We start from the raw sequence: 57,340 nt of genomic DNA on the forward strand, positions 1-57,340 counted from the left end.
CGGCTTCACCAGAGCCTGGGCTACCGCACGCCGGCTGAAGTAGAAGCCGAATTTTGGGAACACCACCCCGGTCAAGGAATAATGGAAATCAAGGCACAAGCCTAGGAACAAAACTCAGGGCACTTCAAAGCTTTGTAGTTGACTAGGAGTGCAGATGGTCGTCGGCCCACCTGCAAGAACGAATAGCAAGCGGTATCGTCTACAGGTAGAGGTGCTACCCGCATCATTTGTCGAGACCCCGCGTCTATTCTTGCGCGCGAAATCCCGACTGGTTCACCTCTCTCCGGACGCCAGCCGGGTAGCGACGTGCCAGATACTCAGCGGTACAGCAGGCTAATCTCCAAACGTCCGCGGCAGCCGGAAATCCCAGTTCATCGCCGGTATCGAAGCTGTTCGATGGCCCTGCTCCGCACTGGGGTCTTGTATCCAACGTGACCAGTTGTGCGATCCTTTCGCGGGTACCAGCACATTCTTGGTGAGGTTGCTGCAATCGGGCATCATCGAACCCCATGACCTTGCCCGCAAATACGCGGGCGAACTGTTTGCGACTGAGATTCTGCTGCTGGCCTATTATGTGTCGGCCGTGAATATCGAGACAACCTACAACGCGCTGCAAGCCGAAGCAGCGAAGCGTGAGGGCGCATCCGAGCCTGCGTACGAAACTTTCACTGGCATCGCACTCGCCGACACTTTCCAAGTGTACGAGAAGGGTGATGGTCTGGACGAGTCAGTGTTTGTGGAGAATAACGCCAGCATTCAGCGACAGATCAATGCACCTATCAATGTGATCATTGGCAAACGTTGGTTGTCGCTATTGATACGAGATAACGGTGTGTGCGAGTACGCGTTAGCCGCTTAAAACCTGCTGGAAGGCAGGATCTAGGAATCCGTGTGCTGCTCGCGAGCATTCTCGCGGTAGTAGTGACAGGGGTGTTCAGGCGTCTTCCGCCTGAGCTGCAGCACCATTTGTACCCACCAGGAGCACTGGAAGCCGTGGCGTCAAAATGTATGGGTCGCCGTCAAAAGGTATCGAGGAGGGTGTTCGCCCTACTTCTTCCCGCACCGTTTCTCCCGCAGGTAGTTCTTATATTCCTCCCGGACACGATCGAAATCCTCGTCGGTTTGGTTCTTGAGGAAACTCAAGGCATCACCCGACCAGACACAGGAAGGATTGTGTTTTCCTCGCCAGGCATACTTCGTGTCTTCGCGGAGTCCGTGCCGCCAAGCCATACACGTGAGATCATGCATCGTGAGCTTCCTGCCATGCTTCCGGAACTCATTCGCCCGCTCCACCAATTCCCCTGCTGAAAACGGGTGAGTGTCATTGGGATCGACTTTGCGCTGAACGATTGTTGTTGGCGCGCCTTGGTTAATGGCAACCTCAAGATCGGCACGGCTAATCTTCTTGCCTGATTGCAGGTTGATCTCCTGAACGATTGCGATCCGCCCCATGTCAGCGCCTAGGCTTTCGGCCTTGCCTATAATCTGCCGTAGGTCTCGAAGGAAGTCCTCGACTACCTGTGCAGACTTCACATCTCCATCCACCCGGAGCGAGCGAATCGTATCGCTTGGGGTACGAGCCGCCAGTGGGAGCAACGTCCACGTGATGTCATCGGCTAGGTCCTTGTCGAAAATCTCAAGCACGAAGTCTCTGTAGTTCACAATGCTCTGCTGTAAGAACATGTAGAGGACGCTATTTAGATCGTCAGCGACGTAAAGGTGAATGATCTTATTTCGATATTCGGTCAGGATGTGGAGGTTCGCTCGGACGCCGTCGCCATCAACCGTTTCAGGCCAAAGACGATACTTGTCCATTTCTGCGATACAGTGCTCCAGCGATAAGGACCTGTAGTCCTCTCCGCGCTTCTTCTTGTAGAAGATGTTCTTCCGGGATTTTCGCAATGCCGCCTTTAAAATGAGTTCCCACGCATTGACGACCAAGACGGTGACGACCTGCTCCCGGTACGTTGTCTGCGGCTTGTTGTAAACCTCGATCGCGGCGAGCATCGCGGCGCGTGAGTTGTCGCAGAGCTTCTTGTGTGACACGTACGGCCTAGCCATCAGTAGCATCTTTCTCAACGACACACATCGTCAGATCACCTCCCAGGTGATGGTGAACAGTTCGCGACGGTTCTCGGTGGCGTTAAGGGCGTCGCGGGCGCTGTCGAGGTACTCCTCGGACTCGTCGCGCAGCCGGTTGCGCTCGGTGCGGTATTCATCTTCGGCGTCGTCGATCTTGCGTCGCCACTGGCGGGCTTCTTGCTTGAGCTTGAGCTCTTCGGTGGCGCTGGTCGCCTTGCGAGCCGCCTTCTTCGCGGTGGTCTCTTTGGCTTGGTACTCGCGAATCTTCGCATCAAACTTCGCTTTGTGGTCGAGGCGGGCTGCTTCGATGAGCTCTTCTTGCTGGAGGAAAAACCCAGCGTTGCGATCCTCCACGTCTTGGCCGAGCTCAGTGAGTTGAGCGTCGAGTGCGTCCTCGAACCCAGCGTCGTCAACCGCACCTGCGGTGATGTTGATGCAGGTGAGGTCGAGGAGGTCACGGACCTGATCATGGTCCATCGGGGTGCCATCAGCGAGGAACCCGACTGTGAGCAGGTAGGACTCGCGCAGTTGTTGCTTGCCTGCCTTCATGGTGAAGGTAGCTTCCTCGATCCGTAACCGCCCGGACTTCTTCTTGAGCCGCTTCGCAACCGTCGTGGCGCGTTCGGAGCCTTTGATCTGAAACGTGAGGTGGGCCGGTGGAGTGTCGTGGTTTTTCGCATGCTCGATCACCCAGGCACATAGCTCACTGGCATACCGGTATTGGTGTGCGCCTTTGCGTGGCTCGGACTTGAAGTAGTACTCGCCGGTCGGGATGCCCACTTCTGGGGCGTCCTTGAGGGTGAATTGGGTGCCGGTCTCGTTAAAGGTGGCAATGTTGCCCAGCTCGTGGCGGGTGACCTCGATGAGGAGGCGTTCGAAGGCGTTGAGGACGACGCCGGTTTGGGCGTCGTAGGACTTGAGCTTGTCGCGCACCTTCGGGTCGAGGTTGTCGAACACCTTGGCGCGGGTCTTCTTCATCTCCCGGTTGATCTGCTTCGCGTACTTCGCTTCGAGAGCAGTAAACGCGGCATCGATCTCGGCGGAGGTCTTGCAGTTGTCAAGGATGTGGGCGATATTCTTCTCGAAATCCAGGCCGTCTTCGATCTGACCGAGGACCTCATCGGACGCGCCGAACACCGAGGTGAACAACTCGAACTTCTCCGTGAGTAGTTCGAGGATGCGTTCTTCGGCGAGGTTTCCTTTGTTGGAGAAGTTGACGACCACGACGTTGTGTTTCTGCCCGAAGCGGTGCACGCGGCCGATGCGCTGCTCGATGCGTTGCGGGTTCCACGGCAGGTCATAGTTGACCAGCATCGAGCAGAACTGCAGGTTGATACCCTCCGCGGCAGCCTCGGTCGCGATCATGAGCCGTCCCCGCTCACGGAATTCATCCACGAGGGCTTTACGCCGGTCGGCAGCAGGAATACCTGTGACAAGATCACCGCCCTCGTTCTCCTCGAGCCACCGCTTGTAGATCGTGTTGGCTTCCGGACTGGTATTGGTGCCGTTGAACAAGACGAGGCCTTCGCCCCATCCGGCCTCGGTGAGGGATCGGGCGAGGTAGTCCTGGGTGACGGTGGAGTCGGTGAAGATGATCGCCTTCTCTGGCGCACCAATCTCGCGCAGCTTCGCAAAGCCCTGCTCGAGCGCATCAACCAGCTTCACAGCCTTCTGGTTGACGGTAATGGAGCGGGCGAGCTTTGCGTACTCGCGCAGCTCTTCGACTTCGCGGAGCATCGCCTGGCGCTGCTCCGGGTCAATCACCTCAGAGGTGACTGGGGTGTTTTCTGCTTCTTCCCGTAGCTCGCTGGTGACGTCTGGGTCACCGACGAAGCCACCGGCGTCGTTGCGTCGGCGTCCGGCGCGGACTTCCGCTTCGAGGCGGTCTGCAGTGCGCTCCAGAGTGGAGGCGACGGCGTAGGAGGAGGAGCCGAGGCGCTTTCGCATGATGAGCGCGGACAGGTGGCGTTGGGATTTCGCGAAAGCCCACAGAAACGGCCGCTGCAGGTACTCGTTGATCTTGTCGTACAGCTCGATCTCGGCATCGCTCGGGGTAAACGCGACGGTCAGCGGCATGCGCTCGGTGAAGCGAATGTACTTATCCGCATCCTTGCGAAGCGTCCGTTTCGCCACCATCGCGACCCGCTGGGCGAGGTCGTCGTTACCGACCCCGTCAGGGTTGTCCAGGTAGCGTTCCTTGAACGCATCCAGCGAATGGAAGTAGTCCGGCGCGAATACCGAAACCAGCCCGTAGAGTTCCTCGAGCCGGTTCTGCAGCGGCGTCGCGGTGAGCATGACGGTCTTCGAGGCAGCGCGGCAGATGCGGGCGACGTTTGCTGCGATCTTGGCTTGCCCGGTCCAGTGAGAGCGCAGACGGTGGGCTTCATCGCAGACCACGAGATCCCAGGTGCGGATCATCTTCGTGGTCTGCGAGTTCGCGAACTCATACGAGCAGATGAGGATCTGATCCTTCGCGCCTGGCCCGGTCAACTCATCAATGTTGGTGCGATCGAGCAGTGAGGCGGGCAGAGCGAATTTCTCGTCCAGTTCCTGCTTCCACTGCTGGCGCAGCGACGATGGTGCAATGATGAGGATGCGCCGGTTGCGCTGTGCCCAGTATTGGGAGATGACGATTCCGGCCTCGATCGTTTTACCAAGCCCGACCTCGTCGGCAAGGATCACCCCGTCCAAGAACGGGGTTTGGAGGGCGAACAGGGCGGCGTCGACCTGGTGGGGTTTGGGCTCCACCTGCGCATCGAACAACAACCCCGCAAGCTTGCCGACATGGTCGGAGGCATAGGAGCGGTCGAGCTCATGTGCGTAGAGCTTGGACTGATAGTCACTCAAATACTGCACTCGTCGCCGCTCCCCTTAGACTTCCCACCGCTCAGGGGCCGACACCGCATAATCCACGCCGATCGCGGCGAAGTGTTTCATGGCGGCCTTGATCTTCGCGTTCTCGCTCGGGCGGCGCTTCGCCGGGTCCTGGCTCGACTTCGTCTCCCGCACCAGGTACAGGTGCTCAGTGCCGTCCTCAACCTTGATGATCGCCCAGTCCGGGTTGTAATCACCCACCGGTGTAGGCACACGGAATTTGTCGGGCAGTTTCATGAACAACTTGATGTCCTCACGCCCATCCAAGTACTGAGCGAACTGTCGCTCCACTGCCGAGTCGAGCACCAGGTAGTCGAAGTCCGTCTTCTCCTTATTCGTCACCTTGTACAGCTGGTCGATGAACCGGTCCTTCTCTTCCAACCCATCGGCCTGGAGTTCGCGCAGCTCGTAGATGGAGCCGCCGATCGGCTCATACTGGATCCCATCGATGAGGGTGTGAGCCAGCTCGGTCTCGATGCGCTCGGTGACCATTTTGATGAAGTCATTCGGGTTCGCGAGGAAGTCTCCGATCCGGCCGGAGCCGAGCAGGATCTCGATGATCGTCTTCCGCGTCAGCGACGTTGATTCTTGAAGCTGGCTGATGATGTCCGGCAACGGATACGAGTCCGTGAGCACCGTGGACCGGGAGCCCAGTTCCGTGCCCTTCGGGCCACCACGCGTGATCTCAAGCCCCGTGCGGTTGACCTGGATACGGATCGGATCGATCTGCGGCGCCTGCTGGATACTCGCCACACTGCGAGCAATGAGGTCCTCACGATCGAGCGCGACCCGGTAAGTGGTGCGAGCAGTGATTGCCTCCCAGAACTCTTCGAACTCGGGGGTGGCGTAGACCTGCTTGTTGAGGGTGCGGGGCTGGCGCTTGCGCTTGTGCTTGACGATCGTTTCGATCTTGCAGCCATCGACGATCCGGATGACGTCTTCCTCGTAACCTGCAAACTCGTCGGGAAGGTTTACAGTGAAGCCCAGCTGGTCTGGCACCCACGTGCCCATCACCTCACCGGCGGCGTTGATGTACCCCTGGCTGTGGAGCGACTCCCAGATCTCACCGGAGCGCTTCGTCCCTAGCCGCATCTCCTTACCCGTCACCTCATCAACCACCGGCAAGGCAGCGAACTCAGTCCGTCTCACGTATCCGATCGCCACACCAGCCTGCTTGTACTCATCCTGCAGTGCAGACGCGAACGCCTTGTAGGACTCGTTCGCCACGACAGTGAGTTGTGCGGTGCCCGCATCCTTGATGCGCTCACCCTCTTGGTTCACTGGCAGGCGCAGGCCACGGCCGATGGTCTGGCGGCGCTCGGTCTCTGAGGACATGTCGCGCAGCGTGCAGATCTGGAACACGTTCGGGTTATCCCACCCCTCACGTAAAGCGGAGTGGGAGAAGATGAACCGCACCGGCTCATCCATGCTGAGCAGCCGGGCCTTGTCCTTCATGATCAGCTCGTAGGCGTCATCGTCGGCCTTTGTCTTGCCCGAGGAGTCCTTGAACGTCATCCGAGCGTCTTTGCCCTTCCCTGCCTTCATCTGTGCGAAGTACCCAGAGCGCACCTCCACCGGATCCTCGGGCAGGAACGCGTGCGAGGCTGGGTTCTTCGCGCGCTCTTCAACGTAGATCGCGTCGAAGGCCTCGGCGAACGGGCCGCGCGCATCGAGGTTGTTGATGCCCTCACCAAGATAGGAGGCGACCTTGTCGATGAAGAACAGCGACAGCACTTTGATACCGTGCTCGTGAACCTGGGTCTCCTTGCGGATGTGCTCACGGATGGTTTCGCGGATCATCTCGCGAAACACAGCGTCCTGGTTATCGCCAATCGCCTCACCCACCCGCAGATATCCGTGGTTGGTGAGCTCGATCTGCTCGGGTTGGACGCTGATCTCGTTGATCCGCCAATTACCCTCGTATGCTGGGTTCCCACCGGAAAGGCGCTCTAAATCGGCGCCTTGGGTGGCGGAGACCTTCTTCTTCGCGAAGCCGCCGTCCTTCTTCCGCACCACCAGCTCCAGCGACGCTTTGAACGACGGGTCGCGCTTGACCTCCAGCAACTTCACATACGGCTTCGCCGCGCCGCCCATTTCCAGGGCGTCGGAGACGACGATCGTCTTCACCAACTCCAGCCGGTGAGCGTCCAACGGATCGAGCCGGTACACCACGTTGCGGGTGGTCCGGTGGGTTGCCGAGTAGCGCAGGGTGCACAGCGGGTTCAGGTCGGCGACGGCCGACTGGGAGAGCCGGGACTCCATGTTCTGCGGCTCGTCCATAATGACGATCGGTCGAGTTGCCTGCAGATAATCCAGCGGCCGCAGCCCGGAGAGTTTGTCTCGCTGCTGGTGAATAATGCGTGTGTTCTTATCGCCTCTAATCGAGTCGATCGTCATCACCAAGAACTGCAACGATGTGGCCGTAGCAAAATCTCGCACGTCCTCAGCACGGTCACCGGAGTACACGTTGTAATCCATATTGATTTGCGGGTACAAGTGGCGGAAGTGCTCGCGCATCAACTGAATACTCGTCTTCACACCCTCACGGATCGCCACCGAGGGCACAAGGATAATGAACTTGTTGAATTGATAATTGCTGGCGAGCTCGAACGCGGTACGCAAGTAGACGTAGGTTTTACCTGTACCGGTCTCCATCTCAATGTCGAATTGGAGACCATCAACCAAGTCATCGTTGATCTCAAGCCCGTTGCGATCCTGTACTCGGCGCAGATTCGTGGCAATCGTGTCCTCATCAAGCACGAGGTTGTTGCCGTAGGCGCCGATTTCCTGAAAAAGATCGTTTTGCTCTAAGCCCGGAATCTCGAGCATGGGCATGGAAGACTGAAACTCCAACTTTGTAAAGAGCTGGTCGGCATCGGCAGGCTGCCCATCGAACAGATCCGTGACAGCCTCGATGGCGCTAGTCTGGTAAGGCTGGCGGGGATCAAACTGAAAACGCATCACTCAGTCCTCGCCCTACGCCGTCCACAGATCAACATTGCGGGTGCGGCACTCCTGCACCAGATTCGTCTTCAGCTCATCATTGCCCTTGAATGCATCCTCCAGGATCACGAGCCGCTCCGGCTCCTTTGCGACCATCGCACGCAGCTGATCCAGAGTCGGAGTCATATGCTCATCAAGGTAGGCCAATACGAGCCCATCAGCCACACTGAAAGCCTCGAGACCCTCGACGTTGACCGTCTCGATCTTCTCCGACAACGAGAAGCCGAGTTTCAATAACACCTCAGTCAGCAGCGCCTCGGGGCGGGCATGATCATCAGCCGAATCAGCAAGATCTGCGAACAAACCAACCAGCTCATCCTCAGATAGGCCTGAGTCCGCCTTCCACTTCGTGAAATTCGTATCCACGAGTTTGTAAGCACGGAAACCGACATCGAGGGAATCTGCCCGGCCATCAAGTTTCGACGCTTCTTCCTCGAGAATCTTCTTACCCGCACGACGAATACGTTCCCGGGTGATCTGTGAGATCGTTTCGTATCCGGCCTTTTGTGCCTCAGAATTCTCCTCAGTGGGCTCAGGAAGCTGTACCGAGATGCATCGCCGGGTGCCCCCATCGTTAGCATTCAGCTGCATAACTGCGTGAGCTGTCGTTCCTGAGCCCGCGAAAAAGTCTAGAACCATCGCATCGCGATCAGAACTAAAGAAGGTTGCGCCGAGAACAAATTGTTGAATCAAGGAAGTTGGCTTCGGGTAGTCAAAGGCACTTGCCAAATCTGCACCAAGTGCCTTGAGGTCGGAATTTCCATTCTTATTAAGGTGCTTGATGACTGAATAAAACTTTGAGCCGTCTTCTGAGACCTTCCGATATCTGCCTACTACGTGAAACCCTCCAATTTTCGCTAAAAGGATGTACTTCCCTTCCGCTAGGCCTTTGTCGATCTCATCCTTCTTTTCCTGGCCGTGGTAATGAAGGATCTCTTCGTACATGCATGTGCCATACTTGCCGAATTCCTTCCGAAGCCAGTCCTCTTCGATCCAGTAATCTTCGCCGTCAATAGCTACTGTCTTTCCACGGATTTCCTTGGGGCGCAATAGCGGTTTGAACGACGATAGCGACCTAGCGTAAACGAATAGGCTGTCGTGCCCTTTGATCATTTGTTTGGCGAGGCCGCCACCTTCTGCGCGAATGATGCTAAACACTCCGACTCGATTTGACTCACCAAAAATCTCATCGAGTACTCCGCACAGGTGTGAAGCTTCTGTATCGTCGATGGAAACTGCAATGCAGCCGTCTTTGCGGAGCAGGTTCCTCGCCAGTTTGAGGCGTGGATACATCATGTTGAGCCAGTTGGAGTGAAAGCGTCCTGCCGACTCAGAGTTGGTGGACAGTTTCCCAGCCTCGTCGACCTGGCCGGTGCGTTCGAGGTAGGAGCCGATGGGGTCGGCGTAGTCGTCTTGGTAGACGAAGTCGTTGCCGGTGTTGTAGGGCGGGTCGATGTAGATCATCTTGATCTTGTCGTAGTAGTGCTTTTGCAGGGTCTTGAGCACTTCGAGGTTGTCTCCCTCGATGAAGACGTTCTGGGTGGTGTCCCAGTTGACCGAGTTCTCCTTGTCCGGCATCAAGGTTGCGGTGGTCGGGGTTTGGGCGGCGCGAATTGCTTCGCGCTTGCCTGGCCACGTCAGACCGAATCGCTCGCGGCCGTCCTCGACGTCGATGTCGAGGATCGTCTTGAGCGTGTCGAGGTTGATCTTGCCGTCGGCTACGACCTCGGGGAAGAGTTCTGCGAGTTTGGTGGCTGCTTCGGTGGCGAAGTCGGGGGTGGTGCGTGGCACTTCGTTGAGTTCTTCGGTCATTGCTTGCTCCATGGGTTCGTGAAAGTCGGGGTGTCTGCGGCGCTGCTGCCGCTGAATGCTGTCTGGGTGGTCGGCTCCGGTGCCGGGCTGCGCGGGCGCGTTCCCATGGCCCGTTTCTCCAGATAGAAGCCGGTCGAGGTGAGCGTGTTACGCATCGCTTTCACCTCCTTCGTGGGTGGCTGGGGCGATCGCGGCGATTTGTTCGAGGTTGCAGTTCAGTTCGGTACAGATCCTGGCAAGAACCTCTGTGGTGACGTTGCCGTCTTTGCCCATCTTGGCAATGGTGGCGGCAGACAGGCCGGTGGCGAGGCGGAGGTCTTCTTTGGTCATGTCGCGGTCGATGAGGAGTTTCCACAGGGGTTTGAAGCTGATCTTCATCGCTGGCCTCCTTCGCTGGTCTGTGGGGCGTGGTGGTCGGTGGTTTCGGTGTTCCAGGTGAAGCCGTAGAGGGCCTCGGCGCCTTCGCCGAGATGGATGACTTGGGCTGGGGCGACACGTTCTTCGGCCTTGGTGCCGTAGGCCTTTGTGGCGTCGAAGGAGAAGAACACTTGCTTCGGCTCACCCGCTCTGCTGGTGAGGTTTGCGGTGTTGCTGTAGACGGTAAGGAGTTCCGCGACGGGAGCGAACGCAATCAGTTTGATGATGGCTGAGTCGTGGATGAGGAACGGCAACGGTGTGGAGCGCAAGACGGCGATGTCGAGAGCGACGAGGTGATTGAATTTCGCGCCGGAGCCGGTGTCGCCGTTGTGGTCGAAGGTGTAGGAGACGCCTTTGGTGACGGCTTTGAAGGTGAAAATCGGGGCGTTCTGCGGTTCGCTCGGATACAAGGCGTCCATCACGTCTCGCATCTCGGCGTTGATCTGTGTGGTGAGTTCACCGAGCGTAGCGGGGATGCTTTCGTCGATCTCCTTCTTGAGAGCTTTGCGTTCTTCTTTGAGCTTCTGGTTGTGGTCGAAGGTGCGGATCTGCTCGTCAAGCTGGGTGATCTTCGTGTGCAGTTCGAGGGAGCGTTGATAGGTTTCGTCATCGAGCTGCACGGATTCGCCGAGCGAGACGATCCTTGCTTGCTGGGCCCGGATTTCCCGCTGCAGTGCCGCGACCTGGGTGGTGTAGAGGCGGCGTTGTTCGGTGAGCTGTTCTTCGAGAATGCCGGTGAGAGCATGGTGGTAGTACTCGACGGTTTCCAGGTGCTCGCGGTTTGCATGGGGGAAGTAGGTGTAGAACTCTTCGAGGTCATCGGTGGTGATGCGAGTGCGACCAGCGAGGGTGGCTTCCACGATCGCCAGCTTCCCTGTCAACTGGTCGAGTTGCTCAGTCAGGGGCCGCAGCTGGGCGCGGAGGAGTTGTTGTTCTTGGCGCGCCTTGCGGTCGGCATCGAAGAGGTCAAGATCGGCCTGTCGATGGACACGCGTTGCCTCAGCCTTTGCTTCAGCGAGCTCACGCTCTGCCCGGTCACGGTCGGCCTTTTTGGTGAGTTTGATGTAGTTGGAGTACTGGCCTTTCGCTATCGCATCTAGCGCATCGACCTCGCTACGCACTTTCGCATAGCGGTCCTGGATTTCCTCGATCTCCGCATACGCACCAAACAACCGTAGTAGCGCGGCCGCGCCGCTGGTGTCGCTCTCGCGTGGGGCTGCGGCGAGGGGCTTGTCGAGCATCGCAATCCCGGATTCATCCACGCGGGAGAATCGGCCCACCAGGTCACGCCACGATGTGCCCGCCTCGTCGAGTCCGTAGGAGGTGAGCAGGAAACCCATGTACTCATCGATTGACATCTCGTCGCCGGGGATGGTCCAGCCGGGGTCTTGGTAGGTGGCGACGAATCCGGGACGAGAGGTGTCGCGGGAGAAATGATGGTTGATGCCGTGGATGCGCAGCGTGAAATAGATGACGTGGTGTCGTACCGCCGTGGCCATCGTGACCGCATCCGAGCTCAAGAAATCACGGCCACCGTAGACGAAGTCGATGATCTGCAGAACGGTGGACTTGCCGATCGAGTTTTGCGCCCCGTCGGCACCTTCGATGATGTTCAGCCCCGCATGGAACTCAATCACCGGCCGTTTCTCACCGTGGTGTTTGAAGGCTGGGGACCAGAGTCTAGTGAGCACGAGCAATCACCCCTTGGTCGGTATCGAGGCTGAGGGTGCCGAGCGTGAGCAGCAGTGTGAGGGCGTCGATCATGTCCTCGGTCGCCAACTGCTCCTCGAGGCGGTCGTGAAGTTCGGCGACGCTCATGGGTGCAGTATCGAGGCTGCGCATGATGGTGACGAAGTCAGCGAGGACGGTTTCGCTGAAGCAGTAGAGCTTGTTGGGGAGCCGAATCATGCGCTCACCGCCACGGTCCTTGGTGTGAACAGGTCGCAGATCTGGATCATGAACGCCACGACAACCCCGCACGCGTATCGGTCAACGTGAGTGTGCTCGTGGATCCATGCGGTTAGGCGTTGCCAGATGTTGTACTGGCTCATGCCGCTGTCGTCCAAGACGTCCCACGCAGATTGAATCTGGCGGCGCATCTTCGAAAACTTGAAGTCCCCTTGAGCTTCGAGGGCCTTGGCGGTGTTGCGGACGACTGGCTCGTAAGTGGCCATCGCATCGAAACACAGGCGTAGCAGTGCCATGTCGTCGATCTTCTGTTGCAACGTCATCGCGCTGTAATCCGTGTCGCGGACCGCCTCTTCGAAGGGTAGCTGGTTGATGACAGCGAGCAGTTGGCTGATCTTGCGGTCCAGCCCGAGAGGAGCAAGGCCCTCGTCAACGTTCTCTGTTGCGGTGAGTGCTCGGTTATGGGCTCGCAACTGGGCGAGATCGGCCTCAATGTGAGCAAGGTTGAAACGCTCCGCACACGGCTTGCACATGACTGCGAAGTCGCCCGAGCCGAACGGCTCGGTGGCGTCGTCGAGAAAGACGATGTCGTAGGAGGCCTGTGAGGAATCGTGAGACCTGGACCGAAGCGGCGTGCAACAGGTGGCGCAGCCACGTGAGCGCGTCAGAAGCAAGTCACGATTCTTGGTGAGCGCGGCAAGGATCTTCGCACGCCTGAGCACTGCGGCGGTCCTGTCAGGCAGTCCGGCTTTCTCGTGGAGGATGCCGACGAGCAGCTCGGCAACGCCGTACTCGAAGTTCTCCAGATCTACGTGTTCGTCGTGGTCGGCGATGTTCTGAGCGATGAGTTCCTGGGTGGCCAGATCCAACCCGTAAAGGCGTTCAACGAAGGCGTCGATGTCGAGACGGGGACAGATCGCATTGGCGAGCTTCTTCGTGAACCCCGAAGCCCTGGACGCCATCGACTCGAGCACCGAGTCTGACGGCAGTGTCGATGGGTCTCGGTTGGTGCCCCACTCGTCTTCGGTAACTGTCGTGAACATAGAGATCAGCTCACGCATTCGCTCAGCACGCGCGAGGCCACCGGGCAGGGCTGGGGCGAGGCATGCAGCCAGCTCGTGGAACTTCACTCGCCCTCCTCGTCTCTGCGGGTCTCACGGTTCCTCACGGATTCGCCTCACACTTTCTCACGGCCTGGCGAACCCCGATTTCTAGGGTTTTAACCAGATACCACGACCAGTCGCGGCCACCACGAACGTGAAGACGTTCTTCACATCTTACCGTGAGCCGCCGACAAAATGCGGCTCAACACAAGCGTGCAGACCACACGACTGGCCAGGTGTCTCGATCGGGAAGCGTACGGCCTGGTCGTCAACAGAAAACAAGTTCATACGGAGACTCGCTAAGCGCTTGGCGGATACCCGAGACCACCCCTGGCAACCGGTGTTGGTCGCGGGGTCCGCCTTTCTGTGCTTAGCAACTCGTCTTCGAACTTGACGCGCACACGCGGGTCTCCCTTCACACGAAGGGAAAACCCTGATGGCTACCGAGCCAAAACATGTCAAGATCCAGCTCAAGCATGAGCGCATCGAGGGGATCAGTGAACGCTATCCCACCAGCAGTGCGACGTATTTCATTACTGCTGACAAAGCCGAGATCGTGGTTGAACGTGATCTCGAACTGCGCCGCCAGGAAGCGGCAGATCCAGAAATGGTAGAGCGTCGCAGCATCCATGAGATTTGTGACGACCTGAGCAAGCACGATTACAACAACGCGAAGCAGCACCTTCGTAACACCGCCTATCGGTCCGTATCTGCAAGGGACGACGATGATGATCTCTCCGTCGTTGACGTGGTTGTCTCTCATGAGGGCGAGGACCCTGCGGATGCCTGGGCGACCGCAGAGATGATACGTGAGGCCTTGGCGAGTCTCGATCCGAAGGATCGCCTGGTGGTGGCTGGCATCCATTTGCACGGCTTTACCCAATCCCAGATCGCTCGCGTATTGGGCGTATCTCAACCAGCGGTGGCGAAAAGGCTGAAGAAGGCCGAAGCACGCCTGCGTGAGCTTCTGTCCTAGGCAGGTTATAAAACAGCTCTGCCCGAAGCCCTTCCTATGCAAGGCCACCCCAGCCAATCCCGGTTCCGGGTCTTGCATAGGAAGGGAGGTCCGCTGATGCGGCACCAATTGAATCTCGACCTGGCGACCCGTGAAAAGGTCGTGGGTCTGCGCCGGGTCACCCTGCGTGAACGACTTGCCCGACTCATTCTCGGTGAGCCTAAAGAGTTCACTCTGGTCGTCCCCGGCGACAGCGTCGACCAGGTCACCATCACTCAGCACGGCGATGACGACGACCTCATGGCACTGGCTCGCGCCGTCGGCGTTACCCGGAGTGGTGGTGATGCCGCGTGAACGTCACCGAAGCTAACCGCTACGTTCCGGCGCTGAACCGGATCGCGGAGGGAGTCACGATGCTGGCCTCAGCGATCGAAGAGGCCGCATGGGAATCGTTCGAGGACCACCCTGGCATGTCGGGGGCTCGGCCAATCGCCGCAGCCCAGCTCGCCCAGCCAGCGCTGGAGGCTGCAGCCGACGAGTGCGAAGCGGCCCACCAGCCTCCCGCCCCGGAACCTGCCCCGGCCCCGGTCCCGGAGGTTGTGCGGGTGTCGTTGGGGCAGGTCCGCACTGTGTTGGCGCGCTTGTCGCAGGCAGGTCATACCGCGCAGGTGCGTGAGCTGATCCAGGCAGCTGGTGCGAACAAGCTCTCCGAGGTTGACCCCTCCAAGTTCGGGCAGCTGCTGGAGCAAGCGGAAGCGATTGCTGATGCCTGACCAGCACGCACTGCTCAGCGCCTCGGGAGCGCACCGCTGGTTGGCCTGCCCGCCGTCGGCAACGCTGGAGGCCGGGCTGCCGGAGTCCTCCTCGCAGGCTGCCGAGCAGGGAACCGCCGCGCATGCGCTTGCGGAGTGGAAGCTGCGCCGTGCCCTCCATGACGCGCCGTCCACGAAGCCGGTCTCGAGCTGGCATGACGAGCAGATGGATGTCCTGACTGATGACTACGTGGCCTTCGTCCAGGAGCGGGTGCGTGATGTGCGGCAGGCGTGTGCTGATCCGCAAGTGCTCATCGAGCAGCGCCTGGACTTCTCCCACGTGGTGCCGGGTGGATTCGGCACTGGCGACTGCGTGATCATCGCTGAGCCCACGCTTCAGATCATCGATTTGAAGTACGGCCAGGGGGTCATGGTCGAGGCCGAAGAGAACCCGCAGCTCATGTTGTATGCGCTCGGAGCGTTGAATGCGTTCGGGTCGCTTTACGACATCACCGAGGTGGCGGTGACGATCTTCCAGCCCAGGCGCTCGAACGTCTCGACGTGGACGATCCCGGTGTTTGAGCTGGAGGCGTGGGCGGAACAGGTGGTGAAGCCTCGTGCCGCGCTGGCTGCCAGCGGTGATGGCGAGTTCGCTCCCGGTGAGTGGTGCCGGTTCTGCAAACTCTCACCTACCTGCCGGACGCGTGCTGAGGCGAACCTTGCGCTTGCCAAACATGAGTTCGCACCACCTGCCGAGCTCACCGATGCCGAGATCGCACAGGTGCTGGCCCAGCTTCCGGATCTGAAGGCCTGGGCTGCCGATGTGGAAGCGTACGCGCTGTCGCTGGCGGTGAACCAGGGCAAGACCTGGCCAGGGTTCAAGCTCGTCGAAGGCCGCTCGATCCGCAAATACTCCGACGAGTCCGCTGTCGCTCAGACGGCTGAGGCAGCCGGTGTCGATGTGTGGGATCGCAAGCTCAAGACGATCACCGCGCTGGAGAGGCAACTGGGCAAGAAGCGGTTTTCCGATCTCCTCGGGGACCTCGTGGTCAAACCCGCCGGTAAGCCCACGCTCGTGCCCGAATCCGACAAGAGACCCGCACTGGAAATCCAGTCAGCAACAGATGAATTCACTGCAATCAAGTAACGAACAAGAAAGAAGGTAAGAAAAGATGTCTGCAACCACGAATCCTACCCGTGTGGTCACCGGCGAGGTTCGCCTGTCCTACGCCAACATTTTCGAGGCGAAGTCCATCCAGGGCGGCAAGCCCAAGTACTCCGTGTCGCTGATCATCCCGAAGTCCGACACCGAGACCCTGGCCAAGATCGAACGCGCCATTGACGCGGCAATCGATGCCGGGACGGCCAAGTTCGGTGGCAAGCGACCGAACAAGGCCGCCTTGAAGCTCCCGCTGCGCGATGGTGACATCGATCGTGACGATGCGGCGTATGCGAACGCGATGTTCGTCAACGCCAACTCGACCACCCCGCCACAGGTCGTGGGCACCGACCTTCAACCCATCCTGGACGTAACCGAGGTCTACTCGGGCTGCTACGCACGGGTGAGCATCAGCTTCTACGCGTTCAACACGAACGGCAACCGGGGTATCGCCTGCGGGCTGGGCAACATCCAGAAGCTGCGTGATGGCGAACCGCTCGGCGGCAACCGGATCAGCGCCGAGGCCGACTTCGGAGGCTTCGCAGCAGCCTCGGACGACTTCCTGAACTAAAAGAGCGGAGAAGCATCATGAACGAGTGTTATTCAGCAGCGCTGTGGGCCGGAACGACTCTGATTGTTGCCTGGGCGATCGGTTCCATCGTAGGTCACCTGCTCGGGGCATGGCTGGCCTCGTGGCTTGAAAACCGCGCGATCCGCAAAGAGCGCCAGTGCGTCACCCAGCTCATGGCAGATGCCGAAGCGCAGCGCGAGCAGTATCCCACGCCTGCTGAACAGTAACCATCACCCCCTGGCCGGGAGACCACGCACCACACGTGTGTGGTCTCCCGGCCCTTACCGCATTGTGGAGCCGATACCGTGCATGAGCTTTTCGTTGATCTTGAAACATTTTCGCCCGTCAACCTCACCAAATCTGGGGTCTACCCTTATGCCGAACACCCAGACTTCGACGTTCTCCTGTTTGGCTACTCCATCGACGGCAATCCCGTTAAGGTCGTTGATGTGGCCTCGAGTGAGCAGCTACCTGCCGAGGTTGCAGAGGCGCTGGTTGATCCGGGCGTGACAAAGTGGGCGTTCAATGCTGCCTTCGAGCGTGTGTGCTTATCCGCTTGGCTGGCCCGACACCACCCAGATCTCATCGCCGGTCGTAACTTTCTGGACCCAGCGCAGTGGCGCTGCACCATGGTCTGGTCCGCCTACCTCGGCCTGCCGATGAGCCTGGATCAGGTCGCCACCGTCCTTGACCTGCCGGTGCGCAAAGACAGTGCAGGTAAGAAACTCATCCGCCAGTTCTGTACCCCGGCCACACCCAGCGTCTTCAACCAGGACGGGATGCGCAATCCACCCGCATCCGACCCGGACGGGTGGGAGCAGTTCATCTCCTACAACCGGCGCGACGTCGAGGTGGAGTTGGCCATCCACGACCGGCTCGCCGGTTTCCCGATGCCCGAAGCCGAGTGGGACACCTACGCCCTGGACCAGAACGTCAACGACACCGGCATTCGGCTCGACCGGGTGCTCGTGGACAACGCTGTGGCGTGCGACCGGCAGCACCGCGCCGCCACACTGACCCGCGCCCAGGAACTCACTGGACTGGAGAACCCGAACTCGCCGATCCAGCTCAAGGAGTGGCTTGCCGATCACGGCACGCCCCTGCAGTCACTGACGAAAGACGAAGTCGCCGCCGCGCTCGACACCGCTACCGGCCAGGTGCGTGAGGTCCTCCTGCTGCGCGGTGAGCTTGCGAAGTCGTCGGTGAAGAAGTACGAGGCCATGCAGCACGTGGCAGGTCGTGATGGGCGCGGACGGGGATTCCTCCAGTTCTACGGGGCAGGGCGCACCGGGCGTTTCGCTGGCCGCCTCGTCCAAGTCCAAAACCTGCCCCGCAACTACCTACCAGACCTCAGTGAGGCCAGAAGCCTCGTGAGGACCGGAAACTATGATGCGGTCGAGCTGCTCTACGACTCCGTTCCCGACACCCTCTCGCAGCTCATCCGCACGGCGTTCATCCCCGCCGACGGGCACCGGTTCGTGGTGGCCGACTTCTCCGCGATCGAGGCGCGGGTCATCGCGTGGCTTGCAGGCGAGGCCACCACGCTTGAGGCCTTCCGTGACGGGAAGGATTTGTACTGCGAGACCGCGAGCCGCATGTTCGGGGTCCCCGTCGACAAGCACGGAGCCAACGCCGAGCTGCGTCAGAAGGGCAAGATCGCAGTGCTCGCCTGTGGCTATCAAGGCGGCGTCGGTGCCCTGAAAGCCATGGGGGCGCGGCGGCGGGACTCGCGCTAATCGTCGAGCCCTCACCACCTACACCAGCCCGGCCTGCCCTATAGAGTGGCCACCATGACTCACGCCCAGCCCGAGTTCCAGGCTCCACACGCAACGGCGCGCGCGGAGCACGATCCCATGATCCGGGTGCGTGACGCGCACCTACACAACCTGAAACACATCGACGTCGACCTGCCGCGCGACACCCTCGTGGCCATCACCGGCGTGTCAGGTTCGGGAAAATCCAGCCTCGCTTTCGGCACCATCCACGGCGAGGCGCAGCGCCGCTACCTGGAGTCCGTCGCTCCCTTCGCCCGCCGGCTCATCGGTGGCGCAGTCAACCCGCGCGTCGGGTCGGTCACTGGCCTGCCGCCGACGGTGGCCCTACAACAGTCCACCACCCTGGGCGGGGCGCGCTCCTCCGTCGGCACGATCTCCAACATGTCGAACAGTATTCGGCTCCTGTTTTCCCGCTCCGGGACCTACCCGGCCGGCATGCGCGAGCGGCTCGAATACGGCCGGCTCGACTCCGACGCGTTCTCCCCCAACACCACCGCCGGCATGTGCCCCGAATGCCAAGGAACCGGCACCGTGCACCGGCCCACGGAAGAGTCGATGGTGCCGGACCCCAGCCTGTCCATCTGGGATGGCGCGATCGCCGCGTGGCCAGGAGCCTGGCTGGGCAAGAACTTCCGAGACATCCTGGGAACCCTCGGCTACCCGCTGGAGATCCCGTGGCGGGACATTCCACAAAAGGACCGCGACTGGATCCTGTTCACGCACGAGCAGCCGGTAGTCACCGTCCACCCTGTGCGGGACGAAAACGCCGTGCACGGGTCCTATAAAGGCAAATGGCGCTCGGTAGCCACCTACCTCACCGACACTCTCGCGGAAACGGAGTCGGATAAGAACCGCCGCCGCGTGCTTTCCTTCATGCATTCATCCACGTGCCCGACGTGCCAGGGCCGCGGCTTCCAGCCGGATACCCTGCAGGTCACCTACGACGGCTACGCGATCGACGAATTCAACAACCTGGCACTGAAGGACGTGCTGGCCGCACTGGAGGACCGCCTCCATCACGTGGAGGGAATCAGCAAGCAGCAGTGGAACGAGCACGACGAAGCCGAAAAACTACTGCTGGATCAGGTGCTCCCCACGGTGCGCGCGGCGATCGAGCTGGGGCTGGGGCACCTGAGCCTCTCCCGCCCGGCACGCAGCTTGTCTGCGGGTGAGCATCAGCGCCTGCGGCTAGCTTCCCAGTTGAACTCGAACCTGTTCGGCACAACCTATGTGCTGGATGAGCCCTCTGCCGGCCTGCACGTCGTGGAGCGAAAAGCGGTCTCTGAGCTACTGCAACGGTTCATCGACGCGGGTAATTCGGTGCTTCTGGTGGAGCACGACATGTCCCTGGTCGCGGGATGCGATTGGATCGTGGATATCGGCCCGCGCGCCGGTGAGCGCGGCGGTCAGCTGGTGTTCTCCGGCCCCACTGACGAGTTCCGCGCCAAAGCCGAGCAGCTGGGATCCCCGACGGCAGCCGCGTTGAATGCGGACTTCCCGGAGCTGACGGACACCCCGGCCGGCACCGGGGAATCCATCGCCCTGACCGGCGTGCATGCGCGCGCTTTCGATGGGGCCGATGTGGATTTCCCGCTGGGTGCGCTCACCGCAGTCACGGGCGTGTCCGGTTCCGGTAAATCCACCTTGGTCATCGGGGTACTGGCCGGCGCGGCGGCGCGTTCGGCCAAGCAGGTCGTGGGCGCCGATGAGGCCACCGCCGAGGACGCGGATGCTGAGTTCACGGCTGGTTCCGATCCTTCCGAGGATTTCCGTGTGGATAGCGCAACGGGGTTGGATAAGATCCGCCGCCTGGTTCACATCACCCAGAAGCCGATTGGCCGCACGGTGCGTTCCACCGTCGCGACCTACACGGGTCTTTTCGATCACGTCCGCAAGATCTTCGCCGCAACACCGGAGGCTAAGCGGCGCGGCATGTCGGTATCTGATTTTTCTTACAACACCCCGAAGGGCCGCTGCCCGGAGTGCGATGGTGCGGGCAGCATCGAGGTTGAGCTGGTGTTCCTGCCGGGCACCTACACGACTTGCCCGGCCTGCCACGGCAAGCGCTATAAGCCGGAGATCCTTGAGGTGCAGTGGAACGGCCGCAGCATCGCGGATGTTTTGACGCTGACCGTGGATGAGGCGCTGGAGGCTTTCGCTCAGGAGCCGCGGATTCTGCGCTCGGTTGAACTCCTCCACGCGCTCGGCCTGGGCTACCTGCGGTTGGGGCAGGGTTCCCCGGAGCTCTCGGGTGGCGAGGCGCAGCGCATCAAACTGGCCTCCGAGATGCAGCGCGGCTCCAGCCGTAAGCACAGCCTGTACCTTTTGGACGAGCCGACGACGGGGCTACATCCCGCGGACGTTGACCTGTTGCTCGCCCAGTTGCGTCGCTTGGTAGAGGACGGCGCGACGGTGGTCGTGGTTGAGCACGACCTCCGGGTGGTCGCGCAGGCTGACCACGTCATCGACGTCGGCCCGGGAGCCGGCGACGAAGGCGGCCAGATACTGGCCACCGGGACGCCGGCCGAGGTCGCTCAACAGGGGGTGCGCTCGGATTCACGCTCGGTGACGGCTCAGACTCTGGCCGAACGGGCCGGGATGCGCTGAGCCTGACTGCAGGGGTGCAGGAATGGCATGCCCGAGGCGGCGATAGCGCGCAGCGAGACACCCGTCCCATGCTCTTCAACCAGCGCCCGCGCAGCCCGCAGGATCCCCTCGCGGTTTTGTGTCGCATCCGCTCTCATCTGACGCCTCATGTGACCTCCCCAGTTGCATTAAGTACATCCGGAGCGCCATGCTCCACTTGGAAGCGGAGTGAACCGCTCCACTTATCGAGGGGGCCTGATGCCAACCACGCGAAGCAACACACCAGAAACAGGGCAGCAAGACGCCACAAAGAAGCGGCCCCCTCGGCCAGCGCGGTAAATCCGAAGTTACCGGCCAGCAAATAGCGGGTTGCCCACTACCCCGGCGCCTCGCCAGCGGCACGCTCACGCGCATCCACCCGATAATCGAGCCACGAAAACACCAGCGCCACAACACTCAGCGCCACCAGCACCACCATGCCCCACACATAGGCATGCCGGTACGTATCTTCGCCCCCTGCGGCAGCATCAACAGGGCCACCTGGCGTCATCCCCACGGCCGCCAACACCGCATAAAACACCGATGTCGCCACCGCGATGCCCATCGCGTTACCCAGCCGCTGCCCCACCTGCATGAACGAACCGCCCACACCGGCCGCAGCCAACGGCACATGTTTCATAGTGCGCATCTGGTTGGCCGACATCACCAGGCCCGGCCCAACACCGCCCACAGCGAGCATCGCGGTAAACAGCCACGGCGTGTGCGCCACCGGCGCGAACGCCCCCACCAACAGCATCCCCAGCAGCATCGCCACATAGATCAGCACGCCATAGAACACCATCCGTGCAGCCCACGTAAACGTGTACCGTCCCGCCCAGGCCGCAACCACCGCCGAAATCAACGCGTACGGAATCGAGAACGCACCCACGTTCACGGCCGCGAAGCCCAGCCCCTGCTGCGTGTAAAGCGTCATCAGCAAAAACATCGGCGGCATCACCGCAAACCACAGCGTCGAGATGATCACACCATTGCGATACGACGCCCAACGAAACAGCCCAAAGTCAATCACCGGATTGCGGCCGCTCACCAAATACTGCCGCTCCCACCACACAAAAACAGCCCCAACAATCACCGCTGCCGCCAACAGCCACCAGCGCTGCGGCGAATCAGCATCGGTGCCGGTGGTCAACACGAACGGCAACATCACCAGCAGCACCGTCGCCGCCATCAACAACACCCCGACCAGGTCGAGATCCCGGCTCGCTACACCCTTCGGATGCGCCTGCCGGCCCGGCAGCAGCCACACCGCAAACGGCAAAATAATCAGCGCGATCGGCACGTTCATCCCAAACGTCCAGCGCCAACCGAGCTCCTCCCCCATGATGCCAATGAACAGTCCGCCGATCGTGGGGCCGAACGCGGTACCCAGCCCAATCGACGCACCGAAAATACCGAACGCCTTACCGCGCTCGCGCCCCTGAAAAAGGTTCTGGATCAGACCAATCACCTGCGGCATGAGAATCCCGGCCGCAACACCCTGCACCAGGCGCGCCACCACCAGCGCGGTCGCATCCCACGCCAAAGCACACAGCAAACTCGCGACCGTGAACGTGATCAGCCCGATCACAAACATCGCCTTGCGATTCCACAGGTCGCCAAGCCGGCCCGAAGGCACCAGCAAAATACCGAACGCGAGCACATATCCGGCCACAATCAGCTGCGCCTGCGAGCTTGTCGCCCCGAGCGTGTGCTCAATCGGGGTCAGCGTGACGTTGACCTTCACCAGGTCGAGAATGATCGCGATAGCTACCGCCACGCACACCGCGAAAGCGGGCCAATTATTCGCGGCGGCAGGGGTATCAGTAGGTTTGGGATGCACTGCGCCAGCCTACTCCCTCGCCAAATAGTGGGGCGCCGGCGTTTGTTTCAGTGTTACCGGCCCACCGACCTAAACCGCACGCGCGACGCGGCCGCAACGATCAGCAACCCACTCGAGCGCGAGTTCATAGCCGAGCGTGCCAGCACCGGCGATCACCGCATCCGCAACCCCCGACACAAACGAGTGGTGCCGAAACTCCTCGCGCTGATGAATGTTTGAAATATGCACCTCAACCGTGGGCAGTTCAGCAAACTCGAGCGCATCCCGAATTGCCACCGAAGTGTGCGTGTAGGCCGCCGGATTAATCACAATCGCAGCCATCGACTCGCGCGCTTGCTGAATCAACTCGACTAGCTCGCCCTCGTGATTCGACTGCGCAAACGTCAGCTGCAACCCCAGCAGCTCGGCGCGGCGTCGGCAACGGGCTTCAACATCCGCGAGCGTTTCGGCACCATAAATTTCGGGCTGCCGTTTACCGAGCGTATTGAGATTTGGTCCGTTCAGCACCAGCACGCGAGCGTTCTCAGTCATGCTTCGATGCTAGTCGCCGCTGCCCCGGTGGTGCGGTAACCGGGGCAGCGGCGACTGAATTATGGATGCTGGCGCTTGTGGATGCTGGCGGCTATTTGCCGTCGCCCACCGCGGCGGCAAGCTCACGCACCTTTTCTTGTTTCGCCTGGTAATAAGCCTCAATCGATGCCGGGGTGTCTCCCATCGAGGCCGGCGGGTTGTCGCCATCCTTCGCACGCCACGCGTTCACGAGCGCTTCCTCGGCCGCATACTGCGCACCGGATGCTTCCTTTAGCAGTTTTTCTTCATCCGGATACATCGGCTTACCAACCTCGGCAACCGGCTCGGTTTTGCGCAGATAGTCGGTGTAAGCCTTCGACTTTTTCGCAGCCTCGCGGAACGGCTCCACCGATTCGCTACACACCTGCGCAAAATCATCCGCGAAGCACTGCTTTTCAAACAGATCCGCGAGCGTGTTGTAGTAGTCGGTGTACATCGAGTCGATCACATCCGCATACTTGGTGCGGGTGTCCTTGTGGTACAGGTCACGACAGCCCTCAGGCGCGGTGCACTTCCACTCAACCGTGCCGTCATCCGATACGATCGAGCCGCCGTTTTCTACCGTGATGGTCTTCGGCAGATCCTTATCGCCGATATCGCGCAGCTTCTGGTTGGCGTCGAGATAGGGGCCGAGGTTGCCACATAGCGACTCCATCGAGGTGAGCAGCTTGTCGCTCTCGTCGAGGAACTCGGTGACCTTCGCGCGCTCCTTGCCGCTGAGATCAGCCGACTTTTTTTCGGCTTTCTTGTAAGCCTCGGATGCACGCGCACCCTCGTCCTTCGGCAGCTCGGGGGCCTTGGTGTCGACGAGCTTCTGGCGCGCATCCTTCGATGCCTGCACATCACCGCACACGGCTTCAAACTGCTTCTTTTGGTCGGCGCTCATAACAAAAATCGACTCGCGCTTGCCGCCGGCCACCTTGGCAAAATCTTCTGGACCGGATGCAGCCGCCAGCGCCTCTTCGCCCCACGACTGTTCGTAGGCCTTAACCTTTTCGTTGAACTCCTGTGCGAGTTCATCGCCACGCTGCTGGTTTTGCAGGTGCAGGTAAAGCGGCACGAGCACCGCCGCAGCGATCGCGAGCACCGCGATAATCGCGATCGTGACAATCAGTCCGGTGCGGCGTTTCTTCTTGCCGCCGCCTGCGGGCGTTGCCGTTGCGGCATCAGCCTGATGCGATTTTGATTTGCGGCGACGGCGCTTTTTGTCGCCCGGTTCGCTGTGGTGCGGTTCTTGTTCGTCGCCAGGATGCATCGGCACCGGCCCGGCGTTCTGGAACGGTGCCGGGGCGCCGCCCGCGAAGTACGGGGCCCGTTGGTAGTCGCCCTGCTGCCCGTATTGCTGGTTGTAAGGCTGCTGCTCTTGAGGTGTTTCGCCGTAGGGCTGCTGTGTGAACGCGGCCTGGGTGAACTCGGGCCCGTCCTGGTTTTCGGGCTGCGAGCTGTAGGGCTGGTTGTACTGGCCTGCGCCGCCATAAGTTTGGGCACCGTACGACTGCGCGCCATAAGTTTGGTGGCCGCCCGAGTGGATGCCGCCTGCTTGGGCGTCATTCGGGTGAGGACCGACCACCTGTTCGCCGCTGAACTCATCGCGCTGGAAGACCTCGGTGGGCTGGTCATTGGCGGATTTGTCTGCATCCTGCTGCTCGGATGCTGATGCAAATGCGTCGCTTCGAAACGCCTGCGTGTCGTAGGCGCGGGTAGCGTTTTCGTCGGATTCGCTGCCAAAGTTCACGACGGGATCCGCTGCCGCCTCGGGCTCGTCGGGAGTGTTGTGCTGCTCGTGTGTTTCCGGCTGAGCTGCTGCATCCTGCTGCTGCGCCTGTGCTGGAACGTCGCCGAACTGGACGTTCGGTTCTGGCTGGTCGCTCTGCTCGGCCTGGAGTGGCTGCTGGTCAGTGTGTTCGGACTGCTCAGGATGCACGGCCTCTTTGTCCTGCAGCTCTGGTTGTTCAGGCTGCTGTCCTTCTTCAGCCAGATCCGACTGCTGGGACGGTTCAACCGGGGCGTTATTTTCGCCCGCAGCTGCCGCATCCTCGCGACCCGCCGCAGCAAAGCCGGCACCAAAAGCACCCAGATCAGGTAGCGACGGCATCTGGCCAGATACTCCCTCGTTGCCGTTCGCGGCAGACTCGGGAGGCGTCACCACAGGATTATCAGCGGGCGAGCCAGTCGCAGCCTGGTCATCCTGCCACTGAACCGCACCCCAGGTCGAGCCGAGCTGCTCGGGTTGCTGCGGGTCATCGGGGCGACCACCGCCGCCATTAAAGCCATCGTTCGCACTCATGCTCTCAAGAGTAGTAGTTGTGCCGCTCTCGGCCATGTTCAGCGCAAAATCTCACTCGCCAAGATGACCCGCTGCACGCATCCAGGTTGACCATGATCTGTCGACACCGCACGCAAATCGCGCTACAATTGGGCAGTTCAGAGCAATCTGAACCACAACTCAATAGCGTTGATGCTGTCAGCGCAGCCGCGGGGATGATCGGTTTCGACATTGCTTGCGAAACTGCGTGAAGCGGGTCGAGGACGCGGGGTTATCTCGTTAACGCCCCTCGCAACCAATAAGTGCCAATAACAAGCGCACTGACTTCGCCCTCGCTGCCTAGAGCGCGAGCCCGAGTCCGTCAGCCTAGACTTTGCGTTCGGTCTAGTTCCTGGCGTCGTTGAGAACGCTTGCCGCGAAGCTGCGCCGCAGGGTTTCGTGGGACTTTAACTGTGACTGGGTTTGTCAGCCAGGCCGTTCGTCGCTAGGGCTGGAACCGAGTAACACGTCAGACGAACTGCACCCGGAGAAGCCGCAGGCTCACAGCGATGGACGGGGGTTCAATTCCCCCCATCTCCACGAACGGCCCCTTAGGTTGCCGACTTCCGCTTATTTATGCGGTTTTCGGTTTCCCAGGGGGCCGTGTTTTGTATCAAACGATGTATCATTTTCCCCGGTGTTTTGCCAGCCCAGAAGGCGTCGCATCCCAATGTGAGAATTGACACGCGCCACTGCCCCATGCCCGGCCAAGTCTCCGCTGTACCCTCCACTGCCCCGACCCTCCGGCCTCCACCGCCTCGGGCCCCGGCTTCCACCGCCTCGGGCTCCGGCCTTCATCCACGACACCAGCCTTACACCCCACTTCCACGGCAAGTGACCCTGTTAATGGCAAATGACCCTCCTACAGCAGGGTCATTTCGCAGTTAGAGGGTCATTTGCCGAGTGCAGGTGCTGGATGCAGGGGTGATGCCTCGAGCAGAGGTGGTGCTTGGTGCCGGAATCCCGCTCCTCAAACCTCAACTCCTCACCCAAAGTTCCCGTCCATGCTCCACCAGTCCCCAGCCGCCACACTCCGCCTCCACAGCAGGTGACCCTGCCCTTCACCCCGCCTTCACACCCCACTTCCACGGCAAGTGACCCTGTTAATGGCAAATGACCCTCCTACAGCAGGGTCATTTCGCAGTTAGGGGGTCACTTGGCGAGAGATGCGGGGATGCACGGGCACGGGGGCGCGGGCACGGGCGCGGGGGCGGGGATGCGCGGGCGGGCGCGGGGGCGGGGATGTGCGGGCGGGCGCGGGGATGCGCGGAGCGGGCACAGCCCGCAAACAGCGCCCGCGTTTTGACAAGGCCTGGGCCACGGTCTACACGGGCGCGGCACCCGGCCGCTGTTCCGCATCCCCGTGCGCCAGCAGCGCGCATCCAGACCGCGCGCGGCCCCGCGCAAACCATCCGAACTCGCCCGAAAGACCCAGCGACGGCACGAGAAAATATAGGTGGCGGCTGAACACCACAAATGCGACCGCCACCATCAAAGGAAGAAGGGCAGATCACATGTCACGCACCTACGTCATCACCGGTTCGGCCTCGGGTATTGGCGCCGCAACCGCACAGATCCTCCGTGACCGCGGCGAGAAGGTCATCGGAGTCGACCTCCAGAACGCTGATATCAACGCTGACCTTTCAACCGTCAAGGGTCGCCACGAAGCCGCAGCACAAGCCACCGAACTCGCCGGCGGCACCATCGATGCTGTGATCGCCTGCGCCGGCATCGCAGCACCGATCCCCAAGACCGTGTCGGTCAACTACTTCGGCGTCGTCGAATTCGTCGAAGCGCTGCTGCCCGCGCTCAAAACCTCGGCTGCACCGCGCGTCGCCGTCGTGTCATCGATGGCCTCGCTGCAGCAGAACGACCCCGACATGGTCGAAGCGATGCTCGCCGGCGACGAAGCGAAGGCCCTCGAAATCGCCGCAAGCCACGTCACCGACGACCCGATGACCGGCTACGTCTCGTACCCGTCGTCGAAGCGCGCACTCGCCCGCTGGGTGCGCCGCGTGTCGATCAGTGACGAATGGGCCGGCGCCGGCATCCCAGTCAATGCGGTCGCACCCGGCACCGTACTCACCCCGATGACCGAACAGCTGCTGTCAACCCCCGAGCAGACCGCCTTCGTCGACAGCCAGGTGCCCATGCCGCTCAACTACCACCAGTCGCCCGAGTCGGTTGCCTACGCCCTAATCTGGATGACCAGCGTCGAAAACACCCACATGGCTGGCCAGGTCGTCTACGTCGACGGCGGCGCTGAAGTAACGCTGCGCGGTGAAGACGTTTGGGCTTGGAACGACGCCAACCTCTAACCACCCAATAAGCGAAACACCGGTGCGGTGCGGCTCGGAAACGAGAGCGCATCCCACCGGCTTTCCCGGCTCGGTAGCCAAACGAATACCGGCTACTCAACAACCCGGCAATTGTCACCACAATCAGAGCCACCAAATAAACCACCGAACCGCAACCGCATCCGGTTCGCCGCCACCCACGCATAGCCGCGATCAGCCAGCCCACGCAACGGCGCCCACGAATACAGTCGCGATCCCCACCGCCAGCCGCACACCGCATCCAGCGCGCAAAGCACCGCCCCGGCGCCACCAACGAGCACACCCGAAGGGTGCCGCAACCACACGCGAGCCCGCGCCTGCGCCGCAGTCAGCTCATACGCATCCAGCACACCCGGCGTCTCGCTCGACACGCAGCGCACCCGGCCGCGCCGATCCATCCGTCGCAACCGGCGCACCATCGCCACACAGAACGGGCACCGGCCATCGTAAATGAGCACCGGCCCGGGCATCAGCGACGCCTACTCGCCCATGTAGCGGCGCGCCGACATCGCCCGCTGCGCCTCACGCTTATCTTGTTTTTCGCGCAGCGCCTGCCGCTTGTCGTACTCGCGCTTACCCTTCGCAACACCGATCTCGACCTTCGCGCGGCCGGCCTCATTGAAGTAGAGCTGCAGCGGCACAATCGTGTAACCACCCTCGCGGGTCTTCGCCGCAATCTTCGTGATCTCGTGTGCGTTGAGCAGCAGCTTCCGCCGGCGGCGGGTGGCGTGGTTGTTCCACGAGCCCTGAAAATACTCGGGAATGTGCACGTTTTCGAGCCACACCTCACCGCGGTCGACCATTGCGAATCCGTCGACGAGCGACGCACGCCCCTGCCGCAGGGCTTTCACTTCGGTGCCGTGCAGCACCATGCCGGCCTCGTAGGTGTCTTCAATCGTGTAGTCGTGGCGGGCCTTCCGGTTTGTGGCCACTACCAGGCGACCGTCCTTCTTTGCCTTCGCCATTCAACCAACTTTACACGCGCAGATAGCGTCGAATCGAGATGCTCGATGCCAGCGCGGCCAACCCAACACCCAGCACAATCAGTACGCCGCACACGATCACCGCATCCGGCCACACGTTCACCAGCTGCAGCGCCGGCATCCGCGGCGACAGATAGCCCTGCACAAAATAGTGCGTACCGGCCAGCACCGCGCCCGAAGCCAGCAGCGAACCGATCAGCCCAGAGAACACGCCCTCGAGAATGAACGGCGTTTGAATAAACCCATTGGATGCACCAACCAGGCGCATAATCCGCAGCTCACGACGTCGCGAAAACGCCGACAGTCGAATAGTTGTCGACACCAGCAGCACGGCCGCAACAAGCATCACGATCGCCACCGATAGCGCGGTAAACGAGGCCGCATTCAACACGGCAAAAATCGAGTCGAGGAATTGCCGCTGGTCGGTGACCGACTCAACACCCGGCATCCCCGTGATGGTCTGGATGATCACATCCGAATCTTGCGGGTCGACCAGGTTCACCCAGTAGGCCTCGTTAAGCTGCTCGGGATGCACGAACGACACCATCGGGTCATCAGCAAACTGCTCAACGAACCGGTCGTAGGCTTCTTGCTGCGACTCAAAATAGTACTGCTGCACATAGGGAGCCAGCGCTCCCCCGCTCAGCTCGACAGCCACCGCATCGATCTGTTCGGTGGTGGCTTTACCGGCCGCACAGTCGGGCGAGGCCGACACCTCGGTGCAAAAATCGATGGCCACCTGGGCGCGGTCGTACCAGTAGGTTTTCATCGACTGGATCTGCAGCTGGATGAGCCCTGCCGCACCCACGAAGGTGAGCGACACGAACGTCACCAGCACCACCGATATCACCATCGAAGTGTTGCGACGCAGCCCCTGCCACATCTCGTTCATGACAAAGCCGAACATCAGCGCGCCTCCTTTTCGTCGGCGGCTGCCCAGTCGTCAGCCTCTTCTTCGTGTTCTGGCAGTCGCGTTGTGGGAGAGTCGATATCGCCGGGGCGCGCGTCGTGCGGCTTGGCGCGCGCGGCGCTGTCTGTGCCGGCAACTCGTTCGGCCATGACCTCGGAGATAGTTGGGCGCGCCGGCGCGGTCTCGACCACCTCGGGTGATTCGGGCTCTTCGTAAAGCACGATCTCGGGGGTGTACACGCCGCCGGTCTCGTCGCGCACCAGGCGTCCCTCGAGCAGTTCAAGCACGCGCTGTTTGGCTTCGTCAACGATCGACACATCATGCGTGGCCATGATGACGGCGGTACCGTTACGGTTAATGCGGCGCAGCACGCGCATGATTTCGCGCGAGGTGGCCGGGTCGAGGTTACCGGTGGGCTCGTCGGCAAGCAGAATGGCAGGCTTGTTCACCACGGCCCGAGCGATAGCGACACGCTGCTGCTCACCACCCGACAGCTCGTGCGGGAAGCGGTTTTCTTTCCCGTCGAGGCCGACAGTTTCGAGCACTTCGTTAACGGCCTGCCGGATGTGACCGCGACGCTTGCCGATCACTTTCTGAGCGTAGGCAACGTTTTCGTACACGGTTTTGTTGGCCAGCAGCCGAAAGTCTTGGAACACCATGCCCACATTGCGGCGATAGAACGGGACTTTCCGCGACGAAATCTTGCGCAGATCTTGACCGAGCACGTGCACTGCACCCTCGGTGGGAAGATCTTCGAGCAGGATGTGGCGGAGCACGGTTGATTTACCTGAACCTGATGGACCGACGAGAAACACAAACTCGCCGCGGAGGATCTCGAATGTAACGTCATCGAGTGCCGGGGCGCTCGAGCCCCGGTAGACCTTGGATACCTGGTCGAATCTGATCATGGCCTTCCCCAACTTACGCCGGACTGGTCACGCACACCGCATGACTCGCGCAAGATTACGGGATGCATAAAAGAATCCGGCAGCGGCCCGCCGGAGTTGCGGAACCGCTGCCGGATTCAATAACGATTTAGTGTTCGCGGTCGGAGCTGCGCAGACGCAGGTTCACGATCGCCGCGACCAGCCCACCCCACACGGTGAGGATGGCAACCGACATCATGATGATGGCTTCTGCAGTCATGTTTCAGAACCTCCTAGTTCGTTTCGGTTTCGGTGGATGTGGGCTGACCGGCTGCGTGCTTGCCCGGCACGTGCCCCGGCGGCACCTTAGTGTCGTCGAAGCCGTCACCGTCCACATCATCGAGATCGAATTTGCCGGCAAACGCGTCGTCGAAATCGCGAGTGAGTTCGTCCTCACTCACACTGACGGCAACGTTGCGGTTCCACGGCAGCATCGCCAGCACGATGGCGAGCACCACGAGTGCGCCGGCCATGCCCCATCCGAGCACTCCGACAAGCTCAGCCGGGTAGCCGCTATAGACTTCGCCCATCTTGACGATGAAGTCATCAATGAGCACATAGGTGAGAATGAGCGGCACGATGGCGGCGGCAGCTACGATCCACCAAGCTCCCGCTCGCACCGACGAAACGCGGGTGAGGTGGTCGCTGAGCGTGCGCGCTTTACGCGCCAGCCACATAACGCCGACGACCGATACCAGCGCGGCGGCGAGGATGCCGTACTTGTTGACAAACTCGTCCATGATGTCGAGCGCATACAGGCCCGTGGTGGTTGGGAAAAGCAGCACCGAGATGATTGCCAGCGGCACCACCACGACGATGGTTGATACCGGGCGCGAAAGGTTGAGTTTGTCGCGCACGGCGGCCACGACCACTTCGACGATCGAGATGAGCGAGGTGAGCCCGGCAAACACGAGTGATCCGAAGAACAGCACGCCGATCAGCTGCCCCACTGGGGCTTCCGAGATGATGGTCGGGAACGCGACGAAGGCGAGCCCGATGCCGGCCTGTGCCACCTCATCCACCGCATTGTTCTGTGCCTGCGCCATGAATCCGAGCGCCGAGAACACGCCGATACCGGCGAGCAGTTCAAAGCCCGAGTTCGAGAAGGCGACGACCATACCCGAGCCGCTGAGGTCGCTGCGGTGCTTGAGGTATGAGGCGTAGGTGATCATGATGCCGAAGCCCACCGAAAGCGAGAAGAAGATCTGCCCCACGGCGGCGGCCCACACCTGCGGGCGACCAAGCGCACTCCAGTCGGGGGTGAACAGCGTGTTCAGGCCATCGGTAGCGCCCGGCAGCAGCAGCGCCTGCACCACCAGCGCGAGAAACATCACGAGCAGCAGTGGCATGAAGATCAGGTTGGCGCCAGCAATACCGCGTTTGACTCCCAGGATGATGATGACGAACACCGCGGCCCACACCAGCAGGTGCGGAACCAGCACGTTGGGAACAAAGTCGAGCCCGATTCCCGGTGTGTCGGCCAGCTGTAGGAAGGTGCTTTCGAAGAAGCCGCCGGCACCGTCGGGGTTTGTTTCCCATGCTTTAGTTGCCGAGAAGATCATGTACATGGCGGCCCAGGCAACAATCACTGCGTAGTAGATGGCGATGATGACGCACACCAGCACCTGCCACCAGCCGATGGTTTCAAGCCACCGCTGGATGCGCGCGAACGACAGCGGCGCCGAGCCGCGGTAGCGGTGGCCGATGGCGTAGTCGAATAGCAGCAGTGGAATACCTGTGACCAGTAGCGCCACCAGATAGGGGATGATGAAAGCGCCGCCGCCATTCTCATAGGCGGTGTATGGGAAACGCCAAATGTTGCCCAGACCCACCGCCGAGCCGATGGCCGCGAGGATGAAAAAATTTCGCGATGCGAAAAACTCGGTGCGCCCACCGGAACCGGTGCGTGGCCGAGCCGCCTGCTGCTCTGCAGTCATGTTGACTCCTGTGTCGTGCCAAAGCCACGAGATCACGGGAGGTTCCCGCTCGCGAGTCTGCCACTTCGAGCGGCCGACCCTGGTTCGTGGTAGGCACAGCGTAGCACTTCCTGAGCGTTTGCTGAACGTTTCTTGAATACCGAAGTGCTGTTTTGGAGCCCGCTATCGGCGACTATTCGGTGGCGTCTTCCTGTTGGCTCGTTTTGCGCCAGCGGATGCCGGCGTTAATGAAGTCGTCTATGTCGCCGTCAAACACCCGATCAGGGTTAGAAGTTTCGAAGCCTGAGCGCAGGTCTTTCACCATCTTGTAGGGCGCGAGCACATAGCTGCGCATCTGATCGCCCCAGGACGCGGTGATATTGCCCGCAAGTTCTTTCTTTTTCGCTTCTTCTTCTTCGCGTCGCTGCAGCAGCAGCCGCGATTGCAGCACACGCATCGCCGCGGCTCGGTTCTGGATCTGTGATTTTTCATTCTGGCAGCTCACCACGATGCCGGTGGGAAGGTGCGTGATGCGCACCGCCGAGTCGGTGGTGTTCACCGACTGGCCGCCGGGCCCGGATGAGCGATACACATCCACCCGGATGTCGTTGTCGGGAATTTCGATGTGCTCGGTCTGCTCGATGAGTGGCACCACTTCAACCGCCGCGAAGCTCGTCTCACGGCTGCCGGCCGAGTTGAACGGGCTCATCCGAACAAGTCGGTGCGTGCCGGCCTCAATCGACAGTGTGCCGAAGGCGTACGGGTGGTCGACCTCGATAGTTGCCGATTTCACTCCGGCCTGTTCGGCGTAGCTCGTGTCGAGCACATTGACGCGGTAATCGTGCTGTTCGGCCCAGCGGGTATACATGCGCAACAGCATCTCTGCGAAGTCGGCCGCATCCACACCACCAGCGCCCGCGCGGATCGTCATCACGGCCGGTCGGTCATCGAATTCGCCGTCGAGCAGGGTCTGCACTTCGAGATCGCCAATGAGTTTGGTGATGCTTTTCAGTTCGCGTTCGGCTTCAGCTGCAGTATCAGCGTCATTGGCTTCGTTGGCGAGCTCGACGAGCACCTCGAGATCGTCGAGGCGTTGCTCGGTTTGTTCCAGTCGTTTGAGATCGGCCTGGGCGTGCGAGAGCTTGCTCGTGACGAGCTGTGCGTTTTCGGGGTCGTCCCACAGATCGGGGGCGGCCGCCTGCTGTTCGAGCTCGGCGATCTGGCGTTCGAGCTCGGCGGGATCGAGCACATCGCGAATCTGCCCGAATGTGGTGCGCAGCTGACCGAGTTCGGCCGAAAAATCCAGGTTGATCATGATCGCTCCAGCCTACCGGTATCCTCTTTGGCGGCACCGGTACGCGCACTCAGAGCCGGGGTCGGTTCCACTAGCCACCGTCAACCCGGTCGAGCACGGCCCGCGAGGTCACCGTCACCTGCAGCTGCTGCTTCGGGGTGACGAACTGTCCAGTGAAAGGGTTCGTCCACTCGGTGCGGACAGTAACTGTCACCCGATCGCCGTCGATGCGCAAATCAGCGAGCTGGTATGCATCCCCGAAATGAGTGAGCTGTGCCTGGGCTGCTTGCCTCGCTGAGTGCGACACGAGGATGAGCTGTGGGGTCGCAGCTGCGGCGGCTGTCGGCGCCACTTCGGCGGTGCCACTGGCCGCGAGCGCGGCCGCATCCGCCACCGAGTAGAGCCGTTTGTTGGCGAGGTACAGATCGGCGGCGCTTGCCACGATGAGGGTGGCGACGAGCGCGATCAGCACGTACACCGCGGTGAGGGCGCTGATCGAGCCGCGTTCGGCGGCGAGTTTGTGGGTGCCCGGATGCATCTAGGGGCCCTCCGATGCTGGCAGATCGGACGCAGGCGGTTCGGTTCCGGACGGTGCCATTTGTCCCGTTACCCCTGCCGGCTGTGGCCCGGTGCTTGCCTGTGGATAGGTGGCGCTTGCTGCTACAGGGATGCCGAGCGCGCCCACTCCCCCGGGTAGGCCAGGTAGCGGTACCTGGATGCGTACTGTCACGGTGATCGATTGACCGGCGGTCATTGTCTCGGCCAGGCAGTTGGGGTTTGGGTGGCAGCGGGTTTCGATGGTGGCATCGGCGGGATCGATGCCGTGGTCGGTGAAGGCGTGGTGCAGATGCGCCTGTGCGAGTGATTCGTTGGCGGCGGCGTTGTCGCCGAGCACGCGCGCGCTGTTGCGGGCAGCGAGTTCGGTGGCCAGGGTTGCCTGTTCGAGTCCGAGCAGTGTGAGGGTGCCGTAGCTGATCGGCACGAGTAGCAGCACTCCCAGGCCGAGAAATTCGAGGGTTGCCGAACCGCGTTCGTCGCGCATCCGGGCCAACAAACTATTCCACCGGCGCATGTGCGCTCACCTCGATGCCGTTGGGGACCCCGACGAGCCCAAATAGAGGCAGTGGGCTTCGCACCGTAACGGTGACGATGTGGTCAGTGCGGCTGACCTTGATGTGGTCGGCGTACTGGTCACTGAGCGCCGCCTGGATGAGTTCGCTGGTGCGGATGCGGCCATCTGCATTGCTGGCGCCCGAAAGCCCCGCAGCACGGGCTCCTTCGGCAGCAGCATCGACGAGGGTGGTGCGCACATGCATCGCGAACGACACTTGTAACACAGCGAGCAGCAGCAGTGTGAGTAGTGCCGCAACGAGTGTCCATTCGGCCACTGCCGAGCCCCGATCTGTGCCGAACAAGCGGACGGCGCCAGGTGACCAAATTCGCAGTGCTATCGGCTGCTGCCCAATCAGGTCTTTTCGCCGAGTGCGCGCAGGCGCATGCCGAAGCACCGGACGCTGAGCATCCCGACCTTCGCGCGCGTTAAAAATTGCCGGTAACTCGCGACATGGCATCTTCAAACACCTGTGTGAGCAGAGGCCCGGCCAGGGTCCACAACACGATCACGAGCCCCGCCGACATGAGCGCCACCAGCACCCATCCGGGCACATCGCCCTGTTCGGCCATAAGTCGGCGGTGGATGCACTGGTACAGGCGTGCCTGCCAGCTGCGGCCAACGGGGTCGGCGCTCGATAGTGGTTCGGGTGTAGCGGGTGTGTGGTTCATCGGCTGTCCTTTCGAGTGGATGGCGCGTTAGAAGGTGGTGGTGATAACGAAATAGGAGGGGTAGATAGCGAAGAGCACTGTGACCGGCAAGACGAGCAGCACCAGCGGCACCATCATGGTGATTTCTTTACGACCGGCCTGTTCGAGCAGGGCGCGTTTGGCGAGCTCCCGCGCGTCCTGGGCTTGCGCGCGTAGCACCTCAACCAGCGGTGCGCCGCGTTCAAGCGCGGTGACAATGTGGTCGCAGCTGCGCTCCCATGGCCGGTAGCCGAGTTCTCGCGCCACCGTGGTGAGTGCCGTGGCGGTGCTTTCGCCCGATTGCACCCGCACCACCGCGCGGGAGATTTCGCCAGCGAGCTCGCCGCGGCCCGTGTGACTCACTCGCTGCATCGCCGCGAAAATGCCCTCGCCTGCAGAAAGCGACAGCGACAAAAATTCGAGCACCGTCGGATATTCGTCGGCAATGCGTCGCAGTCGCCGCGTGACGCTCACGCGCAGCACCAGGTCGCGACATGCTGCCCCGGCGGCCGCCAGCAATAATGGCAGCATGATCGCTGCCGGCAGGTTACGGATGCTTTGTTGCAGCAGTGCCGCAGCCAGCAGCCCGCCCAGTGCGAGTCCGATCACCGCGGCCGCCGCCTGCTCGGTGCGATAGCGTTCAATGCTCAAACCGCCACCGGCGCGGCGCAAACGGTGGGTGAGTTTGTGGTCGCTGCCGGTGATCGCGGCAATGGCACGCTTTGTGGTGTTCAACACGGGGCTGAACAGCCACCAAATAGCGGGCAGCGTCTCGAGCCGTTTGCGTGCCACATCGTGACGCGCGGTTTCGGAAACGTCCACCAGCTGGGGCGCGATGCGTTCAGCAAGCCGCGGCTTGGTCATAGCCGGCAGCATCGAGGCCAGCGTCCACAAGCCGATGCCGAGCATTGCGCCCAGCAGCAGTGCCAGGCCGAGCTCTTCCGTTAGGCGAACCACCGGCCCTCCTCCCGGAAACGGCCGATGCGGGTCATCAAGCGGTAGGTCAGCACCGTGACCGTGAGCCCGCTCAGAATGACAATGGCACCAACAGGTGTGTTGTAGGCGGCTGCAGCTTCGGGACGGCTGGCAAGCATGACCAGCACCAGCCACGGTGCCACCACAGCCAAGCGCGCGGCGTTCATCACCCACCCCTGTCGGGCTTCGGCTTCGTGACGCACCGCCTGCTCTTCTCGCAAAAACGTGCCGAGTGAACGCAACACCACAACCAGCTCGGTACCGCCAACTCGCCGAGCCATCCGCAGCGTTTCGAAGATGCGATCGGCGGTGGGATCTGCCAACCGGTCTTTGATCTCGTTCACGGCGTGATCGAATGACCCCGTGGCCCGATACGAACGCGAAAAATAGGCAAAATCATCCCGCAACAGTTCCGGGCCGACCTTCGCCAGCTGCGCGATCGATTCGCCGAGCCCAAGGCCCGACCGCACCGCCGCGATCAGGTGATCGATTGCATCCGGCCACACACCACGGTATGCGCGCCGACGCTGCCGCGCCCGCCGCTGAATGATCGCCACCGGAATCCAGCCACCGAACACGCCCGCCAATAGCGCCAGCATGGCAATACCGGTTGTGGCCAGCGCTGCGGCCGCGCAGACAATAGCGATAAGAGCGATCGCCACCATAAACGCCACCGGCGGCACCCGTTCGATACCCGCGCGCACGAGCACATCCTCGAAACGTTGCGTCAGTGAACGCGATGCCGCTGCCTCGCGCGTGGCGGGATAGCGCAGCGCAACCAGGATGAGCGCCACCCCCGCACCCATCAAAAGAGTGGGTACCAGTACCTCGTTCATGCTCGCACCCCGCTGTAGCCGTAGTTCATCGGCGCGAACGTGCCGCCCTCACCTAGCGAGGTGACCGAGTTGACACCGGCCGCAGCGTGCGAAACAGGGTCGCTTGTCGACTGGTCAAGTTGCGCGCGAGCTACCCGCCCCGGCCGCGGTGCCGGCGCGCCGGTGGCTGCAAGCTCACCACCACTGCGATCAAATAGCACCACCGCTTCGACCACACCGGCATGCACCGCACCGGTGGGTGCAATGATCTCGCGCACCCGACGCTTGCCCTGCGGCGTCATCTCGAGATGCACCACCAGGTCGATAGTGTTCGCGACGGTGGGCACCACAAAGGATGCGTCAATATTGCGGCCCGCCAAAAGTGGCAGCGTCGATAGCTTCACCAGTGCATCCCGGGCTGAGTTTGCGTGAATCGTGCACATCCCCGGCACGCCCGAGTTGAGCGCAATAATCAGCTCAAGTGCCTCGGCCTCACGCACCTCGCCAACCACGAGCCGATCCGGGCGCATCCGTAGCGCCTCTTTCACCAGGCGCCGCAGCGTAATCTCACCGGTTCCTTCAAGTGACGGCTGGCGGCACTGCAGCGCGACAACATCGCGCGCCACAACATCCAGCTCGAAGGTCTCTTCCACCGTGACGATGCGTTCGCGCGCCCCAACTGCCGCCAATAGCGCCGTCACCATAGTTGTTTTCCCGGTGTGGGTGGCACCCGACACCAGCACATTCGCACCGTCAACCACTGCTGACCGCAGCATCGCAGCCGCCTCGGGCGTGAGCGAACCTGCGTCGACCAGCGCGTTCAAATCACGCACGCGCCTGCCGAACTTCCGAATATTTATGGATGGATACCGGCGCGCAATCTCGGGAATGACTACGTGCAGCCGGGAACCATCCGGCAGGGATGCATCCACAAACGGACTCGAAACATCCACCCGCCGCCCGGTTGACTGCAGCATCCGGTCGATGAGGTCACGTAGCTCGTCAGCGGGAATCACCGTGGAGGTCAACTCTGCAACACCGTTGCGGGCAACAAACACCCGCGTTGGTGCGTTCACCCAGATTTCTTCGACGTCGGGGTCGTCGAGATAAGGCTGTAGCGCACCGTATCCGGTGATCTGTGCGAGCACCGCCTCAATAACTGCGTGTTCATCGCCAATAATCGGCCCGGTGTTCGCAAGCGTGTGCTCCACATAACCGCGCACCTGAGTGGTCACGAGCGCGCGAGCATCGGCGCCGCGTCCGAGTTCGATTCCTTCTCGACGCACGCGTTCGCGGACAAGCTGTGTAATTTCTGCAACGGCGGTGTTCACGGGCGCTATCTTGAACGAATTTTGCAACGAGCGCAGAAGTTATCCACAGGCCGATCCCGCAAGCCCCGCCAATCCGTTCGGGTACACCGCAAATGGTCAGCGACACCGCGATGGCGGTGTCCGCGAGCATTTGCGGTGTACCCGAGCAGAACAGAACGGGCACCAGTGAGGCTCGCTGTTCGTAAGTTCTGCCGCGACCCGCTAGACTGAACTGTCCCTTGAGGGATTCGCGGGCGTGGTGGAATTGGTAGACACGCAGGATTTAGGTTCCTGTGCCTTGCGCGTGGGGGTTCAAGTCCCCCCGCCCGCACACTCGGTTCTGGTAGCAGCGCACTACCAAAACGCCAGCGCACTACCCCGCAAGCACACTCCGTAGCTGCGCCGCGAGCGCCACAAACGCCCGGTTCCGGTGGCTCACAGCATTCTTTTCTTCGGCGCTGAGTTGGGCCGCCGCGCGCGTCTCTCCCTCGGGTAGGAAGATCGGGTCGTATCCGAACCCACCGGTTCCGTGGCGCTCGCGCAGCACTGATCCGGGCCATTCCCCGCGCACCGCGATCTCTTCCGTATTCGGCACCACGAGCGCAGCTGCGCACACAAACTTGGCGGCGCGCGCGCCGTCGGGGATATCGGCGAGCTGCCACAGCAGCAGGTCGACATTATCAGCATCGTCACGCCCCGGCCCCGACCAGCGTGCCGAGAGAATACCTGGGGATCCGCCCATCGCATCCACGCACAGTCCCGAATCGTCAGCGATTGCGGGCAGACCGGTGCGCTCTGCCGCATCCCGCGCTTTAATCAGCGCGTTTTCTTCAAATGTCAGCCCGTTTTCGACGGGGCCGGCGCCGGTGTCGCCGATCAATTCCAGCCCGAGCTCGTCGAGCACCGGGGCCAGGATGCGTCGCAGTTCGGCGAGCTTGTGGGCATTACGCGACGCGAACACAATCTGCCGCGGTCCGGCCACCTCGGCGCTCATCGGGCGAGCACTTCCTGCTGGATGCGCACGAGTTCTTTGTTGCCGTGCAGTGCCAGGTCGAGCAGCGCATCCAATTCGCCTCGATCGAATGGCACTCCCTCAGCGGTGCCCTGCACCTCAACGAATTTTCCGCTGCCAGTCATCACCACGTTCATATCGGTTTCGGCGCGCACATCCTCTTCGTAGGGCAAATCGAGCATGGGTGTCCCGTCGATGATGCCCACTGAGATCGCGGCAACCGTGTCGGTGAGCACCTCAGCTTTGCGGCCAATGAGTTTTTTGCGGCGCGCCCACTCGATCGAGTCGGCCAGAGCCACGAACGCGCCGGTGATGGCGGCAGTGCGGGTGCCACCATCGGCCTGCAGCACATCGCAGTCGACCACGATGGTGTTTTCGCCCAGCGCCTCGGTGTCGATCGCGGCGCGCAGCGAACGGCCGATCAGCCGTGAAATCTCGTGTGTGCGGCCACCGATTTTCCCCTTCACCGACTCGCGCTGGCTGCGTTCATTGGTGGCGCGCGGCAGCATGGCGTATTCGGCGGTCACCCAACCGCGGCCCTGTCCGGTGAGCCACTTGGGAACACCTGCGGTGAAGGATGCGGTGCACAGCACGCGGGTGCGGCCAAACGAGATCAACGCCGACCCTTCAGCCTGCTCGCTCCAGCCTCGTTCAATCGTGATTGGTCGCAGTTCGTTGGCGGCACGTCCGTCGGCACGCTTTTTGGTCATTGCGCAGTTTCCTCTCCATCGGTTTCGGTGACCGTAGCGGCGGCACCGTGCAGGTTCTCGGTCGGTTCCGGCAGTGTGATTGCGCCGGTGCGGAGTAATTCGACGTGTTCGACACTGGCACCCAAAAAGTGGTTTGCCAGGGTTCGGAAGGCGGCGGTGTTCGCTCCGGTGGCGCGATAGTTGTATTTCGGCACCGTACTCGTATCGTTTAACAGCCGGTGTTCGAGCAGTGATCGGTACACATCCTTTGCAGTTTCGACATCGCTCGACACGAGTTGCACCTCGGGCCCGAGCACATAGCCGAGCACACCCTTGAGATAGGGATAGTGAGTGCAGCCGAGCACGACGGTGTCGACTTGGGCATCCTGCAGCGGCGCGAGATATTCGGTGGCTACGCGCACCAGTTCATTTGAGGTGGTGTCGCCGCGCTCCACAAAATCGACAAAGGCTGGGCAGGCTTGCGCGCTCAGTTTCAGATCAACCGCGGCCGCGAACGCATCCTGATAGGCACCGGATGCGATGGTTGCCTCAGTGCCGATCACACCCACCCGACCCGAGCGGGTGGCGCGCACCGCCGCGCGCACGGCCGGTGCGATCACCTCGATCACGGGTATGTCGTAGCGTTCGCGGGCGTCGCGCAGCACCGCTGCCGAGGCGGTATTGCAGGCGATAACGAGCATTTTGGCGCCTTCATTGGCGAGCTCGTCGAGAATTTCGAGCGACCAGCGCCGCACATCGGCAATTGTTTTTGACCCATAAGGGGTGTGCAGGGTATCGCCCACATAGGTGATTGATTCGTGAGGCAGCTGCGCCCGGATCTCTCGGGCCACCGTCAATCCGCCGACGCCCGAGTCAAAAATTCCAATGGGTGCGCTACTCACAGCCGACCATCTTACGTCGCACGTCCGGTTATCGGCTGCTCGTTCGGCGACAAGCGCTAGAGTTTTGATATGTCGCAGGCTAATTCGCACACCTCCCCATCCGGCCCGGTTCCCGCATCCACCGCGCTGCTAACCGATCACTACGAACTCACCATGGTCGATGCCGCACTGCAGGATGGCACCGCTGATCGCGAGTGTGTGTTCGAGCTGTTTGCCCGCAAGCTCCCCAATGATCGCCGCTATGGCATTGTCGCGGGTGTGGGGCGGGCGCTTGAGCAGCTCGCGCACTTCCGGTTTGAGGATGCCGAACTCGAGTTTTTGCGCGAGCAGCGGGTGGTTTCGGATGCGACCCTCGACTGGCTAGCAAACTACCGGTTTTCGGGTTCGATTCGCGGCTACCGCGAGGGCGAGGTGTATTTCCCGCAATCGCCGCTGCTGGAGGTGCGTTCAACCTTCGCCGAGGGTGTGGTTCTCGAGACGCTGCTGCTGAGCATCTACAACTACGACTCGGCTGTGGCGTCGGCTGCTGCCCGCATGGTGGGTGCCGCTGATAGCCGCCCGCTTGCCGAGATGGGGTCGCGCCGCACGGGCGAGCGGTCAGCAGTTGCTGCTGCCCGAGCCGCCTATATTGCGGGTTTTGCCGCCACCTCGAACCTCGAGGCGGGCCGCAGCTACGGGGTTCCGACGATGGGCACCGCGGCCCACTCTTGGACGCTGCTACACGATAGTGAACGGGATGCGTTCGCTGCGCAGATCGCAGCGCTCGGCACCGACACCACCCTGCTGATCGACACCTATGATGTTGCGTCCGCGGTACGCACCGCGATCGAGGTGGCCGGCCCCGAACTGGGCGGTGTGCGACTCGATTCGGGTGACCTTCCGGTGCTAGTGCGCGAGGTGCGTGAACAGCTGGATGATCTGGGCGCAACCAGCACCAAGATCACTGTCACCAACGACCTGGATGAGTTCGCTATCGCAGCGCTGGCGGCCTCGCCGGTCGACTCGTATGGCGTGGGAACGAGCGTGGTCACGGGTTCGGGTGCGGTTGCCTCCGGCATGGTGTACAAGCTGGTTGCCCGCCGCGATGATGCCGGTGAGTGGGTGCCGGTTGCGAAGGCTTCGCCGGGCAAGCGCTCGATTGGCGGCATGAAATATGCGGTGCGGCGGCGCGATGAACGGGGCGTTGCCACCGGTGAACTGATTTCGGTCGGTGGGCTACCGGTTGGGGATGCGGACGATCGGCCACTGTTTGTTGACTTGGTCACCGACGGTGAAATTGCCACCGAATATACCGGCGCCGAGGGTGTGCAGGCCGCCCGCGAACACTGCGCTGCGGTATTGCGTGAGCTTCCCCGCACGGCCAGGCGTTTGGGTAAGGGTGATCCGGCGATTAACACCTATTTTGTGCATCCCGATGGCACGATGGAGCGCGACTAGGGCCGGTTTGCAAATAAGAAGTGGCGGCGTGGAAGTTGCTCCACGCCGCCACTTTGCAGCCAATAACGCTACTCGTCACGCATCATTTCGTAGATGCGTTTGCAATCGGGGCAGATTGGGAAGCGGTCGGGGTTAGCGTTTGGCTTCCATTTTTTGCCGCACAGTGCGCGCACGGCTTTGCCCGTAACCGCTGATTCAACGATTTTTTCTTTGCGGACGTAGTGCGCGAACTTATCGTGATCGCCATCGTCATACTGCTGATCTTCGAGCAGCTCCTCCAGTTCGCGATCGAGCACGGCAGTGCCGCCGGCGGGTGCATCAGTTTCGAGAGGGGCGTTTGTCATGGTGCCATTCTAGGCGTGACACACTCGGCCTGGCGGTGGGTTCGGATGCGCGGCTAGTTTTGTTGGGCAAAGTGCAGCAGCTGCACGGCCCGGCGCTCGTAGAGCTTGCCGCCGATCGCGACTCCACCCCACAGACATACCGTGCCGATACCGATTGCCAGCGCGGTCGCCAGGCCCACATATCCCCACGATGATTCGTTGATCGCGCGAATTGCCGTCAGAATCACCGGCAGGCACAGGGCGGCCTCGACGATACCGGCAACCGGATGCGCAAGAACGGCCGCGCCCCACGAACGAATCGGCTGGCTTAGCGGCGGGTCACCCGGTCGAGCCACGGCATATGGCACCACCACCGACATGATCGAAGATCCTCCGAGCGATACCAGCAGTAGCGCCAACGCAACCGCGCCCGTGGCAAACGCCTGTGGCCAGCCGTTGACGAACAGCCCCAAAAATGCCACGCCACCGATCACCGTCACAATGCCCATAATGAGCGATGGCAGTGCCCGACCGAAACGATCGGCGCTCCCCCGCATCCCCGAGGTGAAATGCAGCCACGATGCCGAAGAGTCGAATGCTAAATCGTTGTGGATGGCCCAGCCCAAAAGGAAGGTTGCTAGCGGCAGCGGTAGCAACGCCATCCAGCCGCGATCGGCGCCACCGATCAGCAGCGGAATAACGATCAACACCGGCAGGATGATCACGGTCACCATCACCGTCACGTAGCGGTGATCGCGCAGCCATGCCATCCCAATTCGCCACGCGATTGCCCGCGATGCGCCGCCGGCGGCCGTCCCCATGAGTCCGAACCGACTCGCGCCACCATCGGAGCGCGCAACCAGCAGTCGACGCCCGGTGCGAACACCGAATGCAAACAACACCACCAGCAACACCAGAAGCTGCACTGCTGCAACGGCGAGCGTGCGGGATGCAATTGCAGGGTCATCGAGCGAATTTGCGAGCATCGCGCCCGAAAGCGGCAACCACAGGGCGGTTTCGGCATAGGCCGCGTCGAATTGCGCGATCGCTGTTTGCCAGGGCAGTAATAGCAGCGTGTAGCCCGCGACCCCCACGGCCCCGGTGATGACATATCCCCCGATGGCTCGCGCCTCGCGTGCCACGCCATATTCCACGAGTCCGCGAGCGCTCACCCCGCCGGCGCGATCAATGAGCGCCAAGCACACGCCCACCAGCCCACCGGCCAGCAGTGTGCCCTCGTGCAGCGAACTCATAGCGGTCAAAAGCCCACCAAGCAGCCACACCACTCCACGTGGCGAGCACAGTGCAGCAATAAGTGCGCTGAACGCGGCGGCTGTCGGTCGCTGCCCGGCCTGTACCAGTGCCCGCTCATCGAGCGGGTCTTCGGCGTGGGCAAACATGCCCACCAAAAACGCGACTGTGCCGGTGAGCAGGCTCAAATTCGCCCGCCAGAAACGATTGGTTTCGGTGGGGCCGTCGAGCTGCCAGCTCAGCGCGACGAACGTGCACACCGCAACGATTACCAACGCGAGTGCGGCCAGCTGTCGGCCGCGCGCGGGCGCATCCCGTCGCAACGATTGCCGCAGGGATGTCCAGCTAAGTCGAACTACCGCACCCATTAGCCGAACGAAATTTCTAGCCAGTCGAGTCCGGTGCTCTGTTCAGGTCCCCGCACCAGGCTGCGGAATCGTTCTTCGAGCGTGATACCGTCACGAACCTCATCTACAGTGCCTTCGGCGAGCACCTCACCGCCGGCAATGACCACGACGTGATCACAGGTGCGCTGCACGAGGTCCATCGAGTGGCTCGACAGCAGCACAGTGCCGCCGCGGTCGGCGTAGTCGATCAGCACGTCGATGAGCACGCCGGCCGAAACCGGGTCGATTGTTTCAAACGGCTCGTCGAGCACCAGCAACTGCGGCGAATGGATGAGCGTGGCTGCCAGCGCGAGCTTTTTGCGCATCCCTGCCGAGTAGTCGGTCACCAACCGATTGGCGCTGGACCGCAACTCAAACTGGTCGATGAGCGCCTCGGTGCGCTCGAGTATTTGCGCGCGGTTGAGCCCGCGAATCGAGCCAACATAGGCGAGATATTGGGCACCGGTGAGGTGTTCAAACATGCGCAGGCGATCGGGCAGCACGCCGATACGACCGGCGGCTTCGCGGTGCGATTTCCACACGTCGACACCGGCAACCGTCACCGTGCCTTTCGATGGCGGCAATAGGCCCGAGATGATGTTGAGCAGGGTGGTTTTACCGGCACCGTTTGGGCCTACAAGGCCCGAGAATGATCCCTGCCGAACGCCGTAACTCACCTCACTGAGCGCTCGTTTCGCGCCGAACGACTTACTGACGTCGTTGATCTGCAGGATCGTGTCTCCGTAGTCGCGCTCGGCGGCCGCGGTTTGCATCGCCACCGGGGTCATAGTGGCGAGCCCCTCGGCGGTTTGCTTGCCCAGACGCAAATCGCGTGGCTGAGCGGAAGGCGCCTCAGCGCTGTTGTTCGGTTCGTTTTCCGCAGCCGCCGCGGTCACACCGAGCGAACCAGTTTCGCGGCGCGATTCGGCCTCGACGGATTCTACCTCGGCGGGTTCAACCCAGTTGACCACGGTCCACTCAGTTTCTTGCCCGACCGCATCAAACTCGGCTGTTTCAAGTGTTACTTCCTGGTTGGGTCGCGAGGTGCCTGCATCATCGCCCACAGTTATGGCCGCCACCAGGTTGAACGGGGCGCTACCAGCCGACGCGGCAGCCGCTTCGGCGGCACCGCGCGATATATCTTCGGCTGCGTTTTCGTTCTCAGTGGTCACCCAACCCAGGCTAGCAATAGACAGTAACTGAATGAGCACAGTCGGTTAACTGCACATCAGGATGCTCGACTATCGCGGGCGCAGGTTAGCTGGCCGTACTTGGGGGCTGTTTCACTTGGCGGTATCGAGTGCCGTGACCGCATATTTGCGCAGTCGCAGGGCCGGATTAGTCTGACGCACCTCGTCGATCTCATCGGGTTCGATCCACCCGACCGCAACGCCCTGCTCAACACCGACCTTGGCGGTCACCACACCCCTCGCGTCGATGATGCACGAGTGGCCAACTGCAACCGGTGGGGCGTGGTCGGCAGCCACCACCGCCACCGTATTTTCGATGGCGCGCGCCCGCAGCAGCGTCTGCCAGTGGTGTTCTTTCAACGGGCCACGCACCCACTCGGCCGGAATCACCAGCACCTGTGCCCCCGCATCTGCAAGCCGACGACTCACCTCTGGGAACCGCAGGTCGTAGCAGGTCTGCAAGCCAAACCGCATCCCGCCAATCTCAAAAGTAGCCGGTGCATCATGTGGGTCGCCCGCCTGCAGCCAGTCGCTCTCGGTGGTGCCAAAAGCGTCATACAGGTGCAGTTTGCGGCTCTTGGCGAGCATCCGGCCCTCACCCACCGCGACAACCGTGTTATACGGTTTTTCGGCTTCGGTAGTGCGCTCGAGCATGCCGGCCACAATCACGATTTCGAGATCGTTGGCGATTTCGGTGAGCGTGGTCACAAAACCGCCGTCATCGGGTTCAGCAACTTCCCTCATCCAAGCGCCAAGCTGCGCCGTGAACGCCTGCGAGTATTCGGGAAACACCACCACGCGCGCGCCCCGTTCGGCCGCCAACGCCGCATACGAACTCATCGTTTCGAGGTTCGCCTCGCGGTCGAGTGATGGGTTGAACTGGGCTACTGCCACGGCGATTGGGGAAAGCATGCCGCCATGCTACGGCCCACTTCCTCCGACACTCCAGAATGTTGTGCCCGGTTCAGTGGCATCGGGCCCGTGAACGGGGTAGTTTCGAAATAATTAGTGAGCAGCGAGCACACTACCAACCAAGGAGCAACCGAGATGCCAAAGTACGCGGTGATGATGCGATACGAGGTCGTATCGGCACTGATCGTTGACGCCGAATCTGAAGACGAAGCCGAGCAGATCGCGACCGATTTCGAAGCTGCTGTTCACGATGCCGCCAACGACGACGGCCCGGTAACCCTCGAGGCCCGCATCTGGGGCAACGGCGATGTCGATATCGAGGCCGCCGAAGACGAAGATGACGCCCAAGAGCGCATCGACTCGTGGATCGACACTATCGACTGGGATGAAGACGACGACTACGACGACTACGACGAAGACGAGGATGATGACGATTACGACGACTTCGACGAGGATGACGAAGACGACGAAGACTAGTCGGATGCGTGCGGGCCACTAATGCACTCGCGCGCAAAACTCCCGGTGGCCGCCACACTCGTTTGAGTGGGCGGCCACCGGCGTTTTTGCCTGCGGTGCGGTGCACCTAAGAGGGCAGAGACTCTTACGCGAGCATGGTCTTGTCGTCGACCACCGCGCCCTTGATTGAGGCAAAGCGTTCGAGCAGATCATCGACGGTGGTCTTGGCTTTTTGCTCTTCATCGACCTCGTAGATGATCTGCCCCTCGTGCATCATGATCAGCCGGTTACCGAGTTCAAGCGCCTGCGACATATTGTGCGTGACCATGAGCGTCGTGAGCTTCTCACTCTCGACCACCTTGCGGGTGAGCTTGGTCACATGCTCGGCACGGGCAGGGTCGAGCGCTGCAGTGTGCTCATCCAACAACAGAATCGACGGCTGCGTGAACCCGGCCATGAGCAGCGACAGGGCCTGCCGCTGACCACCCGACAGTAATCCGACTTTGCTGGTCAGTCGGTCTTCAAGGCCGAGGTCGAGCTGAGCGAGCTCTTCACGAAACCGTTCCCGACGCACGTGGTTAACGCCTAGCGCCAGCCCACGAGACTTGCCACGCAAGAGCGCCAGCGACAGGTTCTGTTCAATGGTGAGATCGGGTGCGGTTCCGGCCATCGGGTCTTGGAACACTCGACCGATGTATTTTGCACGGCGATAGTCTGGCATCCGGCGCACCGATTTACCGTCGATGAGAATATCGCCGCTGTCCATCGACAACCGGCCCGAAACTGCGTTGAGCAGGGTCGACTTGCCAGCACCGTTCGAGCCAATAACCGTCACGAAATCGCCGTCTTCGAGATGGAGGCTGAGGTTCCGCAGGGCTCGCTTCTCGTTAACCGTGCCGGGGAAGAAGGTTTTTGAAATCGATTGCACGTTCAGCATGTCCTAGGCCTCCTTTGTGGCGGGTTCGGTAGCTGTAACAGCGTCGGGTTTGGCGGTTCTACCACCGGATGTGAACACCGATCGCAGCTGCTTACCGATGCCAAACCTCGGCATCAATAGGGCGAGAACCACAATGATTGCGCTCACGAGCTTGGTGTCGTTGGGGTTCAGTCCCGACTGCAGAGCCAGGAAGATGATGAAGCGATAGAGGACCGCGCCAACGATCACACCGAGCGTGGCCTGCCACACCCAGCGGCTGCCCACGACCACCTGGCCGAGGATGACCGAGGCGAGACCGATGAGAATCAGACCGACACCGGCCTGGATATCGGCGAAGCCATTGTACTGGGCCACGAGCGCGCCACCGACGGCGACGATGCCGTTTGAAAGCGCCAGACCAAGAATTTTGGTGTGGTAGGTGTTAACGCCAAATGCGCGAATCATCTGTTCGTTATTACCGGTTGCGCGCAGCGACAGACCGAGATCGGTTGCCAAGAACCAGTCGATCAACAGCTTCACCACGATCACGCCGGCAAGCAAAATGGGGATGCTCATCCAGGTGCCGAGGATGCCTGCTTCCCGCAGCGGGGTGAACATACTTTCGCTGCGCAACAGACCGAGGTTGGCGGTACCGGGCGAACCGGTTGCCAAGCCCATGATCCGCAGGTTGACCGACCACAGCGCGATCATGGTGAGAATACCGGCAAGCAGGCCGTCGATACCGCCGTAGGTGTGAAGTAGCCCGGTGATAGTCCCGGCGAGCATCCCGGCAATGAAGGCCGCTGCGGTGGCGAGAATCGGGTTGACTTCGAGAGTGACGAGCATCCCGGCAACAGCGGCACCGGTTGTGAAGCTGCCGTCTACCGTGAGGTCGGGGAAGTTCAGCACTCGGAAGGTGAGGTACACCCCGAGTGCAACGATGGCGTAGATGATGCCGAGTTCTAGCGCACCAATCATGTTGCTCGTTAGTCCTTTCGCATACTGGCCGGGCCGAATTCCGGCCCGGCCAGTACTGAGCGGGGTCGCAAGCGGTCCCGACGGGGATTATTCGACGACCGTCGCGGCCCGGTCGAGCACCGCCCGCGGCAGCTCGAGGCCGACGTCGGCGGCGCCCTTCTTGTTGACCACGAGCTCGAACTCGGTGAGCTGCTCAACCGGCATCGACTCGGGCTTTTCGCCGTCGCGCAGGATGCGGATGGCCATCTGGCCGGTCTGGTAACCAAGCTTCTCATAGTCGAGGCCGAGCGTTGCTACCGCGCCGCTTTCTTCCACCGGACCGGTGTCACCCGAGAACACGGGGATCTGTTTGCTGGTCGAGTACTGCATCACCGAGTCGATACCCGACACAATCAGGTTGTCGGTGGGCACGTAGATGGCGTCAACCTGGCCGAGCGCTTCGAGTGCGGTGGGCACCTCGCCCACCTGGGTGACGCTCTGTTCCTTGATGGTGAGGCCGTTCTTGTCGGCGGCTTCCTTGGCGAGTTTTACCTGCACTTCGGAGTTCACCTCACCCGACGAGTAGACGATGCCGACGGTCTTGGCTTCGGGCACAATCTCCTTGATCAGCGCGATCTGGTCGGCAACCGGGTTGAGGTCGTTAGTGCCGGTGACGTTGCCACCGGGCGCTTCAGCGCTGTCAACGAGGTCGGCAGCCACCGGGTCGGTCACCGCGGTGAACAGCACCGGGCGATCGGGGATCGCGGTGGCGGCAGCCTGCGCGGCCGGGGTGGCGATCGCGAGCACGAGATCGATGCTCGAGTCGCTGGCAAAGCCCTGCGCAATGGTCACCGCAGTGGGCTGCTCACCGTTTGCGTTCTGCTCAACCCATTCAACGTTGATGCCCTCGTCTTCAAAGGCTTTTTTGAAACCGGTGGCGGCTGCGTCGAGGGCCGGGTGCTGCACGAGCTGCGAGATACCGATGCGATAGCTCTCGCCTTCGCCTCCCGCGGCGTCGGTTCCACCGTCGCTGCCAGCTCCACCCGCACAGCCGCTGAGCGCGAGCACCGCCGCACCCACCGCGGCAATGGGTGCCATGAACTTACGAATACGCATGAGTGACTCCTTCGTCTACTCGACTGAAATTGCGAACTACCCGTTTTCACTACTGCTCACTCAACATGTGAATGATGTTCGTGCCAAAAACTTATCACTCTGTTGAAGAAAGTCGAAGTTTGCGAGTAAATTTGTTCACTAATTTCGACAGGCAGGTGCAAGGACGCATGGACCGACTCGATTATCAGATTGTTGAGCTGCTCGACCGCAAGCCGGGAACGAGCGTGGTGCAGATTGCCCGCGAGCTCGGTGTGGCCCGGCCCACCGTGCAGTCGCGGCTCACGCGCATGCGCAAAGACGGCGTACTGATTGATATTTTGCCACGACTTGACACCACCGCGCTCGGTTTTCCGGTGACGGCGCTCACCACACTGCAAATTGATCAGCGCGTTGGCATCGAGCATTTGGATCGCGAGTTGCTGCAGGTTCCCGAGGTCATTGATGCCGTTACGGTGGCCGGTGATTGGGATGTGTTGGTGCGTGTGGTTGCGCGCTCAAACGCCGACCTGCAGCGAGTGATCGACCGCATCGCGAGTATCGAGGCGGTGACCCGCACTTCTACCTCAGTGCAGATGCAGCGCATTGCCCACGATCGCATCCTGCCGCTTTTTGAGGCGGCCACCGCCGAGACATCTGATACCGCACCCCGTTTGAAGGCGGTTGACTGCTAAACGCCCGTGACCGGCGCCGAGCTGTGGCAAAGTTGGGAGCATGGTTGCTGTTCCCGAACCGCGCTGGCTCTCCCGTGAAGAACGCGGAGCCTGGATGCGCCTGCAGGCAGTCTTGCAGCTGCTGCCCGCAGCACTTGACTCGCAGCTGCGCCACGATGCCCAGTTCACCCATGTCGAGTACTACGCACTCGCCATGCTTTCGGATGCACCCGATCAGCAATTGCAGATGAAAGAGCTGGCCGGGCACACCAACTCGTCACTCCCACGACTTTCGCGAGTGATTAGCGGTCTAGAAAGCGAAGGCTACGTCGAACGCATCCCCAATAGCCGGGATGCTCGAGCAACCGATGTGCAACTCACGCCGAAAGGGCGGGAAGCACTCACCCAGGCCGCACCCGGCCACGTCAACAAAGTGCGCGAAACTGTTTTCGATCCGATTTCGGCCGACGATGTGGCCTCGCTGGTGCGCATCTGTGACGCTTGGCTGGATGCGCTTGATCCAAACCAAACCATGAGCCGCAACCCCGATCATTTGCCAGGGCATCCCCGCGATCACGATTAGCCGCTCAGATCGGCCGGTGGTTATGCGAGCGACAAAAAAAGTTTTTCGAGCTCTTCGGCGGTGAGCTCGATCTCGCCTTGACCTGCGACACATTCGCGCATCGAGTTGGCAATAATCACGTATCCGGCCCGATCGATCGCCTTCGACACTGCGGCAAGCTGAGTCACGACGTCCCGACAGCTCTCACCGCGCTCAACCGCAGCGGTGACAGCGGCGAGCTGCCCCTGCGCGCGACGCAACCGGTTCACCACTTTGCGCCGCGCCGCTTCCTGCGGCTGCACATCAGTCATCTCGTCTCCCCTATCGAATACCAGAGTGCGCCAAGACTAGCGTCCGAAAAGTCTCCCGAAAAACCCACGGCGATCTTGTCGAGCGGCAGCGCGTTCAGCATCACTGTGCTTACCCGAGCACCAGTTGCCAGCGGGCACTGCAGCTCGCACCATTTCAACGTGCTGACCACAGCCAGCCCAGGTGGTTTTGCCGCACACCTTACAGGTCACCGGTCGGCACATCACATTTCCTTTTTCATCGCAGCCAAAACGTCACGCAATAATACCCCGCGGGGTATACGGATGCAACGCCCTAAAAATCACAGCGAGCCACAGCAGTGAATATGTCCACCGCAAGCACACTCACACCACATAGATCAATAAATGAACGCTGATCAGTTTCATTCCGTGTAAATAGCACTGCAGAAACGTGCAAAAATAAAAGGATTCTGATTCCACCTTCCACGTACAGCGAGGTACTGTCCCGATGAGCAGCTACGAGACCATGCAGCCAATGACGGGAGCAATTCCCACAGTTGAGGCGGTCACCGCGGCCAAGCACCAAACACCCACCCGAATGTCTGCCGGACACGTCATTGTGAAATCGCTCGAAGCACACGGCGTGCGGCGCGTGCATATTGTTCCGGGTGAGAGTTTCCTCGACGTACTCGACGGCCTGCATGACTCGTCGATCGAAACTATTGTTTGCCGTCACGAGGGCGGCGCCGCCTATATGGCTGAAGCCGACGGCAAACTGCAGCCACTACCCGGCGTTGCCATGGTCACTCGCGGCCCGGGAGCTGCCAATGCGCATGTTGGGCTCCACACTGCCTGGCAAGATTCCACCGCAATGGTGCTTTTTGTGGGCCTCATCCCGTTTGAGCACCGCGAAAAAGAAGCCTTCCAAGAGTTCGACCCGAAGCAGTGGTTTTCGTCGGGGGCAAAGCGCGTGATGGTGCTCGACCACCCCGCCCGCGCCAGCGAAGTCGTCGCCGAAGCCATGTTCGCCGCCGCAGCCGGCCGCCCCGGCCCGGTAGTGGTGGGGCTGCCCGAAGACATCATCCGGGAAGAAATCGAGGGCACCATCCACCCCTATATTCCGGTGGCGTCGGGCGGTATGACCGTCGAAGACTGGAAATCGCTGCGCCGCGCGCTGCTTGAATCCGAGCGCCCGCTATTCGTGTTTGGTGGCAACGACTGGACCCACGCCGGCGCCCGCGAATTCACCCGCTGGCTTGAAGAACACGAGCTGCCGGCAGCGGCTGAATGGCGCTGCGAGGGCACTGTGCCATTCGACTCACCAAGCTACGTTGGCCCGCTCGGATACGGACGTCCAAATTTTTCTAACCGATTGCTCTCTGACACCGACCTCATCGTCTTCGTGGGCACCGTGCCGGGCGATGTCATTACCTCGGGTTTCACCAGCCGACAAAACTGGGACCAACGCAACTTCATCGTCACCATCGACCCCGACCTGCGCGGCCGTTCGGGCCCACTCTCACATCAAATCGTCGCCAAACCGGATGTGTTTGTGCGCGACCTAGTGCGCATGGACCTCGAAATTAAAGACTCGTGGCGCGCATGGACCCGCGAGCTGCGTATCTACCAAGAAAACTTCAGCCGCCTGCCGAACCCTGAACCCAGCGCCGGCCCGGCCCAGATGGACACGCTCATGGCCAACCTCGTCCCGCAGCTGCCCTATGACGCCATGGTCACCTTCGGCGCCGGCGAGCACACCAACTGGGCCCACCGATACTTCCCCACCCGCGGCTACGCCGCCATGATTTCAGCGCGCAACGGCTCGATGGGATACTCCATCCCCGCGGCGGTAGCGGCCTCACTGCAGTACCCCGGCCGCATGGTGGTTTCAATTGCCGGTGACGGTGAGTTTTTGATGAACGGACAAGAGCTCGCCACCGCGACCCAGTACGGCGCCACACCGCTGGTGATCGTGATGGACAACCAGGAGTACGGCACCATCCGCACCCACCAAGAGCACAGTTATCCGGGTCGGGTTTCTGGCACCCAATTGCGCAACCCCGACTTCGCCAAACTCGCCGAAGCCTACGGCGGCGTCGGCATACGTGTCGAAACCGATGCCGAAGTGCCCGGTGCCGTGGCCGAAGCACTCAGGGTGGTCGAGCACGGCAAACAGTTCGCGCTCATCCACTTGATCACCGAACAGCGCAAAAAAGCGTTCTAGTTCAGCGCTGCCGGTGGGTGGTGACTGGTGATACCACCGCCCACCGGCTTTTGCGACGCATCCCAATCAGTCAGGTGGCGGCAAATTTCAGCCATTTCATCTACCGGCTACCTAGTTCTGCAAAACTCTAGCCAACCACCGGTTTCGCGAGCTAGACAACGGTTTACCCAAGCGACAGCCGTCGACAATCGCGAGACTGGAGAGGAAAGGACAGCTATGAAACTGCGCACCCCGCACATCATCGGTATCGTACTGCTGGTTGTTGGCATCGTCACCGTGCTGGTCATCCAACTCACTGGCATCGGCCGCGGCGGTACCGGTTCGATTGGCGGCAAACACACCGTGGTCGAGGGCGTGGTCGGATCTGAGAAGGTCGCGTTTTTCCAAGACCCCGAAGTGCAGCGAGTGTTTGCCGATCACGGCTACGAGGTGCGCGTATCAAAATCGGGTTCCTGGCGCATGGCCGAGCTTGACGGGCTTACCAACTACGATTTCGCGTTCCCGGCTTCCGAAATCGCGGCCACGCATATTTCCACCATTCATAAGGATGCGGTGCTCAGCACTCACAAACCATTCTTCTCACCCATGGCGATCGCCACCTTCAAGCCGATCGTTGAGCTGCTCAGTGCCGCCGATGTCGCATCCCAGGATGCGAACGGTCGCTGGCAAATCGATATCGAGGCCTACCTCAAGCTCGTCGAATCCGACACCCGGTGGCGCGATCTACCCGGCGCCAATAAGCTCTACAACTCGCCGCGCACGGTGATGATCACCTCCACCGATATCCGCACCTCGAACTCGGCCGGCATGTACCTGGCTCTCGCCTCATACGTGCTCAACGACCAGAACGTGGTCACCAACCGCACCCAGGCCGATGCCAACCTGGCGCTATTGACCAAGCTTTTTGTTGGCCAGGGATACTCGGGTTCATCGTCAACCGCCCCCTTCGATGACTATCTTTCACAGGGCATGGGTGCCGTGCCGATGGTGATGGTGTACGAGGGGCAATACCTTGAAGAAGAGCTGCGAGACAACTCGCGCATCAGCGACCAAATGGTGCTCGCCTATCCCTCACCCACCATCTTCTCGGTGCACACCGGAGTTGCGTTCAGCGAAGACGGCCAGGCCATTATGCAGCTGCTTGAAACCGACCCCGAGCTGGCGAAACTGCTCGCCGCCCACGGGTTCCGCCCCCAAGGAACGAACGCCAGCACCTTCGACAGCTTCTTGAACGACAACAAGCTCGCCGACACCTACCCCAGCAGCTCGTCCTTCGTAAACCTCGCCGTCGAACCGAGCTACGAAATACTCGACTACCTGCTCCGTAAAATTGGCGAGTCGTACAGCGTTTCGGGAGCCCCACCGGTGGAGCCCGAAGAAACTGAACTCACATCCGTGCCCGCGCCAAACCACCCTGGAGAGAACCCATGACCGCGCAACTCGCTCAGAAGCTACGGGCATCGTGGCAGCGGCTGCTCGCCGCTCTCGCCTGCCTGCTGGTGCTGCCCGGAGCGCTCACCTCATGTGCTCTCCTCGGAGGCGGCGACACACTCCACGTCCTCGCCGGTAGCGAAGTAAAAGACCTCGAACCGATCCTTGACGATATGGCCCGCGAAACCGGCGTCACAATCGAGTTCGAATATGTCGGCACGCTCGACGGCACCGAGATGCTACTCAATACCCCCGACAACGAATGGGATGCAATCTGGTTCCCTTCAAACCGCTACCTTTCGCTCTTCCCCGAGGGTGCCAATGCGGTCGAGGCGAGCGAGTCGATTATGCGTTCGCCGGTGGTGCTCGGGGTGCGCCAGGATGTTGCCAAGCGGCTCGGCTGGAGTGACGATTCCCAGCCCAGCTGGGGTGACGTGGTCGACGCTGTTGACCGCGGCGATCTCACCTACGGCATGACCAGTCCCATTTCATCCAACTCGGGTTTCACCACCCTGGTGCAGCTGGCCACCGCGATCTCCGGCACCGGCACGGTGCTCGAGCCGGGCGATGTCGAGCAAGTCATCCCCGACCTCAAGAAGTTCGCCGCCGGCCAGCAGCTGGCTTCGGGGTCGTCGGGGTGGCTTGTCGAAAAGTACCTCGAAGACCCGCAGGCAGTTGACGGCATTTTCAACTACGAATCGGTGCTGCGCGGGGTCAAAGTAGACAACAAACCGCTGCACATCGTGCATCCCTCTGATGGCGTGATCACCAGCGACTACCCGCTGGCCCTCCTCAAGGGCGCCGATGACGCCACCCGTGAAAAATACGACAAGGTCGTTGAGTACCTGCTCAGCGCTGACGTGCAGCAACGCATCAGCGAGCAGACCAACCGCTACACTTCGTACACGCCCGAGGGGCAGTCACCAGCCGCCGTGTATGAGCTGCCGTTCCCCAACCAGCTCGGCACCGTGCAGGATCTGCTTGCGGGTTGGTTGAGCGAGGCGAAAAAGCCCTCGAACATGGTGTTTGCTATCGACACTTCGGGTTCGATGAGCGGCGGCGACCGGATGGCCGAGCTGCGGCAAGCGCTCGACGTGCTGTCAGGCCCCGATAGCGAAGCCGGTTCATCAGCAAGTTTTTTGCGACTGCAATCACGCGAGACGATCACCTATCTCGAGTTTTCGCACGAGATCAAGAGTGAGTTGACGGTGACGATCCCCGAGGACGATGCCGGTCGCCAGGCGAAACTCGACGAGATACACTCGCACACCAATCATTTCCAACCCTACGGTGGCACCGCCATGTATGACGCGGTGCGGCGGGCTTATGAAGATATGAACTACAGCAACAGCGACCAGCTCAACTCAATCGTGCTGTTCACCGACGGCGAGAACATTGACGGGATGCAGGATCGCGACTTCACGAACTGGTACGAGTCCTTCATCGAGGATCATCCCGAAGCGAAAAATGTGCCGGTGTTCACCGTGCACTTCGGCGACTCGAACCGTGAAGAACTTGAATCGCTATCGCAGCTCACCGGCGGTAAAACTTTCGACGGCACCGGCGACTCGCTGGCAACGGCCTTCCGTGAGATTCGCGGATACCTCTAGTCTGAAACCGTCAACGATGAAGAACTCCAAG

General features: G+C 61.2%; 55 protein-coding genes, 1 tRNA gene and 1 other RNA gene (1 of these 57 cut by a window edge). 20 read left to right on the forward strand and 37 right to left on the reverse strand.

Annotated features, from left to right (window positions below; genetic code table 11):
• Positions 1-475: 475 nt before the first annotated feature.
• Positions 476-859: a hypothetical protein gene (locus PV375_RS04445; RefSeq protein ID WP_332106309.1), complete on the forward strand. Its 384-nt coding sequence runs from the start codon at positions 476-478 to the stop codon at positions 857-859.
• Positions 860-1,047: 188 nt separating this feature from the next.
• On the opposite strand, the gene PV375_RS04450 is transcribed toward PV375_RS04445, so the two are convergent.
• Genes PV375_RS04450 through PV375_RS04490 form a run of 9 tightly spaced genes read right to left on the reverse strand, consistent with a single transcriptional unit; the run spans position 1,048 to position 13,226 of the window.
• Positions 1,048-2,061 (reverse strand): DUF3644 domain-containing protein, encoded by a 1,014-nt coding sequence (locus PV375_RS04450; protein ID WP_332106310.1) that lies wholly within the window; start codon positions 2,059-2,061, stop codon positions 1,048-1,050.
• A gap of 30 nt (positions 2,062-2,091) precedes the next feature.
• A complete protein-coding gene (locus tag PV375_RS04455; RefSeq protein ID WP_332106311.1) occupies positions 2,092-4,938 on the reverse strand; it encodes an SNF2-related protein in 2,847 nt (948 codons plus the stop codon).
• A gap of 15 nt (positions 4,939-4,953) precedes the next feature.
• Complete coding sequence (locus PV375_RS04460; protein WP_332106312.1) at positions 4,954-7,917, reverse strand: restriction endonuclease; 2,964 nt, start codon at positions 7,915-7,917, stop codon at positions 4,954-4,956.
• 15 nt (positions 7,918-7,932) lie between these two features.
• Complete coding sequence (locus tag PV375_RS04465) at positions 7,933-9,771, reverse strand: site-specific DNA-methyltransferase (RefSeq protein WP_332106313.1); 1,839 nt, start codon at positions 9,769-9,771, stop codon at positions 7,933-7,935.
• Positions 9,768-9,926, reverse strand: coding sequence for a hypothetical protein (locus tag PV375_RS04470; protein WP_332106314.1), 159 nt, complete (start codon positions 9,924-9,926; stop codon positions 9,768-9,770). The genes PV375_RS04465 and PV375_RS04470 overlap by 4 nt, the downstream gene beginning before the upstream one ends.
• Positions 9,919-10,149, reverse strand: coding sequence for a helix-turn-helix domain-containing protein (locus PV375_RS04475; protein WP_332106315.1), 231 nt, complete (start codon positions 10,147-10,149; stop codon positions 9,919-9,921). Before PV375_RS04475 ends, PV375_RS04470 begins: the two co-directional genes overlap by 8 nt.
• Complete coding sequence (locus PV375_RS04480) at positions 10,146-11,825, reverse strand: DUF2326 domain-containing protein (protein WP_332106316.1); 1,680 nt, start codon at positions 11,823-11,825, stop codon at positions 10,146-10,148. The genes PV375_RS04475 and PV375_RS04480 overlap by 4 nt, the downstream gene beginning before the upstream one ends.
• A 43-nt stretch (positions 11,826-11,868) precedes the next feature.
• Positions 11,869-12,096, reverse strand: coding sequence for an ABC-three component system middle component 7 (locus PV375_RS04485; protein WP_013888277.1), 228 nt, complete (start codon positions 12,094-12,096; stop codon positions 11,869-11,871).
• Positions 12,093-13,226: an ABC-three component system protein gene (locus tag PV375_RS04490; RefSeq protein WP_013888276.1), complete on the reverse strand. Its 1,134-nt coding sequence runs from the start codon at positions 13,224-13,226 to the stop codon at positions 12,093-12,095. The genes PV375_RS04485 and PV375_RS04490 overlap by 4 nt, the downstream gene beginning before the upstream one ends.
• Before the next feature lie 409 nt (positions 13,227-13,635).
• On the opposite strand from PV375_RS04490, the gene PV375_RS04495 reads away from it, so the two are divergent.
• The 8 genes from PV375_RS04495 (at position 13,636) to PV375_RS04530 (ending at position 21,018) form a co-directional block, all read left to right on the forward strand.
• The gene (locus PV375_RS04495; RefSeq protein ID WP_332106317.1) at positions 13,636-14,175 is read left to right on the forward strand and encodes a sigma-70 family RNA polymerase sigma factor; all 540 of its coding nucleotides are present in this window, start codon (positions 13,636-13,638) and stop codon (positions 14,173-14,175) included.
• Positions 14,176-14,271: 96 nt separating this feature from the next.
• On the forward strand, positions 14,272-14,508 hold the full coding sequence (locus PV375_RS04500) for a hypothetical protein (protein WP_332106318.1): 237 nt from the start codon (positions 14,272-14,274) through the stop codon (positions 14,506-14,508).
• Positions 14,505-14,927, forward strand: a complete 423-nt coding sequence (locus tag PV375_RS04505) for a hypothetical protein (protein WP_332106319.1) — start codon at positions 14,505-14,507, stop codon at positions 14,925-14,927. The genes PV375_RS04500 and PV375_RS04505 overlap by 4 nt, the downstream gene beginning before the upstream one ends.
• On the forward strand, positions 14,920-16,053 hold the full coding sequence (locus PV375_RS04510) for a DUF2800 domain-containing protein (RefSeq protein ID WP_332106320.1): 1,134 nt from the start codon (positions 14,920-14,922) through the stop codon (positions 16,051-16,053). The genes PV375_RS04505 and PV375_RS04510 overlap by 8 nt, the downstream gene beginning before the upstream one ends.
• 25 nt (positions 16,054-16,078) lie before the next feature.
• Complete coding sequence (locus PV375_RS04515) at positions 16,079-16,636, forward strand: DUF2815 family protein (RefSeq protein WP_332106321.1); 558 nt, start codon at positions 16,079-16,081, stop codon at positions 16,634-16,636.
• Positions 16,637-16,653: 17 nt separating this feature from the next.
• Positions 16,654-16,863 (forward strand): hypothetical protein, encoded by a 210-nt coding sequence (locus PV375_RS04520; RefSeq protein WP_049189298.1) that lies wholly within the window; start codon positions 16,654-16,656, stop codon positions 16,861-16,863.
• A gap of 78 nt (positions 16,864-16,941) precedes the next feature.
• Positions 16,942-18,372, forward strand: a complete 1,431-nt coding sequence (locus PV375_RS04525; protein ID WP_332106322.1) for a DNA polymerase — start codon at positions 16,942-16,944, stop codon at positions 18,370-18,372.
• A gap of 54 nt (positions 18,373-18,426) precedes the next feature.
• Entirely contained in the window at positions 18,427-21,018 is a 2,592-nt protein-coding gene (locus tag PV375_RS04530; RefSeq protein ID WP_332106323.1) for an excinuclease ABC subunit UvrA, read from the forward strand.
• 355 nt (positions 21,019-21,373) lie between these two features.
• Here PV375_RS04530 and PV375_RS04535 read toward each other — a convergent pair whose 3' ends face one another.
• The 3 genes from PV375_RS04535 to PV375_RS04545 form a co-directional block, all read right to left on the reverse strand.
• Positions 21,374-22,876, reverse strand: coding sequence for an MFS transporter (locus PV375_RS04535; protein ID WP_332106324.1), 1,503 nt, complete (start codon positions 22,874-22,876; stop codon positions 21,374-21,376).
• 69 nt (positions 22,877-22,945) lie between these two features.
• Positions 22,946-23,407 (reverse strand): type II 3-dehydroquinate dehydratase, encoded by a 462-nt coding sequence (gene aroQ / locus PV375_RS04540; protein WP_332106325.1) that lies wholly within the window; start codon positions 23,405-23,407, stop codon positions 22,946-22,948.
• 91 nt (positions 23,408-23,498) lie between these two features.
• Positions 23,499-25,733, reverse strand: a complete 2,235-nt coding sequence (locus PV375_RS04545) for a hypothetical protein (protein WP_332106326.1) — start codon at positions 25,731-25,733, stop codon at positions 23,499-23,501.
• Between the two features lie 190 nt (positions 25,734-25,923).
• On the opposite strand from PV375_RS04545, the gene ssrA reads away from it, so the two are divergent.
• Positions 25,924-26,294, forward strand: a transfer-messenger RNA (tmRNA) gene (gene ssrA, locus PV375_RS04550).
• 971 nt (positions 26,295-27,265) lie between these two features.
• Complete coding sequence (locus PV375_RS04555) at positions 27,266-28,069, forward strand: SDR family NAD(P)-dependent oxidoreductase (RefSeq protein WP_332106327.1); 804 nt, start codon at positions 27,266-27,268, stop codon at positions 28,067-28,069.
• A 92-nt stretch (positions 28,070-28,161) separates the two neighbouring features.
• Here the strand turns inward: PV375_RS04555 and PV375_RS04560 are convergent, their stop codons facing one another.
• From PV375_RS04560 to PV375_RS04625, 14 genes are all read right to left on the reverse strand, one after another.
• Positions 28,162-28,557 (reverse strand): thiol-disulfide oxidoreductase DCC family protein, encoded by a 396-nt coding sequence (locus tag PV375_RS04560; protein ID WP_332106328.1) that lies wholly within the window; start codon positions 28,555-28,557, stop codon positions 28,162-28,164.
• A 9-nt stretch (positions 28,558-28,566) separates the two neighbouring features.
• The gene (gene smpB, locus PV375_RS04565; RefSeq protein WP_332106329.1) at positions 28,567-29,052 is read right to left on the reverse strand and encodes an SsrA-binding protein SmpB; all 486 of its coding nucleotides are present in this window, start codon (positions 29,050-29,052) and stop codon (positions 28,567-28,569) included.
• A 10-nt stretch (positions 29,053-29,062) separates the two neighbouring features.
• Positions 29,063-29,980, reverse strand: a complete 918-nt coding sequence (gene ftsX, locus PV375_RS04570) for a permease-like cell division protein FtsX (protein ID WP_332106485.1) — start codon at positions 29,978-29,980, stop codon at positions 29,063-29,065.
• Positions 29,977-30,888 (reverse strand): cell division ATP-binding protein FtsE, encoded by a 912-nt coding sequence (gene ftsE, locus PV375_RS04575; protein ID WP_332106330.1) that lies wholly within the window; start codon positions 30,886-30,888, stop codon positions 29,977-29,979. The genes ftsX and ftsE overlap by 4 nt, the downstream gene beginning before the upstream one ends.
• Positions 30,889-31,015: 127 nt before the next feature.
• Positions 31,016-31,126 (reverse strand): methionine/alanine import family NSS transporter small subunit, encoded by a 111-nt coding sequence (locus PV375_RS04580; RefSeq protein ID WP_201517167.1) that lies wholly within the window; start codon positions 31,124-31,126, stop codon positions 31,016-31,018.
• A gap of 13 nt (positions 31,127-31,139) precedes the next feature.
• Positions 31,140-32,843: a sodium-dependent transporter gene (locus tag PV375_RS04585; protein WP_332106331.1), complete on the reverse strand. Its 1,704-nt coding sequence runs from the start codon at positions 32,841-32,843 to the stop codon at positions 31,140-31,142.
• A 172-nt stretch (positions 32,844-33,015) separates the two neighbouring features.
• Entirely contained in the window at positions 33,016-34,137 is a 1,122-nt protein-coding gene (gene prfB, locus PV375_RS04590; RefSeq protein ID WP_332106332.1) for a peptide chain release factor 2, read from the reverse strand.
• A 70-nt stretch (positions 34,138-34,207) separates the two neighbouring features.
• Positions 34,208-34,654 carry a hypothetical protein gene (locus tag PV375_RS04595; RefSeq protein ID WP_332106333.1) on the reverse strand — a complete coding sequence of 149 codons (447 nt, stop codon included), beginning with the start codon at positions 34,652-34,654 and terminating at the stop codon, positions 34,208-34,210.
• Complete coding sequence (locus tag PV375_RS04600) at positions 34,655-35,188, reverse strand: pilus assembly protein (protein ID WP_332106334.1); 534 nt, start codon at positions 35,186-35,188, stop codon at positions 34,655-34,657. It abuts the gene before it with no gap.
• Positions 35,172-35,504 carry a TadE/TadG family type IV pilus assembly protein gene (locus tag PV375_RS04605; protein WP_332106335.1) on the reverse strand — a complete coding sequence of 111 codons (333 nt, stop codon included), beginning with the start codon at positions 35,502-35,504 and terminating at the stop codon, positions 35,172-35,174. The genes PV375_RS04600 and PV375_RS04605 overlap by 17 nt, the downstream gene beginning before the upstream one ends.
• Positions 35,505-35,655: 151 nt before the next feature.
• Positions 35,656-35,898, reverse strand: coding sequence for a hypothetical protein (locus PV375_RS04610; protein ID WP_332106498.1), 243 nt, complete (start codon positions 35,896-35,898; stop codon positions 35,656-35,658).
• Between the two features lie 27 nt (positions 35,899-35,925).
• Complete coding sequence (locus PV375_RS04615; protein WP_332106336.1) at positions 35,926-36,873, reverse strand: type II secretion system F family protein; 948 nt, start codon at positions 36,871-36,873, stop codon at positions 35,926-35,928.
• Entirely contained in the window at positions 36,861-37,727 is an 867-nt protein-coding gene (locus PV375_RS04620) for a type II secretion system F family protein (protein WP_332106337.1), read from the reverse strand. Before PV375_RS04620 ends, PV375_RS04615 begins: the two co-directional genes overlap by 13 nt.
• Positions 37,724-39,037: a CpaF family protein gene (locus tag PV375_RS04625; RefSeq protein ID WP_332106338.1), complete on the reverse strand. Its 1,314-nt coding sequence runs from the start codon at positions 39,035-39,037 to the stop codon at positions 37,724-37,726. The genes PV375_RS04620 and PV375_RS04625 overlap by 4 nt, the downstream gene beginning before the upstream one ends.
• Before the next feature lie 229 nt (positions 39,038-39,266).
• Here PV375_RS04625 and PV375_RS04630 point away from each other — a divergent pair.
• A tRNA-Leu gene (locus PV375_RS04630) sits at positions 39,267-39,347 on the forward strand.
• A gap of 42 nt (positions 39,348-39,389) precedes the next feature.
• Here the strand turns inward: PV375_RS04630 and rdgB are convergent.
• From rdgB to murI, 3 genes are read right to left on the reverse strand one after another with little or no spacing between them, the layout of a single operon-like run.
• Positions 39,390-40,010, reverse strand: coding sequence for an RdgB/HAM1 family non-canonical purine NTP pyrophosphatase (rdgB, locus tag PV375_RS04635; protein WP_332106339.1), 621 nt, complete (start codon positions 40,008-40,010; stop codon positions 39,390-39,392).
• Positions 40,007-40,738 (reverse strand): ribonuclease PH, encoded by a 732-nt coding sequence (gene rph / locus PV375_RS04640; protein WP_201613672.1) that lies wholly within the window; start codon positions 40,736-40,738, stop codon positions 40,007-40,009. Before rph ends, rdgB begins: the two co-directional genes overlap by 4 nt.
• A complete protein-coding gene (gene murI, locus PV375_RS04645) occupies positions 40,735-41,619 on the reverse strand; it encodes a glutamate racemase (protein WP_332106340.1) in 885 nt (294 codons plus the stop codon). Before murI ends, rph begins: the two co-directional genes overlap by 4 nt.
• A gap of 69 nt (positions 41,620-41,688) precedes the next feature.
• On the opposite strand from murI, the gene PV375_RS04650 reads away from it, so the two are divergent.
• Positions 41,689-43,056 (forward strand): nicotinate phosphoribosyltransferase, encoded by a 1,368-nt coding sequence (locus tag PV375_RS04650; protein WP_332106341.1) that lies wholly within the window; start codon positions 41,689-41,691, stop codon positions 43,054-43,056.
• A 68-nt stretch (positions 43,057-43,124) separates the two neighbouring features.
• On the opposite strand, the gene PV375_RS04655 is transcribed toward PV375_RS04650, so the two are convergent.
• From PV375_RS04655 to PV375_RS04670, 4 genes are all read right to left on the reverse strand, one after another.
• Positions 43,125-43,400 carry a DUF3039 domain-containing protein gene (locus tag PV375_RS04655; protein WP_201517181.1) on the reverse strand — a complete coding sequence of 92 codons (276 nt, stop codon included), beginning with the start codon at positions 43,398-43,400 and terminating at the stop codon, positions 43,125-43,127.
• Between the two features lie 53 nt (positions 43,401-43,453).
• Complete coding sequence (locus PV375_RS04660; protein WP_332106342.1) at positions 43,454-44,998, reverse strand: hypothetical protein; 1,545 nt, start codon at positions 44,996-44,998, stop codon at positions 43,454-43,456.
• Positions 44,998-46,188, reverse strand: coding sequence for an ABC transporter ATP-binding protein (locus tag PV375_RS04665; RefSeq protein WP_332106343.1), 1,191 nt, complete (start codon positions 46,186-46,188; stop codon positions 44,998-45,000). Before PV375_RS04665 ends, PV375_RS04660 begins: the two co-directional genes overlap by 1 nt.
• A 111-nt stretch (positions 46,189-46,299) precedes the next feature.
• Positions 46,300-47,118 carry a carbon-nitrogen hydrolase family protein gene (locus tag PV375_RS04670; RefSeq protein WP_332106344.1) on the reverse strand — a complete coding sequence of 273 codons (819 nt, stop codon included), beginning with the start codon at positions 47,116-47,118 and terminating at the stop codon, positions 46,300-46,302.
• 135 nt (positions 47,119-47,253) lie between these two features.
• Between PV375_RS04670 and PV375_RS04675 the strand changes: the two genes are divergently transcribed.
• On the forward strand, positions 47,254-47,595 hold the full coding sequence (locus PV375_RS04675; RefSeq protein WP_332106345.1) for a hypothetical protein: 342 nt from the start codon (positions 47,254-47,256) through the stop codon (positions 47,593-47,595).
• A gap of 124 nt (positions 47,596-47,719) precedes the next feature.
• Here PV375_RS04675 and PV375_RS04680 read toward each other — a convergent pair whose 3' ends face one another.
• The 3 genes from PV375_RS04680 to PV375_RS04690 form a co-directional block, all read right to left on the reverse strand.
• Positions 47,720-48,511: an ABC transporter ATP-binding protein gene (locus PV375_RS04680; RefSeq protein ID WP_332106346.1), complete on the reverse strand. Its 792-nt coding sequence runs from the start codon at positions 48,509-48,511 to the stop codon at positions 47,720-47,722.
• A 3-nt stretch (positions 48,512-48,514) separates the two neighbouring features.
• Positions 48,515-49,468: an ABC transporter permease gene (locus PV375_RS04685; RefSeq protein WP_332106347.1), complete on the reverse strand. Its 954-nt coding sequence runs from the start codon at positions 49,466-49,468 to the stop codon at positions 48,515-48,517.
• Positions 49,469-49,555: 87 nt separating this feature from the next.
• Entirely contained in the window at positions 49,556-50,563 is a 1,008-nt protein-coding gene (locus PV375_RS04690; RefSeq protein ID WP_332106348.1) for an ABC transporter substrate-binding protein, read from the reverse strand.
• A gap of 167 nt (positions 50,564-50,730) precedes the next feature.
• On the opposite strand from PV375_RS04690, the gene PV375_RS04695 reads away from it, so the two are divergent.
• Complete coding sequence (locus tag PV375_RS04695) at positions 50,731-51,234, forward strand: Lrp/AsnC family transcriptional regulator (RefSeq protein WP_201517188.1); 504 nt, start codon at positions 50,731-50,733, stop codon at positions 51,232-51,234.
• Positions 51,235-51,274: 40 nt separating this feature from the next.
• Entirely contained in the window at positions 51,275-51,796 is a 522-nt protein-coding gene (locus PV375_RS04700; protein WP_332106349.1) for a MarR family winged helix-turn-helix transcriptional regulator, read from the forward strand.
• Positions 51,797-51,816: 20 nt separating this feature from the next.
• On the opposite strand, the gene PV375_RS04705 is transcribed toward PV375_RS04700, so the two are convergent.
• On the reverse strand, positions 51,817-52,086 hold the full coding sequence (locus tag PV375_RS04705; RefSeq protein ID WP_332106350.1) for a metal-sensitive transcriptional regulator: 270 nt from the start codon (positions 52,084-52,086) through the stop codon (positions 51,817-51,819).
• Positions 52,087-52,579: 493 nt separating this feature from the next.
• On the opposite strand from PV375_RS04705, the gene PV375_RS04715 reads away from it, so the two are divergent.
• The 4 genes from PV375_RS04715 to PV375_RS04730 all read left to right on the forward strand — a co-directional run.
• Positions 52,580-54,268 (forward strand): thiamine pyrophosphate-dependent enzyme, encoded by a 1,689-nt coding sequence (locus PV375_RS04715; RefSeq protein ID WP_332106486.1) that lies wholly within the window; start codon positions 52,580-52,582, stop codon positions 54,266-54,268.
• Positions 54,269-54,484: 216 nt separating this feature from the next.
• A complete protein-coding gene (locus tag PV375_RS04720) occupies positions 54,485-55,699 on the forward strand; it encodes a hypothetical protein (protein ID WP_332106352.1) in 1,215 nt (404 codons plus the stop codon).
• Entirely contained in the window at positions 55,696-57,309 is a 1,614-nt protein-coding gene (locus PV375_RS04725; RefSeq protein ID WP_332106353.1) for a vWA domain-containing protein, read from the forward strand. Before PV375_RS04720 ends, PV375_RS04725 begins: the two co-directional genes overlap by 4 nt.
• Before the next feature lie 16 nt (positions 57,310-57,325).
• Positions 57,326-57,340 carry the 5' end (the start) of a hypothetical protein gene (locus tag PV375_RS04730; RefSeq protein WP_332106354.1) on the forward strand. It continues 702 nt past the right edge of the window, so only the first 15 of its 717 coding nucleotides appear in the window; its start codon is at positions 57,326-57,328; its stop codon lies beyond the right edge, outside the window.

This window comes from Gulosibacter sp. GYB002 (assembly GCF_036577665.1).
GTDB classification, from domain to species: domain Bacteria; phylum Actinomycetota; class Actinomycetes; order Actinomycetales; family Microbacteriaceae; genus Gulosibacter; species Gulosibacter hominis.

Excerpts from the sequence above, each read along its gene's own strand:
- PV375_RS04450 (WP_332106310.1), bottom strand. The coding sequence starts at position 2,061 with ATGGCTAGGCCGTACGTGTCACACAAGAAGCTCTGCGACAACTCACGC.
- PV375_RS04460 (WP_332106312.1), bottom strand. The coding sequence starts at position 7,917 with ATGCGTTTTCAGTTTGATCCCCGCCAGCCTTACCAGACTAGCGCCATC.
- PV375_RS04465 (WP_332106313.1), bottom strand. The coding sequence starts at position 9,771 with ATGACCGAAGAACTCAACGAAGTGCCACGCACCACCCCCGACTTCGCC.
- PV375_RS04470 (WP_332106314.1), bottom strand. The coding sequence starts at position 9,926 with ATGCGTAACACGCTCACCTCGACCGGCTTCTATCTGGAGAAACGGGCC.
- PV375_RS04475 (WP_332106315.1), bottom strand. The coding sequence starts at position 10,149 with ATGAAGATCAGCTTCAAACCCCTGTGGAAACTCCTCATCGACCGCGAC.
- PV375_RS04485 (WP_013888277.1), bottom strand. The coding sequence starts at position 12,096 with ATGATTCGGCTCCCCAACAAGCTCTACTGCTTCAGCGAAACCGTCCTC.
- PV375_RS04495 (WP_332106317.1), top strand. The coding sequence starts at position 13,636 with ATGGCTACCGAGCCAAAACATGTCAAGATCCAGCTCAAGCATGAGCGC.
- PV375_RS04500 (WP_332106318.1), top strand. The coding sequence starts at position 14,272 with ATGCGGCACCAATTGAATCTCGACCTGGCGACCCGTGAAAAGGTCGTG.
- PV375_RS04510 (WP_332106320.1), top strand. The coding sequence starts at position 14,920 with ATGCCTGACCAGCACGCACTGCTCAGCGCCTCGGGAGCGCACCGCTGG.
- PV375_RS04515 (WP_332106321.1), top strand. The coding sequence starts at position 16,079 with ATGTCTGCAACCACGAATCCTACCCGTGTGGTCACCGGCGAGGTTCGC.
- PV375_RS04520 (WP_049189298.1), top strand. The coding sequence starts at position 16,654 with ATGAACGAGTGTTATTCAGCAGCGCTGTGGGCCGGAACGACTCTGATT.
- PV375_RS04530 (WP_332106323.1), top strand. The coding sequence starts at position 18,427 with ATGACTCACGCCCAGCCCGAGTTCCAGGCTCCACACGCAACGGCGCGC.
- aroQ (WP_332106325.1), bottom strand. The coding sequence starts at position 23,407 with ATGACTGAGAACGCTCGCGTGCTGGTGCTGAACGGACCAAATCTCAAT.
- PV375_RS04545 (WP_332106326.1), bottom strand. The coding sequence starts at position 25,733 with ATGAGTGCGAACGATGGCTTTAATGGCGGCGGTGGTCGCCCCGATGAC.
- PV375_RS04555 (WP_332106327.1), top strand. The coding sequence starts at position 27,266 with ATGTCACGCACCTACGTCATCACCGGTTCGGCCTCGGGTATTGGCGCC.
- PV375_RS04560 (WP_332106328.1), bottom strand. The coding sequence starts at position 28,557 with ATGCCCGGGCCGGTGCTCATTTACGATGGCCGGTGCCCGTTCTGTGTG.
- smpB (WP_332106329.1), bottom strand. The coding sequence starts at position 29,052 with ATGGCGAAGGCAAAGAAGGACGGTCGCCTGGTAGTGGCCACAAACCGG.
- ftsE (WP_332106330.1), bottom strand. The coding sequence starts at position 30,888 with ATGATCAGATTCGACCAGGTATCCAAGGTCTACCGGGGCTCGAGCGCC.
- PV375_RS04580 (WP_201517167.1), bottom strand. The coding sequence starts at position 31,126 with ATGACTGCAGAAGCCATCATCATGATGTCGGTTGCCATCCTCACCGTG.
- PV375_RS04585 (WP_332106331.1), bottom strand. The coding sequence starts at position 32,843 with ATGACTGCAGAGCAGCAGGCGGCTCGGCCACGCACCGGTTCCGGTGGG.
- prfB (WP_332106332.1), bottom strand. The coding sequence starts at position 34,137 with ATGATCAACCTGGATTTTTCGGCCGAACTCGGTCAGCTGCGCACCACA.
- PV375_RS04595 (WP_332106333.1), bottom strand. The coding sequence starts at position 34,654 with ATGCATCCGGGCACCCACAAACTCGCCGCCGAACGCGGCTCGATCAGC.
- PV375_RS04600 (WP_332106334.1), bottom strand. The coding sequence starts at position 35,188 with ATGCGCCGGTGGAATAGTTTGTTGGCCCGGATGCGCGACGAACGCGGT.
- PV375_RS04610 (WP_332106498.1), bottom strand. The coding sequence starts at position 35,898 with ATGAACCACACACCCGCTACACCCGAACCACTATCGAGCGCCGACCCC.
- PV375_RS04620 (WP_332106337.1), bottom strand. The coding sequence starts at position 37,727 with ATGAACGAGGTACTGGTACCCACTCTTTTGATGGGTGCGGGGGTGGCG.
- rdgB (WP_332106339.1), bottom strand. The coding sequence starts at position 40,010 with ATGAGCGCCGAGGTGGCCGGACCGCGGCAGATTGTGTTCGCGTCGCGT.
- rph (WP_201613672.1), bottom strand. The coding sequence starts at position 40,738 with ATGACCAAAAAGCGTGCCGACGGACGTGCCGCCAACGAACTGCGACCA.
- PV375_RS04650 (WP_332106341.1), top strand. The coding sequence starts at position 41,689 with ATGTCGCAGGCTAATTCGCACACCTCCCCATCCGGCCCGGTTCCCGCA.
- PV375_RS04655 (WP_201517181.1), bottom strand. The coding sequence starts at position 43,400 with ATGACAAACGCCCCTCTCGAAACTGATGCACCCGCCGGCGGCACTGCC.
- PV375_RS04660 (WP_332106342.1), bottom strand. The coding sequence starts at position 44,998 with ATGGGTGCGGTAGTTCGACTTAGCTGGACATCCCTGCGGCAATCGTTG.
- PV375_RS04670 (WP_332106344.1), bottom strand. The coding sequence starts at position 47,118 with ATGCTTTCCCCAATCGCCGTGGCAGTAGCCCAGTTCAACCCATCACTC.
- PV375_RS04675 (WP_332106345.1), top strand. The coding sequence starts at position 47,254 with ATGCCAAAGTACGCGGTGATGATGCGATACGAGGTCGTATCGGCACTG.
- PV375_RS04680 (WP_332106346.1), bottom strand. The coding sequence starts at position 48,511 with ATGCTGAACGTGCAATCGATTTCAAAAACCTTCTTCCCCGGCACGGTT.
- PV375_RS04685 (WP_332106347.1), bottom strand. The coding sequence starts at position 49,468 with ATGATTGGTGCGCTAGAACTCGGCATCATCTACGCCATCGTTGCACTC.
- PV375_RS04690 (WP_332106348.1), bottom strand. The coding sequence starts at position 50,563 with ATGCGTATTCGTAAGTTCATGGCACCCATTGCCGCGGTGGGTGCGGCG.
- PV375_RS04695 (WP_201517188.1), top strand. The coding sequence starts at position 50,731 with ATGGACCGACTCGATTATCAGATTGTTGAGCTGCTCGACCGCAAGCCG.
- PV375_RS04700 (WP_332106349.1), top strand. The coding sequence starts at position 51,275 with ATGGTTGCTGTTCCCGAACCGCGCTGGCTCTCCCGTGAAGAACGCGGA.
- PV375_RS04705 (WP_332106350.1), bottom strand. The coding sequence starts at position 52,086 with ATGACTGATGTGCAGCCGCAGGAAGCGGCGCGGCGCAAAGTGGTGAAC.
- PV375_RS04715 (WP_332106486.1), top strand. The coding sequence starts at position 52,580 with ATGACGGGAGCAATTCCCACAGTTGAGGCGGTCACCGCGGCCAAGCAC.
- PV375_RS04720 (WP_332106352.1), top strand. The coding sequence starts at position 54,485 with ATGAAACTGCGCACCCCGCACATCATCGGTATCGTACTGCTGGTTGTT.
- PV375_RS04725 (WP_332106353.1), top strand. The coding sequence starts at position 55,696 with ATGACCGCGCAACTCGCTCAGAAGCTACGGGCATCGTGGCAGCGGCTG.